The organism is Polaribacter gochangensis, from assembly GCF_046224025.1.
Lineage (GTDB): Bacteria > Bacteroidota > Bacteroidia > Flavobacteriales > Flavobacteriaceae > Polaribacter > Polaribacter gochangensis.
On record NZ_JBJXRF010000002.1, the window covers coordinates 173015 to 230685 of the forward strand.

53 protein-coding genes (1 of these 53 cut by a window edge) are annotated in these 57671 nt (G+C 31.4%); 19 read left to right on the plus strand and 34 right to left on the minus strand.

The window, feature by feature from the left end; genetic code table 11:
* Positions 1–405 precede the first annotated feature (405 nt).
* The 6 genes from lipA to ACEWL1_RS06130 are packed head-to-tail and all read right to left on the minus strand — an operon-like array spanning position 406 to position 4847.
* Entirely contained in the window at positions 406–1275 is an 870-nt protein-coding gene (gene lipA, locus ACEWL1_RS06105; RefSeq protein WP_409232406.1) for a lipoyl synthase, read from the minus strand.
* A gap of 40 nt (positions 1276–1315) precedes the next feature.
* Positions 1316–2536, minus strand: coding sequence for an Nramp family divalent metal transporter (locus tag ACEWL1_RS06110; RefSeq protein ID WP_409232407.1), 1221 nt, complete (start codon positions 2534–2536; stop codon positions 1316–1318).
* Positions 2536–2973 (minus strand): hypothetical protein, encoded by a 438-nt coding sequence (locus ACEWL1_RS06115; protein WP_409232408.1) that lies wholly within the window; start codon positions 2971–2973, stop codon positions 2536–2538. The genes ACEWL1_RS06110 and ACEWL1_RS06115 overlap by 1 nt, the downstream gene beginning before the upstream one ends.
* Before the next feature lies 1 nt (position 2974).
* Positions 2975–3538: an RNA polymerase sigma factor gene (locus ACEWL1_RS06120; RefSeq protein WP_409232409.1), complete on the minus strand. Its 564-nt coding sequence runs from the start codon at positions 3536–3538 to the stop codon at positions 2975–2977.
* On the minus strand, positions 3529–4629 hold the full coding sequence (locus tag ACEWL1_RS06125; protein WP_409232410.1) for a glycosyltransferase: 1101 nt from the start codon (positions 4627–4629) through the stop codon (positions 3529–3531). Before ACEWL1_RS06125 ends, ACEWL1_RS06120 begins: the two co-directional genes overlap by 10 nt.
* 14 nt (positions 4630–4643) lie before the next feature.
* Positions 4644–4847 (minus strand): membrane or secreted protein, encoded by a 204-nt coding sequence (locus ACEWL1_RS06130; protein WP_409232411.1) that lies wholly within the window; start codon positions 4845–4847, stop codon positions 4644–4646.
* Positions 4848–5052: 205 nt separating this feature from the next.
* On the opposite strand from ACEWL1_RS06130, the gene ACEWL1_RS06135 reads away from it, so the two are divergent.
* Positions 5053–6210: a cytochrome-c peroxidase gene (locus tag ACEWL1_RS06135; RefSeq protein WP_409232412.1), complete on the plus strand. Its 1158-nt coding sequence runs from the start codon at positions 5053–5055 to the stop codon at positions 6208–6210.
* Here ACEWL1_RS06135 and murB read toward each other — a convergent pair.
* Positions 6207–7214, minus strand: a complete 1008-nt coding sequence (murB, locus tag ACEWL1_RS06140; protein WP_409232413.1) for a UDP-N-acetylmuramate dehydrogenase — start codon at positions 7212–7214, stop codon at positions 6207–6209. The genes ACEWL1_RS06135 and murB overlap by 4 nt on opposite strands.
* Positions 7214–8404 (minus strand): pyridoxal phosphate-dependent aminotransferase, encoded by a 1191-nt coding sequence (locus tag ACEWL1_RS06145; protein ID WP_409232414.1) that lies wholly within the window; start codon positions 8402–8404, stop codon positions 7214–7216. The genes murB and ACEWL1_RS06145 overlap by 1 nt, the downstream gene beginning before the upstream one ends.
* A 229-nt stretch (positions 8405–8633) precedes the next feature.
* Here ACEWL1_RS06145 and ACEWL1_RS06150 point away from each other — a divergent pair, with 229 nt between their 5' ends.
* A complete protein-coding gene (locus ACEWL1_RS06150; RefSeq protein ID WP_409232415.1) occupies positions 8634–9929 on the plus strand; it encodes a retropepsin-like aspartic protease in 1296 nt (431 codons plus the stop codon).
* A 4-nt stretch (positions 9930–9933) separates the two neighbouring features.
* Here ACEWL1_RS06150 and ACEWL1_RS06155 read toward each other — a convergent pair whose 3' ends face one another.
* The gene (locus ACEWL1_RS06155; protein WP_409232416.1) at positions 9934–10323 is read right to left on the minus strand and encodes a DUF1573 domain-containing protein; all 390 of its coding nucleotides are present in this window, start codon (positions 10321–10323) and stop codon (positions 9934–9936) included.
* 65 nt (positions 10324–10388) lie between these two features.
* Between ACEWL1_RS06155 and ACEWL1_RS06160 the strand changes: the two genes are divergently transcribed.
* Positions 10389–13025: a valine--tRNA ligase gene (locus ACEWL1_RS06160; RefSeq protein WP_409232417.1), complete on the plus strand. Its 2637-nt coding sequence runs from the start codon at positions 10389–10391 to the stop codon at positions 13023–13025.
* Between the two features lie 671 nt (positions 13026–13696).
* On the opposite strand, the gene ACEWL1_RS06165 is transcribed toward ACEWL1_RS06160, so the two are convergent.
* From ACEWL1_RS06165 to ACEWL1_RS06180, 4 genes are all read right to left on the minus strand, one after another.
* Positions 13697–14083, minus strand: coding sequence for a hypothetical protein (locus tag ACEWL1_RS06165; RefSeq protein WP_409232418.1), 387 nt, complete (start codon positions 14081–14083; stop codon positions 13697–13699).
* A gap of 69 nt (positions 14084–14152) precedes the next feature.
* Positions 14153–17071 carry an FAD-binding and (Fe-S)-binding domain-containing protein gene (locus ACEWL1_RS06170; RefSeq protein WP_409232419.1) on the minus strand — a complete coding sequence of 973 codons (2919 nt, stop codon included), beginning with the start codon at positions 17069–17071 and terminating at the stop codon, positions 14153–14155.
* A gap of 87 nt (positions 17072–17158) precedes the next feature.
* Positions 17159–20608 carry a DUF3427 domain-containing protein gene (locus tag ACEWL1_RS06175; protein WP_409232420.1) on the minus strand — a complete coding sequence of 1150 codons (3450 nt, stop codon included), beginning with the start codon at positions 20606–20608 and terminating at the stop codon, positions 17159–17161.
* On the minus strand, positions 20601–20996 hold the full coding sequence (locus ACEWL1_RS06180; protein WP_409232421.1) for a (deoxy)nucleoside triphosphate pyrophosphohydrolase: 396 nt from the start codon (positions 20994–20996) through the stop codon (positions 20601–20603). The genes ACEWL1_RS06175 and ACEWL1_RS06180 overlap by 8 nt, the downstream gene beginning before the upstream one ends.
* Before the next feature lie 452 nt (positions 20997–21448).
* Between ACEWL1_RS06180 and ACEWL1_RS06185 the strand changes: the two genes are divergently transcribed.
* The gene (locus tag ACEWL1_RS06185; RefSeq protein ID WP_409232422.1) at positions 21449–23947 is read left to right on the plus strand and encodes a M14 family metallopeptidase; all 2499 of its coding nucleotides are present in this window, start codon (positions 21449–21451) and stop codon (positions 23945–23947) included.
* A 181-nt stretch (positions 23948–24128) separates the two neighbouring features.
* Positions 24129–24287 carry a YqaE/Pmp3 family membrane protein gene (locus ACEWL1_RS06190; protein ID WP_347174610.1) on the plus strand — a complete coding sequence of 53 codons (159 nt, stop codon included), beginning with the start codon at positions 24129–24131 and terminating at the stop codon, positions 24285–24287.
* A gap of 102 nt (positions 24288–24389) precedes the next feature.
* Here ACEWL1_RS06190 and ACEWL1_RS06195 read toward each other — a convergent pair whose 3' ends face one another.
* The 6 genes from ACEWL1_RS06195 to nhaA all read right to left on the minus strand — a co-directional run bounded on the left by ACEWL1_RS06195 (position 24390) and on the right by nhaA (position 29036).
* Positions 24390–24731, minus strand: a complete 342-nt coding sequence (locus ACEWL1_RS06195) for a tRNA-binding protein (RefSeq protein WP_409232423.1) — start codon at positions 24729–24731, stop codon at positions 24390–24392.
* Between the two features lie 79 nt (positions 24732–24810).
* Positions 24811–25269, minus strand: coding sequence for an Mpo1 family 2-hydroxy fatty acid dioxygenase (locus ACEWL1_RS06200; RefSeq protein ID WP_409232424.1), 459 nt, complete (start codon positions 25267–25269; stop codon positions 24811–24813).
* A 111-nt stretch (positions 25270–25380) separates the two neighbouring features.
* A complete protein-coding gene (locus ACEWL1_RS06205) occupies positions 25381–25911 on the minus strand; it encodes a YfiT family bacillithiol transferase (RefSeq protein ID WP_409232425.1) in 531 nt (176 codons plus the stop codon).
* Positions 25911–26588, minus strand: a complete 678-nt coding sequence (locus tag ACEWL1_RS06210; RefSeq protein ID WP_409232426.1) for a tetratricopeptide repeat protein — start codon at positions 26586–26588, stop codon at positions 25911–25913. Before ACEWL1_RS06210 ends, ACEWL1_RS06205 begins: the two co-directional genes overlap by 1 nt.
* A 287-nt stretch (positions 26589–26875) precedes the next feature.
* Complete coding sequence (locus tag ACEWL1_RS06215; protein WP_409232427.1) at positions 26876–27628, minus strand: Type 1 glutamine amidotransferase-like domain-containing protein; 753 nt, start codon at positions 27626–27628, stop codon at positions 26876–26878.
* A gap of 88 nt (positions 27629–27716) precedes the next feature.
* A complete protein-coding gene (gene nhaA, locus ACEWL1_RS06220) occupies positions 27717–29036 on the minus strand; it encodes a Na+/H+ antiporter NhaA (RefSeq protein WP_409232428.1) in 1320 nt (439 codons plus the stop codon).
* A 95-nt stretch (positions 29037–29131) separates the two neighbouring features.
* On the opposite strand from nhaA, the gene ACEWL1_RS06225 reads away from it, so the two are divergent.
* Complete coding sequence (locus ACEWL1_RS06225) at positions 29132–29554, plus strand: heme-binding domain-containing protein (protein ID WP_409232429.1); 423 nt, start codon at positions 29132–29134, stop codon at positions 29552–29554.
* 68 nt (positions 29555–29622) lie between these two features.
* Here the strand turns inward: ACEWL1_RS06225 and ACEWL1_RS06230 are convergent, their stop codons facing one another.
* The 3 genes from ACEWL1_RS06230 to ACEWL1_RS06240 form a co-directional block, all read right to left on the minus strand.
* A complete protein-coding gene (locus ACEWL1_RS06230; protein WP_409232430.1) occupies positions 29623–30555 on the minus strand; it encodes a peptidylprolyl isomerase in 933 nt (310 codons plus the stop codon).
* Between the two features lie 81 nt (positions 30556–30636).
* A complete protein-coding gene (locus ACEWL1_RS06235; RefSeq protein ID WP_409232431.1) occupies positions 30637–32133 on the minus strand; it encodes a hypothetical protein in 1497 nt (498 codons plus the stop codon).
* A gap of 70 nt (positions 32134–32203) precedes the next feature.
* Positions 32204–33796: a peptide chain release factor 3 gene (locus ACEWL1_RS06240; protein ID WP_409232432.1), complete on the minus strand. Its 1593-nt coding sequence runs from the start codon at positions 33794–33796 to the stop codon at positions 32204–32206.
* A gap of 126 nt (positions 33797–33922) precedes the next feature.
* On the opposite strand from ACEWL1_RS06240, the gene ACEWL1_RS06245 reads away from it, so the two are divergent.
* On the plus strand, positions 33923–34399 hold the full coding sequence (locus ACEWL1_RS06245) for a TlpA family protein disulfide reductase (RefSeq protein ID WP_409232433.1): 477 nt from the start codon (positions 33923–33925) through the stop codon (positions 34397–34399).
* 1 nt (position 34400) lies between these two features.
* Positions 34401–35600 carry a sialidase gene (locus ACEWL1_RS06250; RefSeq protein WP_409232434.1) on the plus strand — a complete coding sequence of 400 codons (1200 nt, stop codon included), beginning with the start codon at positions 34401–34403 and terminating at the stop codon, positions 35598–35600.
* A 118-nt stretch (positions 35601–35718) separates the two neighbouring features.
* Here the strand turns inward: ACEWL1_RS06250 and ACEWL1_RS06255 are convergent, their stop codons facing one another.
* Positions 35719–36405 carry a peptidylprolyl isomerase gene (locus tag ACEWL1_RS06255; RefSeq protein ID WP_409232435.1) on the minus strand — a complete coding sequence of 229 codons (687 nt, stop codon included), beginning with the start codon at positions 36403–36405 and terminating at the stop codon, positions 35719–35721.
* A gap of 103 nt (positions 36406–36508) precedes the next feature.
* Here ACEWL1_RS06255 and ACEWL1_RS06260 point away from each other — a divergent pair, with 103 nt between their 5' ends.
* The 3 genes from ACEWL1_RS06260 to ACEWL1_RS06270 all read left to right on the plus strand — a co-directional run bounded on the left by ACEWL1_RS06260 (position 36509) and on the right by ACEWL1_RS06270 (position 39496).
* Positions 36509–38353 carry a glycerophosphodiester phosphodiesterase gene (locus tag ACEWL1_RS06260; protein ID WP_409232436.1) on the plus strand — a complete coding sequence of 615 codons (1845 nt, stop codon included), beginning with the start codon at positions 36509–36511 and terminating at the stop codon, positions 38351–38353.
* A 57-nt stretch (positions 38354–38410) separates the two neighbouring features.
* Entirely contained in the window at positions 38411–38932 is a 522-nt protein-coding gene (idi, locus tag ACEWL1_RS06265; RefSeq protein WP_409232437.1) for an isopentenyl-diphosphate Delta-isomerase, read from the plus strand.
* A 150-nt stretch (positions 38933–39082) separates the two neighbouring features.
* Positions 39083–39496, plus strand: coding sequence for a 6-pyruvoyl trahydropterin synthase family protein (locus ACEWL1_RS06270; RefSeq protein WP_409232438.1), 414 nt, complete (start codon positions 39083–39085; stop codon positions 39494–39496).
* A gap of 1 nt (position 39497) precedes the next feature.
* On the opposite strand, the gene ACEWL1_RS06275 is transcribed toward ACEWL1_RS06270, so the two are convergent.
* A complete protein-coding gene (locus tag ACEWL1_RS06275) occupies positions 39498–40100 on the minus strand; it encodes a peptidylprolyl isomerase (RefSeq protein ID WP_409232439.1) in 603 nt (200 codons plus the stop codon).
* A 105-nt stretch (positions 40101–40205) separates the two neighbouring features.
* On the minus strand, positions 40206–42023 hold the full coding sequence (locus tag ACEWL1_RS06280; protein WP_409232440.1) for an ion channel: 1818 nt from the start codon (positions 42021–42023) through the stop codon (positions 40206–40208).
* A gap of 164 nt (positions 42024–42187) precedes the next feature.
* On the opposite strand from ACEWL1_RS06280, the gene ACEWL1_RS06285 reads away from it, so the two are divergent.
* From ACEWL1_RS06285 to ACEWL1_RS06315, 7 genes are all read left to right on the plus strand, one after another.
* Positions 42188–43162: a type I phosphomannose isomerase catalytic subunit gene (locus ACEWL1_RS06285; RefSeq protein WP_409232441.1), complete on the plus strand. Its 975-nt coding sequence runs from the start codon at positions 42188–42190 to the stop codon at positions 43160–43162.
* Between the two features lie 381 nt (positions 43163–43543).
* Entirely contained in the window at positions 43544–44737 is a 1194-nt protein-coding gene (locus ACEWL1_RS06290) for a DegT/DnrJ/EryC1/StrS family aminotransferase (RefSeq protein WP_409232442.1), read from the plus strand.
* A gap of 58 nt (positions 44738–44795) precedes the next feature.
* Complete coding sequence (gene kdsB, locus ACEWL1_RS06295) at positions 44796–45527, plus strand: 3-deoxy-manno-octulosonate cytidylyltransferase (RefSeq protein ID WP_409232443.1); 732 nt, start codon at positions 44796–44798, stop codon at positions 45525–45527.
* A 123-nt stretch (positions 45528–45650) separates the two neighbouring features.
* Entirely contained in the window at positions 45651–46343 is a 693-nt protein-coding gene (locus tag ACEWL1_RS06300) for an HAD family hydrolase (protein ID WP_409232444.1), read from the plus strand.
* A gap of 38 nt (positions 46344–46381) precedes the next feature.
* Positions 46382–47464, plus strand: a complete 1083-nt coding sequence (locus ACEWL1_RS06305; protein WP_409232445.1) for an iron-containing alcohol dehydrogenase family protein — start codon at positions 46382–46384, stop codon at positions 47462–47464.
* Between the two features lie 63 nt (positions 47465–47527).
* Positions 47528–47791: a hypothetical protein gene (locus tag ACEWL1_RS06310; RefSeq protein ID WP_409232446.1), complete on the plus strand. Its 264-nt coding sequence runs from the start codon at positions 47528–47530 to the stop codon at positions 47789–47791.
* Between the two features lie 127 nt (positions 47792–47918).
* Entirely contained in the window at positions 47919–48119 is a 201-nt protein-coding gene (locus tag ACEWL1_RS06315) for a hypothetical protein (RefSeq protein WP_409232447.1), read from the plus strand.
* Between the two features lie 44 nt (positions 48120–48163).
* Here the strand turns inward: ACEWL1_RS06315 and ACEWL1_RS06320 are convergent, their stop codons facing one another.
* From ACEWL1_RS06320 to ACEWL1_RS06335, 4 genes are read right to left on the minus strand one after another with little or no spacing between them, the layout of a single operon-like run.
* The gene (locus ACEWL1_RS06320) at positions 48164–48628 is read right to left on the minus strand and encodes a sensor of ECF-type sigma factor (RefSeq protein ID WP_409232448.1); all 465 of its coding nucleotides are present in this window, start codon (positions 48626–48628) and stop codon (positions 48164–48166) included.
* Positions 48628–49170 (minus strand): hypothetical protein, encoded by a 543-nt coding sequence (locus ACEWL1_RS06325; RefSeq protein WP_409232449.1) that lies wholly within the window; start codon positions 49168–49170, stop codon positions 48628–48630. The genes ACEWL1_RS06320 and ACEWL1_RS06325 overlap by 1 nt, the downstream gene beginning before the upstream one ends.
* A gap of 36 nt (positions 49171–49206) precedes the next feature.
* Positions 49207–49755: an RNA polymerase sigma factor gene (locus tag ACEWL1_RS06330; protein WP_409232450.1), complete on the minus strand. Its 549-nt coding sequence runs from the start codon at positions 49753–49755 to the stop codon at positions 49207–49209.
* Between the two features lie 52 nt (positions 49756–49807).
* On the minus strand, positions 49808–51259 hold the full coding sequence (locus ACEWL1_RS06335) for a TonB-dependent receptor (protein WP_409232451.1): 1452 nt from the start codon (positions 51257–51259) through the stop codon (positions 49808–49810).
* A 95-nt stretch (positions 51260–51354) separates the two neighbouring features.
* Between ACEWL1_RS06335 and ACEWL1_RS06340 the strand changes: the two genes are divergently transcribed.
* Positions 51355–52116 carry an MBL fold metallo-hydrolase gene (locus tag ACEWL1_RS06340; RefSeq protein ID WP_409232452.1) on the plus strand — a complete coding sequence of 254 codons (762 nt, stop codon included), beginning with the start codon at positions 51355–51357 and terminating at the stop codon, positions 52114–52116.
* Between the two features lie 4 nt (positions 52117–52120).
* Here the strand turns inward: ACEWL1_RS06340 and ACEWL1_RS06345 are convergent, their stop codons facing one another.
* The 5 genes in view from ACEWL1_RS06345 to ACEWL1_RS06365 are tightly spaced (at most 54 nt apart) and all read right to left on the minus strand, a layout consistent with a single transcriptional unit that may run on beyond the window.
* Positions 52121–53302, minus strand: coding sequence for a M28 family peptidase (locus ACEWL1_RS06345; protein ID WP_409232453.1), 1182 nt, complete (start codon positions 53300–53302; stop codon positions 52121–52123).
* Positions 53303–53356: 54 nt separating this feature from the next.
* Complete coding sequence (locus ACEWL1_RS06350; protein WP_409232454.1) at positions 53357–54004, minus strand: alpha/beta hydrolase; 648 nt, start codon at positions 54002–54004, stop codon at positions 53357–53359.
* 5 nt (positions 54005–54009) lie between these two features.
* Positions 54010–55266, minus strand: coding sequence for a dihydroorotase (locus ACEWL1_RS06355; protein WP_409232455.1), 1257 nt, complete (start codon positions 55264–55266; stop codon positions 54010–54012).
* Positions 55263–57221 carry a BatA domain-containing protein gene (locus ACEWL1_RS06360; protein ID WP_409232456.1) on the minus strand — a complete coding sequence of 653 codons (1959 nt, stop codon included), beginning with the start codon at positions 57219–57221 and terminating at the stop codon, positions 55263–55265. Before ACEWL1_RS06360 ends, ACEWL1_RS06355 begins: the two co-directional genes overlap by 4 nt.
* 52 nt (positions 57222–57273) lie before the next feature.
* Positions 57274–57671, minus strand: partial view of a TIGR02757 family protein gene (locus tag ACEWL1_RS06365; protein ID WP_409232457.1) — the 3' portion only. The gene runs 373 nt beyond the window's last position; 398 of the gene's 771 nt are visible here — the last part of the coding sequence; the start codon falls outside the window, past its right edge; the stop codon is at positions 57274–57276.

Genomic DNA, 57671 nt, shown 5'->3' on the forward strand with positions numbered 1-57671 from the left:
TTAAAAAAACCACTTCAAACGAAGTGGTTTTTTTTTCAACTAATTCAAATAATTTACACAATGAAAACAAGTCTCTCACCTTTGTTTTCATTTTTCTATTTTGCAAATCTTATGCCAAAATGAATATTTCTTTGAAAAAAAGTTAAATAAATGTGATTTTTACATTTAATTAACATTTAAATTCAAATAATTAATAAATACACAAGGTTTTTACAGAATCTATTAAGGATAATACAATGAACTCTGCACGTTTTTACGAAAATGAAAAAAAGCAAAGGGTATATTTCTTGTTTGTACGAGTAGAGTCGAGAATTAAGTAGACTTTTTAGGTTAATTTATCTCGACTCCGCTCGATAAGACATCTTGGAGTTTTTATATTTTACTAAATATATTGGCTTTTAAAAACTAACTAGCGTGTTTGTGTGCCTTGTAAGAAGAGCGCACTAAAGCACCACTTTCTACGTACATAAAGCCCATTTCTAATCCTAGTGTTTCGTATTTTTTAAATTGATCTGGAGTGATAAATTCTTTTACTGGTAAATGTTTTTTACTTGGTTGTAAATATTGTCCAATGGTAATTACATCCAAACCAACATTGCGTAAGTCTTTCATGGTCTGAATTACTTCTTCTTCAGTTTCTCCCAAACCTAACATAATTCCAGATTTGGTACGCATACCGTTTTCTTTCAAGTATTTTAAAACACCTAAACTTCTTTCGTATTTAGCCTGAATTCGAACTTCTCTTGTTAATCTTTTAACAGTTTCCATATTATGAGAAACGACTTCTGGCGCAACTTTAATTATTCTATCAATCTGTTTTTCGTTTCCTTGAAAATCAGGAATCAAGGTTTCTAAAGTTGTACCTGGATTTGCTCTACGAACCGCATTTACAGTTTCTGCCCAAATAATAGAACCACCATCTTTTAAATCATCTCTATCAACAGAAGTTAAAACAGCATGTTTAATGCTCATTAATTTTATTGAGCGCGCCACTTTTTCTGGTTCGTCCCATTCTACTGTTTCAGGTCTTCCGGTTTTTACACCACAAAATCCACAAGAACGCGTACAAATATTACCTAAAATCATAAAAGTAGCAGTTCCTTCGCCCCAACATTCTCCCATGTTCGGACAACTTCCACTTGTACAAATAGTGTTTAATTTATATTTATCAACCAACGCTCGAAGGTCTGTGTATTTTTTACCAACTGGCAATTTTACACGCAACCATTTAGGTTTTTTTACTTTTTCTGGAATAATTGCTGATTCGTTTATCATGAAAAATAAATATTGAGATGCAAAGTTACAAAGAAAAGGATTAAAAATTGATCAAAAACCAAATACTAAACCCAATTAAAAATGCAATTCCGAACCAACTTAAAATTTTTAAATAAATAGTTGGTCGATGTTCTTTTGGAGTGTGTTTTCCTGAAATTAAAATATAATTTAGAATGGCGTAAAATGGTGCTGTTAAAAAGGATAAAATAGTTGCAATCTTAACCAATAAACCCATGTTACTCATAAAAAAATGTAAAATGATAAACGTACCAAAAGCTAAGAAAAGAATCCAAAACCAATAATTGAATTTTGTTTTTTTATCAAAAAGCAATTCGGTTGTTTTTGTCATGGCTCTTGGCGATGCATCTAAGGTTGTAATTGTGGTGCTAAACATGGTTGTAAATGCTGCTGCACCAATTAAAACATATGAATAATCTCCTAGATTTTCTGTATAAAGATGTATCAATTGCGATGCGAAAACTCCGCCATTATTAGAAAACGTTTCTCCAGAATTAAACATCACCAAAGTTCCAAGAACTACAAAACAAACCCCTAAAAAAAGTGTTCCTAAATATCCAACGTTAAAATCGAAAATTGCTTGATTTGGTTTTGTCTTTAAAAGCGTGGTTTTGTCTTTTTCTAACGTCCATAAAGAATGCCAAACAGATATATCTAATGGTGCTGGCATCCAACCTAAAAATGCAATTAAGAAAGTTATTTCTAAAGTTCCGCTAGGTAAAATTTGTGTAAAATTAAAAGTTTCTTTAGTGCTAAAAACTGCAATAGCAACTGCAATTATGGTGCTAATAGTTAATAAAATGATGATGTATTTCATCAAATGATCTAGCAACTTGTACTTTCCTATTATTAGTATAAAAAGACTGATCACAATTAATGAAACAGACCATAATACCAAATTGTTTGTGAAGCCAAATAACTGAGAAGCAATTCCGGCAGTTACAATAGTAACAGCAGCTTGAATGGTAAACATCGTAGCAAAATTGATGATGTAATAAGCGATTAAAACGGGCTTTCCTAGTTTTTTATATCCATCTAATAACGATTCTCCGGTTGCTGCTGCATAACGAGGTCCAAATTGAAAAAAAGGATATTTAAATAAATGCACCAACAACAACGCCCATAACAAACCAAACCCAAATTCTGCTCCAGCTTTGGTAGATTGTACTAAATGCGAAACGCCAATTGCCGCTCCTGCAAATAATAAACCTGGACCCAAAGAATTTAAGAATGATTTTTTCATTATTTATTAATTTCTACGTTATCGATTTCATTTAATAAAACTGAATCTTTGATTTTTAAATAAACAATTTTATCATTAACCGTTATGTAAGTTGAATCACCTTTTATTTTTGCCTCAAGAATATTGTTTGGTATTTCAAATGAATTTTGTTCCGGGTTAAACCATAGTATGTCTAAAAGTAAATAAAGTATAAAGCAGGAAAGGATAATCAAACTTGTAATAATAAATGCTTTTGATTTTGATGTCTTTTTTTTGAAAAAGAAAAAAAGAATCGAAACTATAGTCCAAGAGACTCCAATAATAAAAGTTAATAAAATAATTAAATGATGAAAACCTGGAGCATGAATATACTGATGGCCAAAAATAGAATAAGCTATCCAAGCCAAAATAAACCCCGTAATATAAATTAATAAAGCTTCTATTATTCCGATTTTCATATCAAGACCTTTTAATAATCTCAGCTAGCAGTTTTTTGGCACGTAATAATTTTACTTTTACGTTGTTTATGGGTTCGCCAATTTGTTCAGAAATTTCTTTATAACTCAATTCTTGGAAATAACGCAAGTTAATAACTTCTTGGTATTTTGGTTTTAACTGTTTGATGTCTTTTAGCAGTTTTGCCAAGTTTTGTTCTGTAATGATTTTGTCTTCTGGCGTCGGGTTGTCATCAATAACCTCATAAATTTCAGCATTTTTTACTTTGTATGATTCCGCTAAAATGGAAGATTTCTTTTTACGTAAGGTATCAATATGAATGTTTTTAGAAATGGTAATCAACCATGTTTTAAATTGATATTGCTCATCAAAAGTTTCAATTTTATCAAAAGCTTTAGAAAAAGTTTGAATGGTAATATCTTCTGCATCATTTTCGTTTTGATGTCTTTTTAATTGAAAATTATGAACACTGTTCCAGAAATTATCCAACAAGGTATTAAAAGCAAGTTGACTGCCTTCTTTCGCTTTTTGTATGGTTTGTAGTAATTCGTCGCCTTTTATTTCCAATGCGTAGGTTTTGAAAAAGTATTGGAGATAAAGATACTAAATTGAAATAGAAGTAAAAAAATCTCTAAAAAAGGAAATAATAGAAGTAAGTTTTTTTCTTGTAGTCTTTTTGCAAAAAAGCCAAAAACAAGATACAAACTGATGATATACACGCCAATAATTGGTGTAATTAGTTGCCAATCCATAAAAAAGAAAAGAAGCATAGCAGAAAGATAAAAGAACAACTTACTTGTAAAATACAATCCTAATAAAACCTTGTGTTTAAATTGATAATAAGACGCTGTAGAAACATGTCTTCTTTTTTGACGAAACCATTCGTTTAATGTTGTTGGCGGATTAGAAATCGTAAAACCTTTTCTGTTCAAACAAATTGCTGTATTTGTTTTAGTTGCTGCTTCTTGTATAAACAAATCATCGTCGCCAGATCTAACTTGAATGTGACTTATAAATCCGTTTGTTTTAAAAAACTCACTTTTTGTATACGCTAAATTTCTGCCAACGCCCATATATGGCGAACCAAGTTTTGCGTAACTAAAATACTGAATAGCAGTTGATAAAGTTTCAAGTCGAACAAGTAGGTTTACAAAAGTTTTTTCAGTTTTATATTTTCCGTAACCCAACACAATTGTTTTTTTGCTAGAAAAATGCCGAACCATAGATTGCATCCACAATCTAGAAACAGGTTTGCAATCTGCATCAGTAAATAATAAATGTTCGTTTGTAGCTGCTTTAATTCCGAGTGTCAATGCATATTTTTTATTTCCCCAAAAAGCTTCGTTATTTTTTACGTTTACAATTTTAATGTTTTCGTGTTGCTCTTTAAAAGCCTCCATCACTTCTAGTGTGTTGTCAGAAGAAGCATCATTGATTAAAACGATTTCAAAATCAGTATATTTTTGATTGACAATACTTGGTAAAAATGCGTGTAAATTGTGTTCTTCGTTTTTAGCGCAAATGATTATGGAAACAGGAATTTGTTCCGTAGTTTTTTTCTTTTCTTTTCCAAATAAAATGGAAGAAAAGCACAAGAAATAAATAAGTTGTACGGCAGTTGTAGCTACTAAAATGTAGAAAATAACTGTAAGAATCATATGATAAAAATCAATTATTTGTGTTCAGGTTCTGAACACGTATCAAACTGATCTGGGGTTTTACCGCAAAATCCACAAGCTTCTCCAGATTCGTTTAACATAGGGTTTTGACTAGCACAAGTTCCTGCAAACTTTCCGTCTTTTTTTGCCCAAATTTTAATGGCAATTCCAGCAAAAGCCAATCCTAATAAACCGATGGTAAGTAAAAGAAGTTTCATTGTAAATAATTTGATGTTACAAAGATACTTATTATTAAAAAAAGTAACTAAAAAAATGCGTTAAAGTATTCGTTTTCTAAAGTTAGAAAATAAATATTTTTTAAAAGAATTGTAGGGTGTTCTTAAAGTGAACTGTTATATATACAAGCCTAAAACGGAAAGCATGAAGCAACTTTACTTTTGTTTAATTTTTAAAACCTAGTATATGAATTTTTCAGTTAAAACCTGTTGCGTATTTGTAATTGCAACTTTTTTGTATTCGTGTTCAACTAATGAAGAGTATGTTGATATTTTGGATGTTACGGATCATGAAATCCTAAGTCAGACTTTAAATTTACCTTTAAATGAATTTAATTATGCAGATGTAATTCTTCCAAATACTTTTTTTGATAACAATTTAATGCAAGAAGACAATGAGCCTGCAACGAATCGAATAAGAAATCGAGGCGCAACTCTTGGTAGGGTTTTATTTTATGACAAAGCATTGTCTAAAAACAACACTATTTCTTGTGCTTCTTGCCACGACCAAGCTAAAAGTTTTTCTGATGATAAAAAGTTGAGTGTTGGTTTTGAAGGCGGATTAACAGCTAGAAATTCGATGAGTTTGGCAAATGCAAAATTTTATAGAAATGGACGATTTTTTTGGGATGAAAGAGCTGCCTCTTTAGAAGATCAAGTATTAATTCCGATTCAAGATCATATAGAAATGGGATTGACATTGTCAGAATTAGAAACCAAACTGAATTCAAAAAGAATTTATAAAATACTATTTAAAAGAGCATTTGGAGACACAATTGTAACGCGTCAGGCAATTGCTAGAGGATTGTCACAATTTGTGAGATCGATGGTTTCTTATCAATCAAAGTTTGATGAAGGATTGGCACAGACGAACGATCCAAGAAGGCCTTTTAATAATTTCACAAACTCGGAAAACAGAGGAAAACAATTGTTTTTTAGTCCAGAAACCAATTGCGCACAATGTCATACTACTGCAGCATTTATTGGCGATAGAGCAAGAAATAATGGTTTGGATGCAGTATTAACAGATGTAGGAGTTGGTGGAATAACTGGAAGTATAAATGATTTTGGAGAATTTAAAGTTCCATCATTAAGAAATATAGAAGTAACAGCCCCTTTTATGCATGATGGTCGATTTACAACTTTAGAACAAGTAATAGAACATTACAATTCTGGTGTTCAAGATAGCCAATATTTAGATGATAGATTACGAACAAGAAATGGAGTTAGAAGGTTAAATTTATCTGCTTCAGATAAAGCAGCGCTAAAAGATTTTTTAGCCACTTTAACAGATCGTTTTTTTCTTACAGATGAAAAATTTTCATCACCATTTAAAAGCGATTAAATGACATTAACTTCAATCTCTAAGGAAATGTGAAACTTTTCTAAAACAGTTTGCTGAATGTTTTGTGCAAGTTGTTGGATTTCTTTTCCGCTTGCATTTCCATAATTGACCAAAACCAATGCTTGTTTTTTGTGAACTCCGGCATCACCAAAACGTTTGCCTTTAAAACCGCATTGTTCTACCAACCAACCAGCAGGAACTTTGGTTTCAGTATCAGAAACTTTATAACTCGGAATTGTAGGGTGTTCTTTTTGGATTTCTAAAAATTGTTGTGTTAAAATGACTGGGTTTTTAAAAAAACTTCCGCTATTTCCTATTTCTTTTGGATCTGGAAGTTTCGATTTTCTGATTGCAATAACAGCATCAGAAACATCTTTAATGGTTGGGTTTGTAATGTTTTTTTCTTTCAAAGCAGTTTCAATTGCTCCGTAAGAAGTATTTAATTGATGGTTCTTTTTTGTCAATTGAAAACTAACAGAAGTTAAAATGTACTTTTCTTTGGCTTTGTTTTTAAAAATGGAATTTCTATACCCAAACTCACAATCAGCATTTGAAAAAGTTACTAATTTTCCGGTTGCAATTTCTAGGGCTTCTACTTTTGTAATGGTGTCTTTTACTTCAACTCCATAAGCACCAATATTCTGAATCGGACAGGTGCCAACATTTCCAGGAATCAAAGATAAATTTTCTACGCCACCATAATCTTGAGAAATACACCACAACACAAATTCGTGCCAGTTTTCTCCAGAATTTACAGTTATATGTACAGTGTTTTCATTTTCTCGATCGATAGAGATCCCTTTAATATCAATAAATACAACCAGTTTTTCGATGTCTTTTGTAAGCAACATATTGCTTCCGCCAGACAATAAAAATAATTCTTTTTCGGTTTTTAAGAGTTGTTGTAAATCATAAAAAGAGCGTATAACAACAAAACGTTTGGCATAAACTTCTACACCAAACGTATTGTATTGTTTTAAAGATATGTTGTTTAAAATAGTCACTAATCTTTATACACTTTTAAAGCTTCTTTTAAAATATTGATGGCCTTTTTTAAACTTTCATTATTTAATACATAGGCAATTCTAATTTGATTTAATCCAACGCCAGGTGTTGAGTAAAAACCGGCTGCAGGAGCAACCATTACGGTTTCTCTATTAACATCAAAAGATTCTAACAGCCATTTTGCAAAATCGTCTGCATTTTTTACCGGTAGCTCTACAATACAATAAAAGGCACCTTTAGGTTTTGCTACTTTTATTCCGTCTATTTCTTGTAGTGCTTCAATTAGCGTATTTCTTCTACTAACATATTCTTCAATTACTTCATCAAAATAACTTTGCGGAGTTTCTAGCGCTGCTTCAGATGCAATTTGTGCTAAGGTTGGCGGACTTAAACGTGCTTGTGCAAATTTTAAAGCAGTTTTGATTACTTCTTTATTTTTAGAAACTAAACAACCAATTCTTGCGCCACACATGCTGTATCTTTTTGATACAGAATCAATAACAATGGCATTATCAGCAATGCTCTCTTCTTGTAAAATTGAATAATGTTTAACTCCATCATAAGCAAACTCTCTATATACTTCGTCAGAAATTAAGAACAAGTCGTGTTTTTTTACAATTGCAGCTAATTTTTTAATTTCTTCTTTGCTATAAATATATCCAGTTGGATTTCCAGGATTGCAAATTAAAATAGCCTTAGTTTTAGGCGTAATTAATTTTTCAAATTCTTCAATTGGAGGCAATGCAAAATTATCTTCAATTTTAGAGATTACAGGAACAACATTTACCCCAGAAGCAATCGAAAAGCCGTTGTAATTTGCATAAAAAGGTTCTGGAATAATAATTTCATCATCAACATCCATGATGCTTCCAAAGGCAAAAAGTAATGCTTCACTTCCTCCAGTAGTTACTATAATATCATCGTGTTTTACATCAATATTATGTTTGTTATAATAATTTGCAATCTTTGTTCTATAACCTTCAGAGCCTTCAGATCTAGTATATGCAATGGTTGTTAAAGAGTGTACAGAAACAGCATCTAAAGCAACTTGTGGAGTTTTAATATCTGGTTGACCAATATTTAAATGATAAACTGTTTTCCCTTGTTTATATGCAGTTTCAGCATAAGGTACCAGTTTTCGAATTGGCGATTCTGGCATTAAGTTTCCTTTCTTTGAAATTAAAGGCATAATTTTTGATTTTGTTAGTTAAATGTAAAGCAAATTTCTGAATTTATTTTTAAAAACAAGTTAGGTTTTACATTTCTTTTTTTTCTGTTTATAAAGATTAATTATTTGCAAAAAAAAGAAATAACCAATACGCTAAATTTGTATATTGTCATTCATAATCATTAAATCATTTTTTTTGATAAAAAAACAAAATTTCTTCTTTCTATTCTTACTTGTTTTTTCGTTTACAGTGAAATCTCAAGATAAGTTTAATTTTTTTGGGCCAAACCAAAAAGAACAATTTGTTAGATTTAATCTAATAAACAACTTAATTGTGATTCCGATGGAGGTAAACGGAAAACAATTGTCTTTTATTTTAGATACTGGAGTTAATAAAACCATTCTATTTAATTTATCTCAGAACGATAGCATTGGTTTAAATGATGTAAGAAGAATAACGTTACAAGGATTAGGAAAAGGAAAATCTATGGATGCGTTAATTTCTGGGAATAACACCTTAAAAATCAAAAATTTTGTAGGTAAAAACCAAGAAGTTTACGTGCTTTTAAAAGATAAGTTTGATGTTTCTGGAAAAATGGGGGTTACAATTCATGGTATTGTTGGATACAAATTATTTAAAGATGCAATTGTTCATATCAATTATGTTACAAAACGAGTATACTTTTATAATCCGCAATTTTATGAATATAAGAAATGCAGAAAATGCCAAACGTTTCCTCTTCAATTTTATAGAAACAAGCCCTATATCGATGCAAAGGTTCAATTAGATACAGTTGGCACCACTTTAACTGATGTAAAATTGTTAATTGACACTGGTGGTTCAGAAGCCATTTGGTTGTTCGAAAATTCGAAAGATGAAATTCAAACTCCAATTAGACATTTTAAAGATGTTTTGGGAGAAGGAATCAGCGGAACTATTTACGGTAAAAAAAGTAGGATTAAGAAAATTTTAATTGGCAATTTTAAAATTAAAGAACCAACGGTTTCTTTTTTAGACTCAACATCTACATTTTATGCAAGGCAGTTTAAAGAGCGTAACGGAAGTATTGGTGGTAATATCTTAAAACGTTTTAAGATTTGGGTAGATTATAAAAACAAAAAAATAGTATTAAAAAAGAGTGGCTCTTTTAGCGGTGGTTTCGAATACAACATGAGTGGGTTAGATGTTGTTTACAATGGTAAAGTTTTGGTAAGAGAAAAAGAGGCAGCGCAGTTTTCAGATTCTTATTCTAACGGTAATGTTGAATCTTCAAATACAAAAACAGTGTCGGTAGTTTCTAGATACACATATAGGTTTAAACCTTCTTATAAAATAAAACACGTTTTGGAAAATTCGCCTGCAGGTTTAGCAGGACTTCAAATAGATGATGTGATTATGTCAATTAATGGTATTAAAGCACATCAGATGTCTTTAAAAGAACTCTTAGGTAAATTTCAATCAGGGCACAATAAAAGAATAAATATGGTGATAAAAAGAGAAGGTGTTCAAATGAAATTTCAATTTAGATTGGTTAAAAAAATCTAATAAATTAAGATTTTTTCGCTACAAACCCTCTTATTCTAACCATTTTTCTTTCACTCTTTGCATTCGAAAAAATAGTAATTTGTTTAGAAAATCCACCAACTTTAGAAGTATCATACGAAACGGTAATTCTGCCTTTTTCTCCAGGCATAATTGGGGCTGTTGGTTTTTTGGGAACTGTACAATCGCAAGAAGTTTTTATGTCTGTAATAATTAACGGACTTTTCCCAATATTTGTAAATTCAAAAACGCGATCACCATTAGAATTTTGAGCTACTTTACCGTAGTTTATCAACTCCTTTACAAATTTAAACTCCGGTTTAGTATCCTTAGCATTTTGTCCAAAACTAACGATGGTTAAACTTGCAAAAAAAAGGAATAGAATATATCTCTTCATGATGAATGTATTTTATGTAAAAGTAGTATTTTTGCTCATTATATTTCATAAAATAAAGCCAAATAATGGATATCCCATCTAAATATATTGCAACAAGTGTAGAAAGTAAATGGTACGATTACTGGATGAAAAACAACTATTTTCATTCAACACCAGATGAAAGAGAACCGTATACAATTGTAATTCCGCCACCAAACGTAACCGGAGTTTTACATATGGGACACATGCTAAACAATACCATTCAAGATGTATTAATTCGCCATGCACGTTTACAAGGAAAAAACGCGTGTTGGGTTCCTGGAACAGATCATGCATCCATTGCAACAGAAGCAAAAGTAGTTGCTAAATTAAAAGAACAAGGAATTGATAAAAACGATTTAACTCGTGAAGAATTCTTAGCACATGCTTGGGAGTGGAAACACGAATATGGTGGTATCATTTTAGAGCAATTAAAAAAGCTAGGATGTTCTTGCGATTGGGATAGAACTGCTTTTACAATGGATCCAGAAATGTCTGAATCTGTAATTAAAGTATTTGTTGATTTGTATAACAAAGGCTTAATTTATCGAGGTTATAGAATGGTAAATTGGGATCCAGAAGCAAAAACAACTCTTTCTGATGAAGAAGTAATTCACGTTGAAAAACAAGGGAATTTATATTATTTAGAATACAAAATAGAAGGTTCTGAGGAAACTTTAACAATTGCTACAACGCGTCCAGAAACCATTTTTGGAGATACCGCAATTTGTATCAATCCAAATGATGAGCGTTTTGCTCATTTAAAAGGAAAGAAAGCCATTGTGCCTTTATGCAATCGTGTAATTCCGATTATAGAAGACGACTATGTAGATGTTGAATTCGGAACAGGTTGTTTAAAAGTGACACCTGCGCACGATGAAAATGATAAAGTTTTAGGCGATAAACACAACTTAGAAGTTATTGATATTTTTAATGACGATGCTTCTCTAAATTCGTTTGGATTGCATTATGAAGGAAAAGACCGTTTTGTGGTTCGTAAAGAAATCACCAAAGAATTAGAAGAAAAGGGTTTTTTAGTAAAAACAGAACAACACTTAAATAAAGTTGGTACTTCTGAAAGAACCAAAGCCGTGATAGAGCCAAGATTGTCTGATCAATGGTTTTTAAAAATGGAAGACTTAGCAAAGCCTGCTATCGATGCGGTTTTAGGAGAAGATGCTGAAATCAATTTGTATCCAAAGAAGTTCGAAAATACCTATCGCCATTGGATGGAAAATATTCGTGATTGGAATATTTCTCGTCAATTGTGGTGGGGACAACAAATTCCGGCCTATTTCTACGGAGACGGAAAAGAAGATTTTGTAGTTGCAGAAAACATCGAAGATGCACTTGAGCTTGCGAAAGAGAAAACTCAAAACTCAAAACTAACAATTCAAAACTTAAAACAAGACGAAGATGCACTAGACACATGGTTCTCTTCTTGGTTATGGCCAATGTCGGTTTTTGACGGAATTAGAAATCCAGAAAATGAAGAAATCAAGTATTATTATCCAACAAACGATTTAGTTACAGGTCCAGATATTTTATTTTTCTGGGTGGCACGTATGATTATCGCTGGATACGAATACAAAGACAAAAAACCTTTTAACAATGTATATTTAACAGGTTTGGTGCGTGATAAAGAACGTAGAAAAATGTCAAAATCATTAGGAAATTCTCCTGATGCATTAAAGTTGATTGATGATTATGGAGCAGACGGAGTACGAGTAGGTTTGTTATTAAGTTCTGCTGCTGGAAACGATTTAATGTTTGATGAAGCCTTGTGTCAGCAAGGAAAACAGTTTGCAAATAAAATTTGGAATGCCTTTCGTTTGATAAAAGGTTGGGAAGTTGATGCGAGTTTACCGCAGCCAGAAACCGCAAAAATTGGTTTGGCTTGGTACGAAGCAAAATTCCAAAAAGCCTTGACAGAAATTGAAGATCATTTCTCTAAATACAGATTGTCAGATGCGTTGATGGCGATTTATAAATTAATTATGGACGATTTTTCTTCATGGTTATTAGAAATTGTAAAACCAGCATATCAACAACCCATTGATGCAAAAACCTACGCAGAAATTATTGCTGTGTTAGAAAATAATTTAAAAGTGTTACATCCTTTTATGCCATTTTTATCAGAAGAAATTTGGCAACATATTACAGAAAGAACTTCAGAAGAAGCCTTAATTGTTGCAAAATGGCCAGAAGCATCTGAAAGTAATCAAGCGTTGATTGCCAATTTTGCGATGATTACCGATGTAGTTTCAGGAATTAGAACCATCAGAAAAGAAAAGAACATTTCATTTAAAGACACGGTTGAATTGTTTGTGGTAAATAATGAAAAAGCAACTCAAAGTTTTGATGTTGTGATCCAAAAACTAACAAACACTGCAGCAATTACCTATGTTTCTGAGAAAGTTGATGGTGCTTCGTTTAGAGTAAAATCGAACGAATATTTTGTACCCATTTCTGTAGATGATATTGATGTAGAAGCTGAAATAGAAAAACTAGAAGCTGAGTTAAAAAGGGCAGAAGACTTTTTATACGGGATTTCAAAGAAATTGTCTAACGAGCGTTTTGTAAGCAACGCACCCGAGCAGGTAATTACATTAGAACGTAAAAAAGAAGCAGATACATTAGCAAAAATTGAAACGATTAAAAACAGTTTGGCTAGTTTAAAATAAATACAAGTCTTATTGTATGCTAAAGCTAGCATACTTCTTTAATAATACTCAAGTAAAAAAGCTTCCAATTGGAAGCTTTTTTTTTTGACACTTATTTAGGTGTTTTTTTTGCGATGTATTTGTAGTATTAAAAAAGTTGAAATTATAGAAATGATAAGGCCTTGTAAAACAATTATTAAGAAAATTATGGGCAAACTAAATTGATGTTCCCAAAAAAAGAAGTGATGTTGTAGAATAACTATAAAACTTGGCTGAACATAATTGATATACATAAGTAAAGTACAAATAGCAAGTACTACTGTTAGTAACGAAGTGTAGATGCCAACCCAAAAATTCTTCCAATATTGAGTTTCATAATTAACATAAATATTTTTTTCAATAGCATAGTTAACCCCTGTAAATATAAATAGGAAATTAACAATCCGTAATGCAGGAACTTCATCCAATTGAATTCCCCTCAGAAAAAAAAAGTAACAAATCATTGCCAAAGTTGTAAAAAAAGAACTTTTAACTATGATTTTTGTTTTATTAGGCATTAGATAGGATTTACGTCAGAAAAGTAAAATTAAGAATTTTTTTAAAAAACAGCACTGCTAAAATAGTTCTAAAAAAAAATGCATTTGAGACCTAAACTGTAGGTGTCAAATGCATGAAGGTTTAAGCAAAGAGTTTTATTTTCTTTTTTTTGCTACAATATCTAGATCTCCGTCAGGTGTACTTACAGTTCCTTTCATAGAATCGCCATCAAACTCAAAATCAAATTCTACCAGAGCGCCTTGCATATCAATATTTGCAGTAAGTTCTTTCCCTTTTAAGGCTATATTATTTAATTCTAAAGTACCAAACTGTGTAGTTTCAATTTCAATAGCATACGTATCATCAGATTTTTTAATAGTCATAATACCAGTCATTGTGCCATCTGCAGCTTCAACTTCGTAATCCCACACACCAGTGATGTCTTTAAAATCAGTAGATTGCATAGAGGTAAGTCCAATGGTTAACATAAAAAACACTACCCCTAAAACGAACTTACTTTTTAATAATTTTGATTGTTTCATTTTTTTATCTTTTTATTTAGATTACTAATCTACAATTTTTAAATAAATATTAAAATAATTGTTTTTAAATTAAGTCAAAGCTTCCTTTAATAATGTAATAGGATGTTTTGCAATACACTGTGTTCCATCAAAAATTTGATGTCTACAACTAGTTCCTGCTGCAACAATTTCTGTGCCTGTAGCGCAGTTTCTAACTTTCGGAAACAAGGTATCTTCACCAACTTGCATACTCAAATCGTAATGTTCTTTTTCGTAACCAAAACTTCCTGCCATTCCGCAACAACCCGTATTTAAGATAGTTACTGAATAATTTTTAGGAATGTTTAAGATGTTAAAACTCGCAGCTGTACTCGACAATGCTTTTTGATGACAATGTCCGTGAATCTTCAATGTTTTACTTTCTGATGTAAATAATGAAGTATCAATTATTGCTTTTTGATATTCCTGATTTAAAAACTCTTCGACTGTAAAACAGTTTTCAGAAAGCTCTTTTGCGGCTTTTTTATCGCTTGCGATTCGCAAGTATTCGTCTCTAAAAGTTAAGATTGCAGATGGTTCTATTCCGATTAGCGGCGTTTCTTCTGTAATGATGCCTTTAAAAAGAGCAATGTTTTCATCACAAACTACTTTCGCTTCTTTTAAAAATCCTTTCGATATAAAACTACGTCCGCTTTCTTTGTGATGTAACATTTCAACAGTATAGCCTAATTTCTCTAAGACAAAAATGGCGTCCTTTCCGATTTCTACATCGTAATAATTGGTAAATTCGTCGTTGAATAGGTATACCGTTTTTTGAGATTGAGATTTCTCGATTTCTCTCGAAATGACAGTACGTTTTTTATACCAGTTATGAAATGTCTTTGATGCCAATTTTGGAACACTTCTTTTTTGTGCAATTCCCATAATCGCTTTTGCTAACGCAGTATTTAACATTGCGTTTGTTAGTGCAGGAGCAAGGCTTCCTAATTGATTATACTTTACATTATTGGCAAACAATTTACTTCTAAAAGAATAACCATTTGTTTCTTGATATTGATATAGAAACTCTGCTTTTAAAGCCGAAACATCTACATTACTCGGACATTCAGAAGCACAAGCTTTACAACTCAAACACAAGTCAAAGACTTCTTTTAATTCTTGATGATTAAATTTATTTGGCTCCTCAGAATTGGTTAAAAACTCACGCAATGCATTTGCTCTTGCGCGTGTGGTGTCTTTTTCGTTTTTGGTGGCTCTATAACTCGGACACATCGTTCCGCCAGCAGAAACTGGTTTTCTACAATCTCCAGAACCATTACATTTTTCTGCTAACTTTAAAATGCCTTCATTTTCAGAAAAATCTTGAAGGGTTTTGATAACAGGTTCTTTCCGGTCGATTTCGTAGCGTAAACTTTCATCCATCGGAAATGCATCTGTAATTTTACCTTTGTTAAAAACGTTGTTGGGATCAAATGCTTTTTTAATGCGTCGTAATAATTGATAGTTTTCTTCGCCAATCATTAACGGAATAAACTCTGCACGTACAATTCCGTCTCCGTGTTCGCCACTAAAAGAACCTTTGTATTTTTTTACAAGCTTTGCGGTTTCTGTGGTAATTTTTCTGAACAATACCACATCTTCTTTTTTCTTTAAATTTAAAATAGGGCGTAAATGAATTTCACCAGCGCCAGCGTGTGCATAATAAATGGCTTTTTGTTGATAGGCATCCATCATCGCTGTAAACTCTTCAATATAATTAGGCAAATCTTCTAAAGCAACTGCGGTGTCTTCGATACATGCAACGGCTTTTTTATCGCCAATCATATTTCCTAACAAACCTAAACCTGCTTTACGTAAGGCAAATATTTTATTGATATCGTTTCCATAAATCTTTGGATGATGATAACCGAAGTTGTTTTTTTCTAAATCAGCAATTACATTATTTGCCAATATTTCTGCTTCTTCAATAGTATCTGCAGCAACTTCTAACATTAAAACAGCTTCTGGATCTCCTTGTAAAAAGAACCTATTTTTTGCTTGTTCTCTGTTATTTTTTGTGCAATCTAAAATGGCTTTGTCCATCAATTCACAGGTAAATAAGTTGTGATTCATGGTAATCAAAGTCGCTTTTAAACTTTCGTTGATGCTGTTGAAATGCGAAGTAATTAAAATACTTTCTTTTGGCTGAACATCATCTAGTTGTAAGGTAATTGCAGTAGAAAAAGCGAGAGTTCCTTCGCTTCCTGCTAAGAATTTAGCAACATTTATGGTTGGTGCTGTTCCGCCAAACAAATCCGATGTTAAAAATTCGTCAACTGCATAACCCGTATTTCTTCTATGAATGGTTGCTTTCGGAAATTCTTTTTTAATTTCTTCTTGAGCAGAATCAAAAATCAATTCGCTATAAATGGCTTTGTAAATGCTTCCTTCTAGCGTTTCTAATTCCATTTTTTGTTTAAATTCCTCCGAAGTAATTTCAGAAAAGGTCGCCAAACTTCCATCACTTAAAACGGCATCAATAGCAAGTACTTTATCGCGTGTAACTCCGTAGCGAATCGACGTGCTTCCAGAAGAATTGTTACCAACCATTCCGCCAATCATACAACGGTTAGAGGTTGAGGTGTTTGGACCAAAAAATAAACCGTGTGGTTTTAGAAATAAGTTCAATTCATCTCTGATAATTCCAGGCTCAACGGTAATTGTTTTTTTACTTGCATCAAAAGAAATGATGTTGGTAAAATGTTTAGAAACATCTACTACAATTCCGTCTCCAACACATTGTCCGGCTAAGGAAGTTCCTGCGGTTCTTGGTATTAAGGTAATCTCGTTTTTGGTTGCAAAAGCAATCAATTGTTGAATGTCTGCTACATCTTTTGGAAAAGCAACAGCCAACGGAATCTTACGATATACAGACGCATCGGTTGCGTAGATGGACTTGTGTAAGGCATCAAAAAGGAGACTTCCTTTTAAAGAAGTATCTAATACAGTTAAAATAGCAGTGTCAATCATTTTTGTTTAGCATGGAATACTGCGAATTTAAAAATAATAAATTGCTTCTCTATTGATTTTGTTTTGAATAATTAGGTATTGATGTTATTACTCTTTGAAATCTTCTAGAATTTTCACGAACTCACCTATAATCCTCATTTCTTCAGCATTTTCTTCTGTGATAATGATGTTTTTGTAAGTGCTATCATATGAGTTTGGACTTAAAGTAATTGAAGTGTGTTCCCACATTTCTTCTGAAACAGACTTTTCACTTGAGTATGTTTTGATAGTAAAAGCTGAGTTGAAGTCAGGGTCTTGTATATCCCTATTTTCTATCAAGACTATTTTCCCATTTCTGCTACCGCCTGTATATGGTTTAAACAAGCAGATAGAGCCATTTGGAATAACTCTATTCATTGATTCACCAATGATTCTACATGCGAAATAATCGTTAATTGAACTGTTTTTAGGACCTTCAATGAGTGTAAATTCCTTCTCTGATTGTAATTCACTAAACGTACCAGCAACAGCATAAAAATTATATAATGGAATCGGGTGTTTTAACTCCTCTTCAAAACTCAAAGATTGTTGTATAGGAACTACTTTGTTTGTTTTTACCGGCTTTGCTTTCTTAATTGTAGACTTTTCCTGTAAATAGTTATACATACTAGATGTAACAGGATTCGTTAAATTGAATCTGATTTTCACCACAGAAAGTTGCTTTCCACTATCATTTGGGATGGTAGTTTGCTCTACTTGTTTTAAATTTGGATTCATTTCTCCCATATAGTAGAAGTCCATTCCTTCATCATTATTTTTTTTAATAAATAAGGGAAGGCGAATAGGTCCATTTTGACCTAAAATAGATTGAACATCATTGCTATTCATGGTTCGGTTTGACTTTGACATCCAATCAAACTCTTTATTGTTTACGAACTCGTCATCGTATTTGGTCGATTCCGAAATATGCTCTTCTTTATGATAGTTAACAAAAATTGGGCAGTGCTCATTTCCTGGACTTACAAGATATCCACCCACGTTTTGGGCAACAGGATTTTTCTCCACATTCAATATTCTAAATACATCTTTTCGCGAATACTTTCTGTAAAGAACAAAACCGTTTTGCCATTTATCTAATTCAAACAACCTATTGAATTCATAAATAGAGTAAGCTGCCGAATCGAGGAGAAAGCGCTTAAATTCAGTTTGTTTTAAATGAGAATTAAACACCTTTGAAAAGACAAAATTTTCGTTTATAATGCTCAGAATATCTAAATCATAAATTTCTTTAACTGAGAGCATTTTGCCGTTTTTCTTTTCGCGAACAAACTCAAAATTCAAGTTGGAAACACAAGATTTTATAGTCTCATTAGAAATATTATAACCATACTTTTTATACACATGTTCTTTGAATTCTTTCACCGAAAGTTTACCTGTTTTAATGATTATTTTTATGATTAGACTTTCTTCAAGTCGTTTTGAGTTGTTTATTTCTTTAGAAAACAACTCCAGTAATTTCACTTGTGTTTTAGATAATATTGTGTTTTCTGCTTTCTCAACCTTTAAGATAAAGTTATAATATGAGTTTGAGTAATTTACGAATAAGAAAGGATTTCGTGAGCCGTGCTCAATAAAATCCATCATCATTGGTGTTCTTCCTAACTTGAATTTTAAAAGATTGTAATCCTTTTTCAAATCAGCGAATAACTGCATATTAGCGGAATCAATAGATTGAAAAATTCTTTCTTTTGTTATTTCATCAAAATTGATTGTAGAAGCTCCTGGTATCATTCGGCTGCCTTCAGTTATTAATTTTCTTAAAGAGTCTTTATTGTAAGAAGTATCTCCATACAAAGCGATAGGAATGAGGTAATTGTTTTCATAATTTCCAATGAAATCAATGACTGTCAAATAACCTTTTCCATCTAACTTTCTCAATCCTCTCCCCAACTGCTGAATGAAAATAATTGCTGATTCTGTAGGGCGAAGCATGATGATCTGATTGATTTTTGGTATATCAATACCTTCGTTAAAAATATCAACCGTGAATATGTAATCGAGTTTTTCGCTTAGATTATCGGTTTCTAACTTTTCAATCGCTCTTGCTCTTTCTTTTTCGTTACTATCTCCTGTTAATGCTACAGTTCTGAACCCCTTTGAATTGAATAACTCCGACAGTTCAACTGCTTCATTCTTTCTTGAACAGAAGATTAATCCTCTTGTTATTCCATTATCGCTACCATAGAATTTGGCCTGCTCAATTATTCGTTCAACACGTTCATTTGAAACTAAATATCTGAAATCCGATTTTCTATCTACTTCGATGTTGTCAATTGATAAATCAGTAACTCCATAATAATGAAACGAACTAAGCATTTCCTCTTCCATTGCTCTACTTAATCGGATTTCGTAAGCAATGTTGTGGTCGAAGAGTTGAAAAATATCATTACCATCAGTCCGCTCTGGGGTGGCAGTCATTCCTAATAGAAACTTCGGTTCAAAGTGTTCAATCAGGCGTAAATATGAACCAGCACCTGATCTATGAGTTTCATCTATTATGATGTAGTCAAAATAATCTTTTGAGAAATTATCTAAGTGGTTGGTTTTTGAAATGGTTTGAATAGTCGAAAAGACAAAGTCACAATCTAAATCTCGTTTGCTTCCAGAATACAAACCCATAGTTTTGTCATTTCCAAAAACACTTCGAAATGTGGTTAATGAGTCTTTCGTAATTGTCAATCGATGAACTACGAAAAGTAATTTTTTAGGGTTAAAAGCTTTTGCATCAAATGCTGACAGATAAGTTTTTCCAGTACCTGTTGCCGAAATAATTAGCGCTTTATTTTTACCCTCAACTCTTAAATTCTTCAAATTCCCCAATGCTTCTATTTGCATGGAGTTAGGGGTGATAATTGGTTTGGATTCAGCTAAATCTTCAAATTTGTTTTTTCTATTTAGAAGAAATTGACTTTGGTATATTTCTTCATAAGATAAAATATATTCAGCTGTCACAGGTGTTCCCTTTTCAAAATCTGAATTAAACTCAAACATCACTTTTTCAACTATGCCACTTTCGTCTAGAGCGGAGACTTTAAGATTCCATTCTTTGTTAGTGGACAATGCTTGTGCAGTTAGATTACTACTTCCAACAATTAGGTTGTAGTAGTCTTTACTTTTAAAGATGTAACCTTTTGTATGAGCGTTTCCTGTAGTTGTAATTCTTAAATCTATATTACTAAACTGCAAAAGCCTTTTTAGTGCTTCAGGCTGCGTAAAGTTTAGATACTGAGATACTATTATTTTACCTGTTATTTCTCGGTTTTCTAACTCTTTGAGTTTGTTAATTATAGCAGCGACTCCGCTAGTTGTAATAAATGCTACAGAGATAAAAAACTGATTGCAATTTTCAAGCTCGTGAAGAATGTTTGAAAGTACCTTTCTTGGTGGTTTCTTTTGATTGACGAGTAACTCTGGCTGATAGTCCATATTAGATAAAATTGATTTATCTACATAACCAGTTTGTAAGCTTTTATTAAAACTTTGGATTAGATCACTCATTCGAAACCAATTTGTTAACAATTGGAATATCAGCAGCTGCCCAATCCAATGCACTAAGTTCATTGATAGTCAGCCATTTTTGATCTATATGTTCATTGAGTGTGAGTTTTTTTGTATCAACTTCACAAATAAAACTGTGCATCGTTAATTCAAAATCTGGGTATTGGTGAACAACTGTTAGAAAGTAGGATTTGATATTTGTTGAAAGGTTCAATTCTTCTAATAATTCGCGATGCAAAGCTTCTTTTTTAGTTTCTCCTACTTCAACTTTCCCCCCAGGGAATTCATATTTCTCAGAAATGTAAGGGAGTTTGTTTTTAGGCCTTTGAACACAAAGAACTTGATCTTCACAAAATATCACACCTGCAACGACTTCAATTGATTTCATTAATAAAAATTGTTCTATAATACTTGTTGATAATTAACTAAATATGGTACCGTATTTAAAACTACATTCCAATGTTAGCGAAGTTACCGAAAAAGAAGTTTAAAATCAAACCAAATCTTTAAAGTAATTGTTTGTGTTTATTTTTAAAAATCAATCCTTGTTTTTAATTTTACCTTAAGCATTAGCAAAATCAACATATATTTTGATTGAAGGTAGCTAGTTGAACTAGTCGAAAGGGTAAGCAATGGTAAAGCCATAGTAAAGCCATAGTTAGTTCATGCTAAGCCATAGTAAGTTTTGTATCCAAACTCAATATTATCAATTTTCTTTGGTAATGTACAAAACTAAAAGCACACACAATTTGTTAAAGATACGTTAAATAGATAGCGGTAAATTTACTCAAAGACTTTGTTTCTTTACCTTGTAGGCTGAAAACTAACAAATTATTTCTAATGAAAAAACTCACTATTCTTTTTTTGTTGCTAACCTATTCTGCAACTGCACAACAAGTAGATTTATCGTACTATTTACCAAAAAATGTAAGCTATAATAAAAACATACCTACACCAAAATCTGTCATTGGTCATGAGGTTGGCGAATGGCATATTACACATGATAAATTAGCCGAGTATATGAAAGCCTTGGCAAAAGCATCAGACAGAATTTCTATAGAAAGTAGAGGAACTACTTTTGAAGGAAGACCGTTGTTATTATTAACCATTACGTCGCCAAAGAATCATCAGAATATAGAAACCATTCGTAAAAACCATATTGCAGCAACAGAAAATGCTTCTGTAGATGTTTCTAATGCGCCAATTGTGGTGTATCAAGGATTTTCTATTCATGGTAACGAACCAAGTGGCTCAAATGCTAGTTTGGCTGCGGCCTATTATTTAGCGGCTGCACAAGGAAGCGAAATAGATGCATTATTAGACAATACGGTTATTTTATTTGATCCTTCTTTTAATCCAGACGGATTGCAACGTTTTGCGTATTGGGCAAATACAAACAAAGCGATAAACATTAATCCAGATCCAAACGATAGAGAATACAGAGAAGTTTGGCCTGGCGGAAGAACCAATCATTATTGGTTTGATATGAACAGAGATTGGTTGCCAGTACAGTTGCCAGAATCTAGAGCAAGAATTGCTTCTTTTCATAAATGGATGCCAAATATCTTAACAGATCATCACGAAATGGGATCGAACTCTTCGTTCTTCTTTCAACCAGGAATTCCGTCTAGAACAAATCCATTAACGCCACAATTAAATCAAGATTTAACCAAACAAATTGCAACCTATCATGCAAAAGCGTTGGATAAAATTGGTTCTACGTATTATTCAGAAGAAAGCTTTGATGATTTCTATTACGGAAAAGGCTCAACCTTTCCAGATGTAAATGGAAGTATCGGTATTTTATTTGAACAAGGAAGTTCTCGTGGTCATGCACAAGAAACTGTAAATGGTGTATTAACGTTTCCGTTTACCATTAGAAATCAATTTACAGCAGCTTTATCTACTTTAGATGCAGCTAAAAATATGAGAGTTCAAATCTTAAAGTACCAACAAGATTTCTTTAAGAATGCAAGAAAAGAAAATGCAAAAACCAAAGCAATTGTTTTTGGTGACGAAAAAGATGCGGCAAGAACCTATCATTTAGCAGAGATTTTAAAAAGACATCAAATACAATTTAACGAAGTTGCATCTGACTTTACATCAAAAGGGAAAAACTATAAAAAAGGAAGCAGTTTTGTAATTCCGATGAACCAAAAGAACAGCAGATTGGTAAAAGCAATGTTCCAAAAAACAACCACTTTTACAGATAGTTTGTTTTATGATATTTCTGCATGGACATTTCCGTTGGCTTTTAATTTAGACTACGAAGAAAATATTGCAACCAACAAAATAGGAAAAGTTGTAACCAACTTAGAAATGCCTGCTGGTTCTATTTCTTATAAAAGTGATTACGGATATTTAATGCCTTGGAACGATTATTATACGCCAAAAGCATTGAATACTATTTTAAACAAAGGCATTAGAGCGAAAGTTTCTTTAAAGAAATTTAATAACGGAGGAAAAGATTTTGATTACGGGACTATTTTTATTCCTGTACAAGATCAAAAATTAAACGCAGTAGACTTGTTTGCTTTTTTAGAAAAAGTTGCTAAAAACAGCCATGTGCATGTGTACGGAACAAGAACTGGTTTAAATGAAGGAATCGATTTAGGTTCTAATAATTTCAGTAATATCAGTCCGAAGAAAATTGCGATGTTAGTTGGTGATGGAATTTCGAGTTCTGATGCTGGAGAAATTTGGCATTTGTTTGATACGCGTTATAATATTAAAGTGACCAAGTTAGACATGTCTTATGTTGGTAGAACAGATTTAAGCAAATATTCTACGTTAATTGTACCAAGTAGTCGTGGAGTTGATAAAAGCACAGAAGAACGATTAAAAACGTGGGTTAGAAACGGCGGAGTATTAATTGGTTACAAAAGTGCTGTAAGATGGTTGGCTTCTAAGAAGTTTATCAATTTAGAATTCGAAAAAGCAGATGCTCCTACAAATCCTGTAACATTTGAAAATAGAAGTTTACGCTCTGGCGCGCAAGTAATTGGTGGAGCAATTTTTAACACAAAGTTAGATGTGTCGCATCCAATTAACTTTGGTTATAAAAACGACGAATTGCCAATCTTTAGAAATACCACTATTTTTATAAAACCAAATAAAACCAATTATAACAATCCGATTCAGTATACTAAGAATCCGTTATTGGCTGGTTATATTTCTAAACAAAACTTAAAAGTTTTAGCAGGTACAGTTCCTTTTCAAGTACAAAGAATGGGTAGAGGTAGAGTAATTGTTTTTACAGACAATACCAACTTTAGAGCATTTTGGTACGGAACCAATAAGTTATTAATGAATGCAATCTTCTTCGGAGATAAAATGTAGTTGTTAAGAGAAAAGAGAAAAGAGAAAAGATGCAAAGTTGCAAAGGCACAAAGGCGAAAAGAAGCAAAGGTTAACTTTGTCGCTTTGCAACTTTGTGCCTTTGTTACTTATTGCCACTTCTTTTTTTGTAACATTTCTCGATTAGTATCGTCTCATAAGTACTATTTTCAACCAAAATACTATGAGTTTATTAAGAGTTTTATTAGCTATTTTCTTTCCGCCATTAGCAGTTTTAGGAAAAGGATGTGGTTCTTTTGTCATTGTTTTTTTACTAACGCTTTGCGGATGGGTTCCTGGAGTAATTGCTGCTTTGGTGATTTTGAACAATCCGGATAATTAAACAATGGACAATTATCAATTATCAATGAACAATGTAGAGTACGCAAAAATAACTGACAATGCCAACTGCTAACTGCTAACTGCAACTGACAACTGTTAATTGTTAACTAACTTGTTCTCCGTTTTTAACCGCATCAGAAGCTTGTAATAAAACCACGTTTTGGTCTTCATTATAAATCCCAAGCACCAAACATTCGCTCATAAAATTAGCAATTTGTCGAGGTTTAAAATTAACGATTGCTGTTACTTGACGGTTTAATAAATCTTCTTTAGAGTATAAATCGGTAATTTGTGCACTCGATTTTTTAATCCCTAAATCTCCAAAGTCAATTATTAATTGATAGGCAGGTTTTCTAGCTTTTGGAAAGTCGTTTACTTCTTTGATGGTTCCGATTCTAATATCAACTTTTGTGAAGTCTTCGAAAGTGATTTCGTTTTTGTTCATGTCTTTATTTTTATTGTCTTCTCGATACAATTTTATTTCTTTGACTTTGTCACGAATAAAATCACTCGAAGTGACATTTTTAATTCCCTAATTTTTTAAGTACCCAAAGTGGTCCAATTAATAAAAACTGTAAATCTTTGATAAATGATGGTTTTTTTCCTTCTACTTTATGTCCGTAAAATTGCCCAATCCAAGCAATTACAAAAATGGTTATTGATATGATGGCGAGATTTCCAAAATCACTCAGCCAATAATTTCCAATAACAGATAAAATGGTTACGATTAACATGTTGATAAAATACCAAAAACCAAGACGTAAATAAAAGAGGAGCATCAAAGCTCCAATTACTACAGCCCAATTTTCTATCAAAGGATTGTAGAGTCCAAATGTATTTTCTAAAAACGTAGTTGGAATGCTCATTAGCAACCCAATGACACTAAAAAAAATAGCAGGAACACAAATAAAATGAATGGTTATATTGGTTTCGTTTTGATGGCTTACAGCGTACTCATCAAACCATTGTTGCGCAGTTTTCATAAAAATTAAATTAAACAATAAATATAGGAATTTTATTGCTGCTGTCATTCTATAGTTAATTCGGAATCTAATTTTTTAATAGATTCCTATTTCCAAGTGAATGACAAATAGTTATACCCACTTATTACGAATCAATACATTTTTGATGTGTGCAAAATGATGGTTACAATGCCAAGCATAAATGGCAATATTCTTTTTTAAAGAAACAGAATCGCCACTTTCTGGATGGATAAATACGTTGTTTAAATCATCTTCCGTAAGTCCTTTTAACAGATAGACCCATTTTGCGTGTAATGCTTTTATAAAGAGTAAAGACAATTCTATCGGCGCATCTTTTGCATCGAACAATTCTGCCCAACGGTCTTCGAAATACGCTTTAATTGTTGGTTGATTTTCTGTCAAAGTCCATTTAAATCGGATATAACTATTAACATGACTATCACCACAATGATGAATGGTTTGTCTAATTGTCCAACCGCCATTTCTATACGGAGTATTTAATTGTTCTTGGGATAAACTTTTAACGAGATTTTCTAGTTTTGATGGAAATTCTTCAATTTCAGAAATCCAGTTTTCAATATCTTTTGCTGAAATGTTTTCAGGAATGTGTACGTGTCCGATTGGGTATTTTAAATGTTCCACTATTTTTCAGTAATTCGATTTAACATTCTTTTAGAGTTGTTATTTTCTGGATTTATAGAAAGCGCTTTTTTGTAATAACTAATTGCATTTACAGTATCTTTTTTTCGAAGAAAGGCATCTGCTAAGCTATCATAAGTATTAGAGCTTTTTGGATATAGCTTGGTGTTTATCTTAAACGTTTCTATAGCAATATTGTATTTTTTGTCATTTAACATGCTGTATCCTAAACTGTTAAGAGTGCTTTCTCTAATGGTTTTATCTAAAGAATCTTTATGCTGAATGGCTAAGTAACCAGCTAAGGCTTTGTTGTATTCTTTGTTTAATAAATATTCTCTTGGGGTTTTTGCACCGTCAGGCATTTTGTTAAACGAATACGTTATTCCTTCATGTTCTCTTTTTTTAGCCAACACAATGTGTACCTCAGGTTGCATTTTAAAGACAAACTTTTCATTCATCGCTTTAAGGTAAAAAGTACTATCGTTTATTTTTAAAGGTTTGATGTTTTCGTTTCCTCTCCAACGAATCACCATTTCGTTTTCAACAAATGATATTCCAATAGATTCATCAGAATTAAAAAGATAATTACCGGTTACTGCTTTTATAAATTCGGGTGAGTTTTTAGAATTCCCACAACTAATTAAAAGAAAAATGGATAGAAAATAAAAAAGGCGTTTCATAGAAAAAAATAAATATTAATGATGTCTAACTTTTAGTTAGACTCTAAAACCATCGTTTTTGTTACAAAAGAATAAAAATAAATATAGTTTATTGATGTTTGATGTATTGGTCTTATAAGTCAGTAATTTTTCTTTAGACAATACCTGTTTTTATGTTTAGCGACTCCTTTTTTTCGTTTTAATTTACAATGAACAGCATAAGATTCTGATTTAAAGAAATCACATTCTGTATTAACGAAGTCCGCTAAAAAATGAGTTTAAAAACAAATTTAATGATTGCAATAGTTTTACTCTTTTAGAATAATAGATTCGAGTTTTTTCTCTACTATTTGTCCGTTTTTTAAAGAAACATAATAGTTGTTGTATTTCTTATCTAAAGAAAGAATTTTAAATGGTTTTCCGTTTTTAAAAATGATTCCTGCATTATTATCCATCGCATAACCAGCTTTAAAGATTCCGTTTTTGATATTTTTTTGATACAATGGTCTTCTGAATTTTTCTCCATCGTAATGTGGACTGTGACTAAAAGGTAAGAAACCTAATCCTTCAACTACGCTTAATTCTTTGGGTCTTGAATCGGTTGTTCCGTTTTCAAACCAGCACAAAGAACCAGCACTTCCACCAGCTAAAACAATACCTTTTTCTAAAGCCTTTTTAAGCACTTTGTCTATTCCTTGTGCTTTCCAAATTGCCATCATGTTGAGTGTATTTCCTCCACCAACAACAATAGCATCCATTTCTAAAAGTATTTCTTCAAAAGATTTTTTTTGATTGTAAGAACTAATCCAAACTTTTTGCACAGATGCTTCAATAGGAAGATCGTGAGTTAGTTCATACCATTTAATAATATTGCGTTGACTATCACCAGAAGCAGTTGGTAGGAAACAAATTTTCGGACGCTCTTTTCCAGTTAATTTTATGATTTCTTTCATAAACAACTTTCCTAGTCCACCACCAAAAGGAAAGATATATTGATCTTGGCCAAAAGAGTTAACAGAAATAAAAACTGTAAGGATACAAAGTAGAATGATTTTTTTCATTTTAAGATTGGTTTGGTTTATGATGTAGCCAAGTTACCTAAAATGTGTTTAGAAACAAATAAAAAGGAAAAGAATGTGTTCTAACTTTTTAGTTATCAGTACTCTCTACTTCTTCGTTTTTGGTAAATCTAAGAATTAAATATCCTATAACTCCAGATACAACAGACCCAATTATAATTCCAACTTTTGCGGAATTAATATTTATCAAATCTCCATCAAAAGCTAAGTTTCCTATAAAGATAGACATGGTAAACCCAACTCCTGCAATGGCAGAAATCCCTAAAATCTGTTTAAATTTTACCCCAGATGGTAGTTCTGTTAACTTAAGTTGAATACCTATATAAGAAAACAATGCAACACCAATAAATTTACCAGCAAATAAACTAATTGCAATGGTGGTCATTAATGAGAAATCAAAAGCATAATTTGTACTTATAACAACACCTGCATTTGCAAATGCAAATATGGGCAGTATTAAGTAAGCTATCCAATTGTGTAATATGTTTTCTAGATGTTGAAGTGGAGATCGTACTTCAAATGTTAAATCATCTAAATGTTCTATGCATTTTATTTCATCTTTTGTAAGCAAATGTTTTTCATCATCATCAGATACTTTGGTGATTTTACTAGAAATTGAAGATAAACTGTCTGAGAATGATTTAACATTAAGTTTTCTTTTAATTGGAATTGTAAATGCTAAAAGTACTCCTGCAATTGTAGGGTGAATTCCAGATTTAAGAAATAAAAACCAAATAATTACTGCAAAAACCAACCCGATTTCTAAAGAATATCTTCTTTTATGATATAGGATACTTAACAAGCCAATAAGAAGTATTCCATATAAAATAAAAAGCCAGTTGATATTTAAACTATAAAATGCAGCAATAACAAGTACGGCAGCAATATCATCTATGATAGCGAAAGCAGTCAAAAATATTTTTAAACTTAACGGAACTCTTTTGCCTAGTGTACTTAGAATTGCTAACGCAAAAGCAATATCTGTTGCCATCGGAATTCCCCAACCTTTTACAGTATCAGGATTTTGATTTAAGAATAAATAAAGTGCTATTGGTATTAAGACTCCACCTAGTGCAGCGATAAAAGGAAATGCTGCTTTTTTTAAACTGTTGATTTCACCAATTAATAATTCTCTTTTTAACTCTAATCCAATTAAGAAAAAGAAAATGGACATTAGACCATCATTAATCCATAAAATCAATGGTTTCTTTAATTCATACTCTTGAAAAGAAATTCCGATTTCATATTGCCATAAATTTTCATAAGATGCTCCGTAAGGTGAGTTTGCCCAAAGTAGTGCGATAATTGTTGCTCCAAATAATAGCATTCCAGCTAAACTTTCTGCTTTGATAAATTTTTGAAATGGAGTTAGAATTACTTTTTTAATCATAGATTATGGTTTAAGAATTAGAAATATTCTTGAGGTACAAATTTACTTTATTTTCTTATTGAAAAATTTATATATTTAGAAATCTAAATTTTTTTATGAAAACATATATCAAAACTTTATTTCTTGTTTTTACTTTAGGACTTGTTGCTTTTACTGTTAAGAATAAGAAGTCAGAAAAACTTTTAGTAATTTCTGAAAGTGAATTGGAGCAAAATCAAACTGGAATAACATTTCCTGAAGATGTAAAAGCAATTATTGATGCAAAATGTATGAATTGCCATAAACCAGAAGCAAGAAATGAAAAAGCTAGAAAAAAATTACAATGGAAGAAGGTTCCTAAAATGAATCAAAAAGAGCAAGAAAGCTTCTTAAAAGAGTTGGCTTTGGTTTTGGAAGAAGGAGAAATGCCGCCAGAAAAAACGATAAAAAGAAAACCAGATATGGCACTTACTTTAGAAGAAAACAGAGTTTTGATTACTTGGGTTGAAGCTGAAGAAAATAGATTAAAAGGAAAGTGATTATCTATTATAATAATAAAAAATGCGCTCTAACAAGAGCGCATTTTATATTTGTATTGTTGATGTAGTTATTTTACATCCATTAATTCAACATCAAAGATTAACGTTGCGTTCGGAGGAATTACTCCGCCAGCACCAGCAGCACCATACGCCAAATGAGAAGGGATTACCAAACGTGCTTTGGTTCCTACGTTTAATAACTGAATTCCTTCATCCCAACCAGCAATTACTTGACCAACACCAATAGCAAAATCGATTGGTTGTTTTCTTTTGTATGAAGAGTCGAAAACTGTACCGTCTAATAATTGACCTTTATAGTGTACAGAAACAGTTGCGCCTTTTGTTGCTTTTTTTCCGTTTCCTTCTTGTAAGATTTTGTATCGTAAACCACTTGTAGTTTCATCATAACCAGCAGCAACAGAATCTAATAATTCTTTTTGTTTTGCTAATTCGTCAGCTTCTCTTTTTGCTCTAGATCCTTCAAAAGTTCTAAACGCTTCAACCGCATTAAATTTTTCAGCAGCATCACCAACTCTAATAATTTCTATCGATGTTAATTCGTCTCCTTGAGAAATAATATCAACGATATCTTGTCCTTCAACAACGCTACCAAAAACGGTGTGTTTATCGTCTAACCATGGAGTAGGAACGTGTGTAATGTAAAATTGACTTCCATTGGTTGCTGGTCCAGAATTTGCCATTGCTAATTTTCCAGGAGCATCGTGTCTTAATTCTGGATGAAATTCATCATCAAATTTATAACCCGGATTTCCAGTTCCAGTTCCTTGAGGACAACCACCTTGAATCATAAAATCAGAGATTACTCTATGAAAAGACAAACCGTCGTAATAAGGTGTTCCTTGTGGTTTTACCTCATTTTCTAAGTTTCCTTCTGCTAAAGCAACAAAGTTACCAACTGTTCCAGGAGTTTTTTCAAATTCTAAGTTTACTAAAATTTCGCCTCTATTTGTGTTGAATTTAGCGTAGATTCCGTTATTCATAATTTTAATTTTAATTTAATTTTTATTGTATTTAATTCTGATATTGCTTCTGAAATAATTCATCAGAAGATTCAGAATTAATTATTTTTTAGTGTTTAAAATAGACAAACCGTATGAAAAACCAATATTAATATTAGCTGAATTCACATCGCCAAAAGGAGACCACATTTGTCCGCCTGAAATATTGAAAGAAAAATCATTATTTAAATGATAGTTAATTCCAACCGTTGGTCTTACTAAAACTCCTTGACCAGAATCTACCCTTCCTCCGCCAGCTACACCTGCAGCCATTTCTGCAAAAAGAGAGAAACGATTGTTTAGAAATTTATTGCTTTTAACACCAACACCAAAAATTCCATGAGCATAACCACCAGATTTACCTTCGTATGCAAATGACGCTTCTCCTATCAGATAAAAATGATGGTTTAAATCGTATAAAACTTTTAAGGCGATTAATTGTAAATCACTTGGTGGAATTCCAAATTTTGCAACATCAAAATAAGTTTGATTTTGTGCAGAAAGTTGTATTCCTTGTGTTTTAATTTCAGTAGCTTTTTCTCCAGTAAAAGGATCGGAAATACCACCACTTAAACCATAATATTTTAAACTAAATCCGGCGGTAAAGGCTTCAAATGTGCCACCAACAGACCTGTGATAACCACCATGTGCGCTTATGCCAAACTTTTCAGTAACTTTTACATCAAATCCAGTTTTAGGATATATGGTTAAACCATTTTCTGGATAAATTCTTCCACCTGCTGCACCAATTCCCATTTTCGCAAAAAAGTTTACATATTTGGTTTCAATAAAGTTGTTTCCAATTCCAAAGAAAACATCCATAAATCCAGCTGTTAACCCTCCATACATGGCATCTACATGAGCATAAATAAAAGTATCATTAGTTAAATACCGTTGGTATTCGAACCCCATTATTGATAAGACATTGTCAATTTTATGATATTTAGGAGTTGTACTTGCATCTGTTCTAGAATCACCAAAAGGAAAGAAATAGTCAAAGGTGATTTGTTGTACACTTTTTACAGCTGGTTTTTTCCAGAAATCATCTTTTGAGCTGTTTTTTATAGTAAAAGTTTTCTGAGCATTTGCATAAGCACTTGTTCTTAATGTTGTCGGAATTTCAATAAAAAAAGACACATTATCGTCTTTTTGAATTCCTGTAAAAAAATTAAAATATCCGTATTGTACACCAAAAGAAAAGGCATCTGTTTTGTACTGTAAACCAGCATTTGGATATATAATTCCGCCACCATTTACCAAACTTCTATATCCGCCGCCGCCGCCAAAATGAACGTTGGCGTCAAAAAAAAGATTCTTGTAAATTGGTAAATTTACACCCAAATTTACACCCAATGTAAATAGACCACCTTGATCTCCAGTAATTGCTCCATGAAAACCTGCTCCAGTATACAACCAACTATTTATAGGTATATTGTAGTTGATACCTACCAAGCCCATTGTTGGTTCTAAACCATAACTAACTTGACTGACTGGTTGTTGTACTGAAATGTAATTTAAACGAATGCTGTTATGCATTTCTTTACCTTTTAAATTAGTCAAGTCATAGCTTTGAGCAATACTATAAGTACTCAAAAAAAGAAGAGTTAAAAAAAGTATTTTTTTCATCATGTTATTCTTTAAATTCACTTACAAAATGCAACTTCACCGTAGGATATTTACTCTGTGTCATTTGAATGGTAAAATCAGAATCTGCTAAAAACACCAACTGGCCTTGTTTGTCTTTTGCTAAATAGCGCTGTTTTACACGTTTAAAATCTTTAAATTCTTCATTTTTAGGATCTTCTGGCTCAATCCAACACGCTTTATGTACTTGTAGGTTTTCATACGTACATTTTGCTCCGTATTCGTGTTCTAATCTATATTGAATCACTTCGTATTGTAAAGCACCAACTGTACCAACAACTTTTCTACCGTTCATTTCTAACGTAAACAATTGCGCAACACCTTCATCCATTAATTGATCTAATCCTTTGAATAATTGTTTTGCTTTCATTGGATCTGCATTGTTTACATAACGGAAATGTTCTGGAGAAAAACTCGGAATTCCTTTAAAGTTTAAGATTTCTCCTTCTGTTAAAGTATCACCAATTTTAAAATTCCCAGTATCATGTAAACCAACAATATCACCAGGAAAAGATTCTTCTACAATTTCTTTCTTTTCGGCGAAAAATGCATTCGGACTAGAAAACTTCATTTTTTTACCGCTTCTAACATGTAAATAAGGTGCATTTCTTTTGAAAACTCCGGATACAATTTTTATAAATGCCAAACGATCTCTGTGTTTTGGATCCATATTCGCATGAATTTTAAATACAAAACCAGTTAATTGTTTTTCTTTAGAGTCAACCAATCGTTCTTCTGCTTTTTTTGGTTGTGGAGTAGGAGCAATTTGTATAAATGCATCTAATAATTCTTTCACTCCAAAATTATTTAAAGCAGAACCAAAAAATACAGGTTGTAAGCTTCCTTCTAAATATTCTTGTTGATTAAAACTTGGATACACTTCATCAATCAATTCTATTTCTTCACGTAAGGTTTCGGCAGCTTTTTCTCCAATAATGGTGTCTAATTCTGGATTTGATAAATCGTTAAATTCAACTCCCTTAGAAATGGTAGTCTTAGAATCGCCAGAAAAAAGATTGATTTTCTTTTCCCAAATATTATAGATTCCTTTAAAGTCATAACCCATTCCGATTGGAAAACTCATTGGGGTAACACGCAATCCTAATTTTTGCTCCACTTCGTCTAATAAATCAAACGCATCTTTTCCTTCTCTATCCAATTTATTGATAAAAACCAACATTGGTATGTTACGCATTCTACAAACTTCAACTAATTTTTCTGTTTGTGGTTCAACACCTTTTGCGACATCAATTACAACAATAACACTATCTACAGCAGTTAATGTTCTAAAGGTATCTTCAGCAAAATCTTTGTGACCAGGCGTGTCTAAGATGTTTATTTTTTTGTCTTTGTAGATAAAAGCCAATACAGAAGTAGCTACAGAAATACCACGCTGACGCTCAATTTCCATAAAATCGGAAGTAGCTCCTTTTTTGATTTTATTATTTTTTACAGCACCAGCTTCTTTTATTGCTCCACCAAAAAGTAATAACTTTTCTGTTAGTGTAGTTTTCCCAGCATCTGGATGCGAAATAATACCAAATGTTCTTCTACGTTGTATTTCTTTTAATAAACTCATTTACAAAAATTGAGGTGCAAATGTACGTTTTATTCTATAATTTTTTAAACGATAAGGTATTAAATCGAGCCCATTTTTTATAGGAATAAGTTGTTGTAAATCGTTTTTTGTTTTTAAATTAGGGGCATGAAAAAAATATTCTTTATTATTATTTGTATAGCCGTTTTAGGTTGTAAAGATTCTCAAAGTTCTAAGGTTTCTACCATTTTAAATAATATGGAAAATCTTGTTGATTTAAGAGGAGAATCACTTGATGTATCTAATTTAAAAGGGAAAAAAGTGTTGGTTAATTATTGGGCAACTTGGTGCGCGCCGTGTATACACGAGATGCCAGATTTATTAGAAGCACAAGAAATTTTATCAAAAGAAAACTATGTTTTTTTATTAGTTTCTGATGAGTCTAAAGAACAAATACAAGAGTTTAAAGATAAGTTTAAATACGATTTCACCTTTTTAAGATCGCCAGAATCACTCTCTAATATCGGAATTTACGCCATGCCAACTACTTTTATTTTTAACGAAGAAGGTAAGAAAGTAAAAGAAATTATTGGCGCTACAAAATGGAGCAGTAAAGAAATGATTACCCAATTAAAAGAATTATAAAATGAAAAAACTAGTATATGTTTTAAGTGCTATTTTATTATTTAGCTCTTGCTCAAAAAAAGAAGTAAAAATTATTGAAATTCCGTTTGAATTTGGAATCAATAATGCAGAACCAAATTTAGTTGCTCAAAATGGTAAATTATCTTTGTCTTGGATCAATTCAATTAGAGGAAAAGAAGCAACACTATTTTATACACAATTAGAAAACGAAACCTGGAACGCTGCAACAAGAATTACTTCGGGTACTGATTGGTTTGTTAACTGGGCTGATTTTCCAGCAAATGCAACTAACGGAGATGTTCTATTAACAAGTCATTTACAAAAATCTGCAAAAGGAACGTACACCTATGATATTGTTTTAAATCTTCGAAAATTAAACGGAGATATCATCAAAGAAAACTTTTTATTAAATACAGACGGAATGAAAGCTGAACATGGTTTTGTAAGTGTAATTCCGAATAAAAATGATGGTTTTTTGATTACTTGGCTCGATGGAAGAAATACAGTAAAAGAAATGAAAGAAAGTCATCATAAAGCAATGACAATTAGAACTGCAGAAGTTTCTAAAACAGGAACAATTTTTAATGAAACCGAACTAGACGGCAGAACTTGCGATTGTTGTCAAACATCTATTACAATGACTCAAAACGGACCAATGATTGTGTACAGAGATAGAAGCGAAACCGAAATTAGAGATGTTTATTTTTCTCAGAAAAAAGATTCAGTTTGGTCTACTCCAAAGGCTGTCTTTAATGATAATTGGAACATCAATGGTTGTCCGGTTAACGGTCCGAAAGTAGTTTCAAACAAAAAAAATACTGCGGTTGCTTGGTTTACTGCAGCAGATGAAAATCCGCAAGTAAAGGTTTCATTTTTTGAAAATGATACTTTTAAATCTCCTATTATTTTAAATGATATTTCTGCTATTGGTAGAGTAGATGTTGCATTTATCAATGCTGATGAAGTGTTGGTGAGTTATATGGAATCTGATGAAAACTCTACATATTTACGTTGTAAAAAAGTCTCAAAAGATGGCAAAGTATCAAAAGCAATTACAATTTCAGATATTAGTTCTGGAAGAAGTACTGGAGTGCCACAATTAGAAATTAGCAATAATACAGCTTATGTAGTTTGGACGATTTCTGTTGATAAAAAGAACCAACTAAAAACAGTGAAGTTTGATTTAGACGGAGTAAATTAATAGTTGGAAAATCTCAAAGTTACAAAGGTTAAGAGACACAAAGGTTAAAAGTTTATTTTTCACTATTCACTATTCACTATTCACTATTCACTATTCACTATTCACTATTCACTATTCACTATTCAACAATTTCAACTTTCATATTTACATCAACCAAAGGCCATTCTTTAACATCTGTTTTTAATTCGGCAATTTTATCTAAAGTAGCAAACCCAGAAATAACTTCTCCAAAAACGGTGTGTTCATTGTTTAAATGATGTGCACCTTTTCTGCTTTGGACGATGTAAAATTCAAACGGACTTGATAGTTTATCAGGGTTTTTCTCCCATTCTCTAGCAGCTGCCAAAGCGCCATATTTATGTTTTCTGTTCGGTCTAAATTCTGGTTTCATCAAATAATTCCCGTATTTATAACGACGTTTCATCGCTCCATATTCATCAGAATTTCCTCCTTGAATAACAAAATTCTTTGCAACTCTATAAAAAACTGTCATGTCAAAATACTTAATCTTTGTTAAGAAAATGAAGTTAGCTCTATGAATTGGAGTGTCATTATACAAACGCAGTTTAATATTTCCATAATCAGTTTTAATAAGTACGATGGTTTCTTTATTTTTCTTTTCGTATGCTGTAAAAAAAGCTTCAACATTATGTTTGTTTAAGCTGTCCCAACTTTTTTCTACTTTTTTAATCAGTTTTTTTTCTTGCTTTATTGGAGGAACTATAGGTTGCACTTTTTTCTTTTCATCACAATTAGAAAACGTAATAATAAGTACAAAAGCGGTAAATAATTTTGATATTTTCATTTTTTGAAATGATGTGTTTATAAAGTGTAAAGATAATTGATTTTACTACATTTGTTTTTAGTCAAAAGAGCAAGTATTTTTAATGCTAATTAATAAATTTTTCATGAACTTATCCGCAAGAATAGCCAAAGTATTGTGTCTTTTTATGCTCATATTTTTTACTCAATGCAACGGTGAAATTATAAAAGCAACACAAAAAAACTTACCAACATATAATTATAAAACTTCAGATTTTCAGGTTATAGGTCATAGAGGTTATTCTGATATTTACCCAGAAAACACATTACTGGGTTTAGAAGAAGCTTTTAAAAGAGGTGTAAAATATTGTGAAATTGATGTAAATGTTACTTCAGATGATGTTTATGTATTATTTCATGATCAGCCAACAATCTATAGAACTAGCAATGGAACAGGCTATATTGTTTCATCTACATACGAAGAATTATTAGCATTAGATTTTGGATGTTGGAAAGGGAATCAGTTTAAAAAAACGAAAATTGCCACTTTAGAAGAAGCTTTGTTGTTGGCAGAGAAATACGATGCTTATTTGTACTTAGATGCTAAAAATTTTAGAGCAGATTTAATGGCTAAAGCTTTGGAAACAACAAAAGTGAATCCAAAAAGATTAATGCCTGCAATTTTAACCATAGAAGTAGCAAAAGTTTTTAATAAGCATTGTCCAGATTCTCCATTTATCTATTTTGGAAAATTGCCAGAAGATGTAAATGATGATAACTGGTACAAAGAACTTATGAATTTAGGCTGTGAGATTTTTGAGACCTATTATACATATGCGCTTGATAATAAAGAAGATTTTAAAACATTTGTTAATAAAGTTCATGAACACAACGCAAAAGTTTGGGTGTTTACATCAAATGATATTGATGAAATAAAAATAATAAAAGAAAACAATGTAGACGGAGTAGAATCAGATTTGTCAGTATCTGCTTTTAAAGCGATTTATAATAATGATTCTTTAAAAATAAAACCGCTTTTAAAAACAACTGGAAATTGGACTTTTGAAAACAGCAATTTGCAAAGTAAAGGAGTTGGAAGTCAATTACGCCCTTTAAATTACTCAAGTGATAGTGTTCAAAATGTTAGTTTTGGCACACAAAATTCTTTCAATTTAAAACCTATTGATAGTGTACAAACATCCGTAATTAAAATTCCTGCATTTACTCCAGAAAATGGGCTTTTTATATTTACAAATTTTACGCCTTTTAAAAACGAAAACCTTCATTCAGATTATTCATTGATTATGGATGTTTATGTTCCGAAAGAAAGTGAAGGAAAATTTATAAGCTTAATACAAACAAGCCCTACAAATGCAAACGATGGCGATTTTTTTATCAGCCCAAAAGGAATTGGAATTAACAATGTGTATCATGGTGAAATAGCACTTGAAACCTGGTACAGAATTGCTATTGTAGTTACTGAAACATCAATAAAAAAATATATCAATGGAAAATTTATTGGAGAACAATCAATTTCTGGAGGAAGGTGGACCGTTTATAACACCTTTTCTGGCGGACAAGATCAAGGTTTTTTGCTTTTTGCTGATGATGATAATGAAACCGGAACGATATATTTGAGTGCTTTGCAACTTCGAAATTATTCAATGAATTCTAAAGAAATAAAAGGATTAGGAAAACCAAAATCAAACGGAATTGCAGTAAGTAATACAGGTATTTACAGTGTGAAGTTTGAAAATGAAGCCAAAGAAAGTATTGTAAATTGGGATTCTAAAGAAATTTATGCCACATTTCCAAAGGGAACATCAACAACGCTTAAAGTTTGGTTTGAGTTGCCGTATGGAGCCACAAGTAATGTGGGGTCTGGAGGAAAAATCAAAATAGAGAACTTTAAAGAAACCGTTATTTCTGTAATTGCGCAAGATGGAATAACCAAAACAAAATGGAAAATAGTTCCTAATGTCATCGATTAAAAAAAAGAAAGTTTTTAATGTATATTTTATTAGAAATTTCTTTGGTATTTTTACCAGATGAAAGAAGAACAAGTAATTCTAGTTGATACAAATGATAATCAAATTGGATTAATGCCAAAAATGGAAGCGCACGAAAAAGCGTTATTACACAGAGCATTTTCGGTGTTTACATTTAATGATAAAGGGGAGTTATTACTGCAACAACGAGCGGCAGACAAATACCACTCTCCGTTGTTATGGACAAATACATGTTGTTCGCATCAACGAAACGGAGAAACTTCTTTAGAAGCGGGCAAACGTAGATTGCAAGAAGAAATGGGCTTTACCTGCGAGTTAGAAGAAGTGTTTTCTTTTATTTACAAAGCACCTTTTGAAAATGGATTAACAGAGCACGAATTAGATCATGTCATGATTGGATATTATAATGACAACCCAATTATAAACCCAGAAGAAGTTGAAAGCTTTAAATGGGTGACTTTAGAAGACGTGAAAACTGATATGGAGAAGCATCCTGAAACATATACAGAATGGTTTAAAATTATTTTTAACGAATACTATTCAAGGTTAGTAGCAAAGTAGCAAAGGCAAAAAAAGGTGAGTTTTAAGATAGCATAAACTATGAAATTTTTAATTTTGATAACTGATAACTGATAACTGATAACTGATAACTGATAACTGATAACTGATAACTGATAACTGATAACTGATAACCGATAACTGATAAAAAGAATGCCTAGAATTACAGCACATAGAAAAGCACATTTTAATGCAGCACACAGATTGTTTAATCCGGCTTGGTCTGACAAAAAGAATGCAGAAGTTTTTGGTAAATGTAGCAATCCTCATTATCATGGACATAATTACGAATTAACAGTTTCTGTAACTGGAGAAATTAACCCTGTTACTGGTTTTGTGATGGATTTATCTGTTTTGAGAGAATTGATAAAAAGTGAAATTGAAGAATCGTTTGACCATAAAAACTTAAATGTTGAGGTATCGGAATTCAAAAATTTAAATCCGACTGTAGAGAATATATCCGTTGTTATTTATAATAAACTAAGAGCTAAAATTAAACCGTCTTTAGAAATTTCTATAACACTTTACGAAACACCAAGAAATTTTGTGACGTATGCTGGTGAGTAGTTTATTTCACTCTTTTAATCGACTTGATAATTACGGGTTCTAATAAACGTTGATTTTTATTTTCTTTAGCTTGTATTTCCCGAACGATATCCATTCCTTTGGTTACTTTTCCGAAAGCAGCAAAACCAAACCCGTCTGGATTTCTCTTTCCTCCAAAATCTAGCGAAGGTTGCGCATTGATGCAAATAAAGAAATTATTAGTTGCTGTATTGGGACCACTTCTCGCCATAGAAAGTGTTCCGTCTTCATGTAAAATACCTGTTTTTTCTGTAGTTTCTATTGCTATTGGGTCAAAATCTTTTCCTTCTCCTTTTCCGCCTTGAATAACTTCTATTTTTATGTCTCTTGTTGCTTCGTTTTCTGGAGTTGTCACTCTAAAAAAAGAGCCGTTTGAATACAAGCCAGCATCCACATATTTTAAAAAATTAACAACGGTGTTTGGTGCTTTATTAGGATATAATTCGACTAGAATAGTTCCATCTGTGGTTTCAATTTCACAATTAATGGTATTGTTGCAGCTTATTAATGAGAAAGCGAAAACAAGTAGTAAAATATTTTTTTTGAATCCTTTATGTGCTATTTTTTTTAGAAGTTGGTTTTTCATAATTAGTTTGGTTTTTATAAAGATATTTTTTTCTTTAGCTTTTAGCTTTTAGCCTTTAGCCTTTAGCTTTTAGCCATTAGCCTTTGAAACACTGCAACTCTGAAACTAATTCAACAATTGCGAAATAAGTGCAACACTAAATATCGTCAACATAAACCAGCCAATAAAACCTTGTATTACGGCTAAATACCTCGGAATTCCTTTGATTGGTATTTCTCCAAAACCAAGTGTTGTAAATGTGTTGATTGACAACGTTAACGCGTTTAAAAACTTAATTAAGATGTCAACAATAAGTAATGCTAAAATCCAGCAGCCAATAATAAAGCTGGTGACAATCTTTTTTCGTTTTGGTAAATCTACCCAACGTCCTTTTAAAATATCGGTATGTCGTAAAATTCTACCTGTTAATTTATAATTGTATGAGGAGAAATAGTAAATGGGTTTTGTGAGCCAAAGAAAAAACCAAGGAACTTCTTTTTTGCTATTGTGCATATAATCTTTAAACTCGGTATAAGACATAATGTCCTGTTGGCGTTCTTCTTCGTAAATTTCTCTAATTCCTTCGTTTTGTCTAAAGTATTTGGTAAAAAACCGTAAACGATTCATCAGTTTATTTTTCCTACCAGTTTCCCAATTATTTGGAAACAGCATATACACAAAAGCAAATAGGAAGATGACGTATAAAGAGAATATAATTGACAAGGACGGATTGGTTCCGTAGCTAGAAAATATTTTTAAAAACTGATTTATCTTCCACGTAAAAAACGAACTAAAGGTCGGGTTTTCTTTATACAAATAAGCATAACGTTTGGTTTCTAGATTCTTGAACTCTACATAAACCTGGTTTGCATAATCAGAATCGTGTTGTAATTTGTAAAAATCATAAAACTGTCCAAGTAATTGCATTTCAAATTTATACGCGTTTTCGTACTCAATTTTGTGTCGATTTTTATAATTGTTGAAAACTGAATCGGTATAATACAAATCGTAATAATCTAGCTTTTTGTCTTTGTCTATTAGGCTTTTTAAGTACAAATCGAATCCGCCAGCTGACAATACTTTATTTTCCCATTGTTTCCATCTATACGTATGATTGATGCTAAATTCATCAATTCGTAACAGTAGTTCTTTGTTAAAACTATTTTCTTCTACCAAATACACTTGTGCGTTGTTTAAAGAAGCTTTTGAAAAATCGATTCTAAAGTCACCAAAATTATTTCTATAAACACTTAAAAACATAGAAGTATCTACATTAAGATTAAAAAATCCATTTCCTTTAAAAATGTTTTCATCAAAATGCGTTTCTTTGATATTGCTTGTTGCAACTTGACTTTCGGTTCTATTTTCTTCAGAGATAAATGTATTGTTAAACATCTTAAACGAGATAGAAGAGTAGTTTTCTATAGAGCCAACAGATATGATAACATCGTTGTTAAAAGTAGTGTTGTAGAAACCAATATTTGGTTCATATTCTAAATGCTTTTTATCTAATTTGTTTATTTGATCGTTTCCCAAAGTATTTACATCTACTTCTAAAACGCCTTTAAAAACACAATTAAAAAACAACATCGAAGTGGTGTCTGCAATAATTACATCTTTATTAAAAACGATAAATGGGAATCCAACTTGTTGTCCAATGTCATCGTTATTATGTTCAAAATGAACATTTACTAATTCTATAACTTTGTCAATAAAAATAGTGTCGCTGGTTTTAAATTGATATGTTCCATCAATTAATTGAAAAGCAAATGCACTATCCTTTTCTGTAAAGGAAATGAAAGCGTCTTGTAAGTTGAAAACCGAATCTTTTTCTGCTGCAATCATGTTAAAAAACTCGGTATGAGAATATTCCTTGAGTTTTATTTCTTGACTAAATCCGTTATAAATTAAGAATAAGAATATTAGAATGAATAGTTTTTTCATAGGAAAAAGATACATTTAAAAGTCACAACTAAATATAGAATTTATTGTGATTTTATAAGTTTGGTTTTTAGTTGATTATCATTTCAAAGTTAATTATTTTTTTTTTAGAATTGTAAACTCTAGAAATGCTGTAAATTTGCAGTAAATTCATTAAGTTAGATGGTATGAAAATCAATCAGTTTTTAAAATTTGAACCTATCCTAAAAGAGAAACTTTGGGGTGGTGAAAAACTGATGCAATTATTATCAAAAAAATCTACTAAAAAAGATATTGGCGAAAGTTGGGAAATTTCGGATGTTGATAATGATACTTCAATTGTTGCCAATGGAAATTTAATAGGAACTGATTTAAAAAGCCTCATCTCTAAGTATAAGTGTGAGTTAGTAGGAGAAAATAATTATTCAGTATTTGGAGAAAAATTTCCGCTTTTAATAAAATTTATTGACGCAAAAGAAACATTAAGTATTCAGTTACATCCTAATGATGAGTTGGCAAAAAAACGTCATAATTCTTTCGGAAAAACAGAAATGTGGTATGTTATGCAAGCTGATGAAAACGCCAATTTAATTGTTGGTTTTCAAAAAGAAAGCAACAAACAAGAATATCTAAAGCATTTAAAAAATAATACTTTGCTAGATATTTTAAATGTTGATGCCGTTTCTGAAGGCGATGTGTATTTTATTCCGACCGGAAGAGTACACGCAATTGGCGCTGGAGTTTTGTTAGCGGAAATTCAGCAAACATCCGATATTACCTACAGAATTTACGATTGGGAAAGAACAGATTCTAAAGGTAAAAAGAGAGATTTACATACTGATGAAGCATTAAGCGCAATTGATTATTCTGCAGAAAACTCATACAAAACGACTTATCAAAAAGAAAAAAACACAGCATCCGAAATTATTTCTTGCCCATATTTTACTACAAATATTGTATTGATTGATCAAGAGATTTTGGTAAACCACTCAGCTAAAGATTCTTTTGTCATTTATATGTGTGTAAAAGGAGCGGTTACTTTTATGCACAATAATAGTGAAATTGCTTTAAATTATGGAGAAACTATTTTGGTTCCTGCTTGTTTTAAAGAGTTTGTCATCAAACCAAGTGTAAATTCAGAATTGTTAGAAATTTTTATATAATTTCTTTATCAAGCTTTAGGTTAAATTCATTGTATACAAAAGGTGCTTTTACTTAAAAGCAGCTTTTTTTAAAAAACAATATAGCATACTATTTATCTTTTTTTACTGCTATTTGTTACATAAATAGGTTGTTTTCGCATCTTTCTATCCGTGCACAACATAAAGTAATCACAAAGAATCATCTTGATTATTTGCAGAAGTGCTGTAGCGATATTTTTTATAGTTTTCATTTTTTCAAAGATACTTAATTATACGACCATTTATAGCTTGTTAAATGCTAAATTATTTGTTAAAACTACAGGTTAAAATAGCTTGGTTATTTGAGACTCATTTACCGTATTAATTTTTTATCTTTGTTACTTCATTTTAAAATTTATAAGAATGCCAGGATTTGAATTATTTGGAGATGCAGAACGCAAAGAAGTTAACGATGTATTGGAAAGCGGAGTTTTAATGCGTTATGGATTTGATGGTGCTAGAAACGGACATTGGAAAGCAAAAGAATTAGAGCAAGAATTACAAAATAACTTAGGCGTTAAACACGCACAATTAACAAGTAGCGGAACAACTGCTTTAAATGTTGCATTGGCAGTTTTAGGAGTTGGAGCAGGAGATGAAGTAATTATGCCAACCTTTACTTTTGTGGCTAGTTTCGAATCTATTTTAGCAGCAGGAGCAACGCCAATTTTAGTAGAAATTGACGATACATTAACTTTAGATCCAAAAGCTGTGGAAGCTGCAATTACACCAAAAACAAAGGTTGTAATGCCGGTTCATATGTGTGGTTCTATGGCAGATTTAGATGCGTTAAAAACAATTTGCGACAAACACAATTTAATTTTATTAGAAGATGCTTGTCAAGCAATTGGTGGTTCTTATAAAGGAAAAAAACTTGGAACTATTGGCGATGCTGGTTGTTTTTCTTTTGATTATGTTAAAACAATTACCTGTGGTGAAGGTGGAGCAATGGTTACAAATGATCCAAATCTAGCAATAAATGCAGATCATTATACAGATCACGGTCATGATCATGTTGGTAATGATAGAGGCGCAGAATCACACCCCTTTTTAGGATATAATTTTAGAATTTCAGAATTAAATGCTGCTGTTGGTTTGGCGCAAGTTCGTCGTTTAAATGATTTTGTTGCAACGCAACGTAAAAATAAAAAAGTATTGAAAGATGCTTTAAAAACAATTCCTGAAGTAACTTTTAGGAGAATTCCGGATGAAGCTGGAGACAGCGCAGGATTTTTATCATTCTTTATGGAAACTAAAGAATTGACTGATAAAGTTGTAAAAGCTTTTAAAGAACATGGCGTAGATGCCTATTGGAATTATTACGAAAACGATTGGCATTATGTGCGCAAATGGAATCACTTAAAAGATCAAGTTTCTTTGTTTCCGTTATCAGAAGAAATTAAGAACGGAATGCAAGACTTAAATACTACTAAATTTCCGCAATCAGATGATATCATTTCAAGAAACATTTCTTGTTTGATTAAGTTATCTTGGACAGAAGAACAAGTAAACGAAAGAGCAGCGAATATGGTTGCTGCAATTAAATCGGTATTATAAATTACTGTCATTCCTGCGAAAGCAGGAATCTCATTTTTAAAAATTAAATTCTTAAAGAATGAAAATTATTGCAATGATTCCTGCTCGCTATGGAGCAACGCGTTTTCCTGGGAAATTAATGGCAGATTTAGGTGGTAAACCTGTAATTGTTAGAACCTATGAAGCAACATTGGCTACCAATTTGTTTGATGAGGTGTATGTGGTTACCGATAGTGAAATCATTAAAAATGAAGTGGAGAAGTTTGGTGGAAAAGCAATCATGAGCATTAAAGAACACGAATGTGGTTCTGATAGAATTGCCGAAGCAGTAGAAAATTTAGATGTAGACATTGTTGTAAATGTACAAGGAGACGAACCTTTTGTTAAGAAAGAACCTTTAGAGAAAGTTTTGGAAGTTTTTAAAGGCGAAGATGCTTCCGAGATAGATTTGGCTTCGTTAATGCAAGAAATTACAGATTGGAAAGATATTACAGATCCTAATTATGTAAAAGTAATTGTTGATGAACACGATTTTGCATTGTATTTTTCTCGTTCTCCAATTCCGTATCCAAGAGATAAAAATGCAGGCGCACGTTATTTTGAACATATTGGCGTGTATGCGTTTAGAAAACAAGCTATTTTAGATTTTTATCATTTGCCAATGCGTTCTTTAGAAGCTACAGAAAAAATTGAATGTATTCGTTATTTAGAATATGGCAAGAAAATAAAAATGGTAGAAACAGATTTTATGGGCATCGAAATTGATACACCAGAAGATTTGATTAAAGCACAAAAATATTTAGAAAATTAAAACTTCTCGATTATTGTCTCTTTGAGTGAAGGCGTGATGTTTTATTAATTTAACTTCTAATGAGTTCTCGACTCCGCTCGAACAGACAAGAATTTTCTTTATGAGGTTTTTTAACTTTAGAAAATGTATAAAAACATACAAGTAATTGCTTTTGATGCTGACGATACGCTTTGGGTTAATGAAACGTATTTTAGAGAAGCCGAAACCAAATTCGCAAAATTTTTAGCTGCTTACGAAACAGAGAATAAAATTGATCAAGAATTGTTTAAAACTGAAATCAAAAATCTTCCTATTTATGGCTATGGTGTAAAAGGATTCATGTTATCGATGGTAGAAAGTGCTTTGGAATTATCAAATTATAAAATTAGTCAACAAAAAATAGCACAGATTTTAGAGATTGGTAAGGAAATGCTAGAAAAACCAATCGAGTTGTTAGACGGTGTTGAGAAAGTTTTAAAAGCATTGCAAGGAAAGTATAAATTGATTGTGGCTACAAAAGGAGATTTATTAGATCAAGAACGTAAATTAGAAAAATCAGGATTGTTGCAATACTTTCATCATATAGAAGTAATGACAGAAAAAAAAGAAGCTGATTATCAGAAATTAATTTCTCATTTAGATATCGAATCCAATCAATTATTAATGATTGGAAACTCGTTAAAATCAGATATTCTCCCACTTGTAAATATTGGTGCATCAGCCATTCATGTTCCATTTCATACAACTTGGGCGCATGAAGAAGTAGCAAACAATCAACAATCAACAACAGACTATAAAACAGTAAAAAAATTATCAGAAATACTTTCAATTCTTTAGATTGATGTATTTTTGTACTAATATTAAATTAATAAGTAATGAGTTTTAGAAATTTTCCAATGGTTCCTCGCGTAGTTTTCGGTAGAGGATGTTTTAATCAATTAGATGAAATATTAAGTGAAAAACGTGTAAGTGAAAAAGCGCCATTTATATTTATTGTAGATGCTATTTTTAAAGGAAACGATTGGTTAATCAGTAGAATTCCGTTGCATTTTAACGATAAAATTATTTATGTGAGTGCAGAAGAAGAGCCAAAAACTACTTACGTTGATGCATATAGAGATGATTTGGTTGCTGAGTTTGATGAAATTCCTTCTGGAATTATCGGAATTGGTGGAGGAACCATGTTAGATTATGCAAAAGCAATTGCATTGATGTTAACAAATCCAGGAAGTTCTGCAGATTATCAAGGTTGGGATTTGGTTAAAAACCAAGGAGTGTATCATGTAGGAATTCCAACAATATCTGGAACAGGAGCAGAGGTCTCTAGAACTACAGTTTTAACTGGTCCAGAACGTAAACTAGGAATGAATTCTGATTATACGCCTTTTGATCAAGTAGTTTTAGACCCAGAATTAACAAAAGATGTTGATACAAATCAATGGTTTTATACTGGAATGGATTGTTATATTCATTGTATCGAATCGTTAACAGGAACTTTTTTAAATGCATTTAGTCAGAGTTACGGAGAAAAATCATTGGATTTATGTAGAGAAGTGTATCTAGAGAAAAATGAACGTGATGAAGATGGTCAAGATAAATTAATGATGGCATCTTGGCATGGGGGAATGAGTATTGCATATTCTCAAGTTGGTGTAGCTCATGCAATGAGTTACGGACTTTCGTATCTTTTAGGAACAAAACACGGAATTGGTAACTGTATCGTTTTTGATCAATTGGAAGAGTTTTACCCAGAAGGAGTTGCAGAATTTAAACAAATGGTTAAAAAGCATAATATTCATATTCCTAAAGGATTGTGTAAAAACTTAACAGACAAAGAGTTTGATATTATGATTGATGTTTCTTTAGGTTTAGTTCCGTTATGGGAAAATGCTTTAGGGAAAGATTGGCAAAAAACAATCACAAGAGAAAAGTTAAGAGCGATGTATGAAAAAATGTAATATAATTATTAGGTTTTAAATCAATAATTTATAGTAAATTTGCATCCAAAATAAAAGAAGATTATGGCAAGCGTAAAAAATTTAAAAAAAGATATTAATTATACTTTAGGAGATATTATTGAAGAGTGTTATATCGCTCAAATGTTAACTCCAGCAAGCTCAAAGAAAACAGAAGCTATTATAGATGAAGCAATTGAGTCTTTTGACATGTTAATTGAAAAAGTACATGCTAAAGGTGTTGAAAATAAAAGAGCTCATTATAAAGCAATTAATGTTGAGTTAGAGGCTAAAGCAAACGCTTTGGTAGAAAAATTGAACAAAATATAACGTTATTATTTAACGTATTTTTATAAAATCATCTTTGAAAAAAGATGATTTTTTTTTGTATATTTATACTAGTTTAATACTAATATGAAAGTTCAATCGTTTAACTTGATAATACCTTATAATAAGTATGGCAAGAGCAATGTTTGAGTACACTAAAACAGTACTAAAAAAAGTGAGCTTTAGCGCAGATTTATTCTGTAAAGAGCTAGAAAAAGCACTCAATAGGTTGTTACCTCATGAAGTAAATGAGTTGACAATTTGGATTAAGCAATTTACATCTAATAAACCAGAATTATTTGTTTGCTTAGCGTTAATAGATAAAAAGTAAAAAAAAGGAGAACTAATTAGTTCTCCTTTTTTATGTGTAAATATTTATTTTTTATCCTTTGATTTTCGGTTTTTGTATCTTCTAAAGAGTTGTCTGTTAAAGTCTCTTTCTACCATTTGTAGTTTTACAATTTTCTTATATGAGATTACTTTTTTAAGTGCGCTCTGATACCTAACATTAGTTTCGTAATCTAATTTTTCTAAAGCAAGCATATCTTTTGTGAAAGCTTCAGCTTGTTTTTCTGTAAGTTTATCAATTCCTCCTAAGCCATCAATTTTTTTCTTCATTTCAGCTCTCTCGACATGATATAGCTGGTAGCGTTCTTTTTCGAACTTGTTATATACAGGCCAAAACTTAGAAGCTTCTTGTGATGTTAACGCTAGTTTTTCGGTAATATATGAAACCTTTAACGCTTTAATTTTTTGATTGCTTCCTCTTTCTTGTGAAAATAGTTGCGCACTTATTAGTAGCGAGAAAATTAATGTAAATATGTAGGTTTTTTTATTCATTACGATTCTATTTCTGTTAATAATGTAACATTATCTATAGAGTTTAAATATTCTAGTATATCTTCATCTTTTATAGATGTATCTTCTTCTAGCACATTACTATCTTTAAAATCTGCATCCACAAAATTAACTGTTGATGAAGCGTTGTTTGTGTAACTCTCGTCTAACCAATTCTCTAATTCTTCTGAAGAAATAGAATCAAAAGAGGTGGTATCTGAAAACGAAAAGTAATTTAGACCAATAAAAAGTAAAACACTTGCAGCGGCTGCGGCAGGAATTATTTGTAGCAATCTAGATTTTAATGAAATTACTTTTACTTCTTTCTTAGGGAAATCAATTTTAGAGAATAATGAATCTTCAAAATTTTCAAAATAGTTTTTTGGAGCAGTAAACGCATTTTCTTTAGAAAAAAACTGCTCGGTTATTTTAGAAAATACAGCATCTTCTACAGAATCAAAGTAATTTTCTGGTGTAGAAAACCCGCTTTTATTCTGAGTAATACTCTTAATGTATTCTAAACTATATTTGTTTTTTGTATCCATTTAATTCTTAGACTATAAAGTCTTTAAAAGGTTTAATTAGTGTGCATTATTTTTTATATAATCTTCAATTTTTTTTACAGCATGAAAATAAGATGCTTTTAAAGCTCCTTCAGATGTTTCCAATATTTCCGATATTTCTTTGTATTTTAACTCATCAAAATACTTCATATTAAACACCAATTGTTGTTTTGTTGGCAACGTTTTTATTGCTTTTTGTAATATCAGTTGAATTTGATCTCCATCAAAATGAAGATCGCTGTCTAAATTAGATGTTAAACTATGTTGATAATCAGCAATGTCAACATTTTGTTCTTTTGCTCTTTTATTGATAAAACTAATTGATTCGTTTGTGGCGATTCTGTACATCCAAGAAAAAAGTTGACTTTCTTGTTTAAAATTATCAATACCTCTAAAAATTTTGATAAAGGTATTTTGTAAAACATCATCAGCATCATCATGAGAAACCACAATCTTACGAATATGCCAATACAAACGTTCTTTATATGTAGCCACAAGCTTTTTAAATGCTTGCTCTTTGGTTTGAGCGCTTTGTAGCTGTCCTATAAAGTTTATTTCGTCTACCAACTAGTTGTTTTTGTTTTAGACAATAAGAATGTAAAAAGGTTTAAAATAAAAACTATTTTGCCGCCTTTTTTCTTTTTATATACCCAAAAAGTCTATCTTTTTTTATCAATTCTGCAATCCCTTCTGGCAACATTTTTTCCCATCCAGTTTGGTTACTAGTAATCATTTTTAATACCCTTCTAGAAAAAATGTGTAGTATTTCTGGGTTGTAATCTTTAATGTCTATCAGTTTTCCGTTGTGTTTAAAGAACTTGTACAATTCTTTAGTTCTAGGGTGTACTTTTAGATTTTCACTTGTAATATATTCTCCTGTTTCTTCATCTTTATAGGGATACATATATACTTTTAAATCTCTGTAAAAAAGTTTCCCAAAAGCTTCTAAAATTCCACCACTAACATTGCGATAGTATTTTTCGTCAAAAATCTGTATTAGATTATAAACACCCATAGCCAAAGCCATTCTTTCTTTGGTAAATTCACTAAAATATTCTACTAATTTATAATATTCTTGAAAATTTGTTATCATTACATTTTGACCAAGAGAACATAGTAATTCGGCTCTATCTAAGAAATCTCGTTCATTAATTTCACCTTCAGCTCTTAAGTTTGCCAGTGTAATTTCAAAAATAATCTGTGAATTTTTTGGATCTACTTTACGTTCACTAAAAAAGAGTTCTTTAGATTTCTCGTACATATCCATATTTACCTTGGTTACGGGTCTAAAACTACCACGTAAAGCCAAGATATTCTTTTTATATAAAACTTGTGCAGGCAGTAAATTACGTCCGTCAGAATCAAACATAACAGCATTTGTCATTCCGTTTTTAACCAGTTGTAAGCTCATCAAACGATTGTCAACATACATAAAACGTGGTCCAGAAAAATTAACCATGTCAATTTCTAATTGATCTTTGCTCAAATTGTCATAAAAAGATTTTACCAACTCTTTCGGATTGTCGTTCATGTAAAACGCGCCGTAAATTAAGTTTACACCTAAAATACCTAAGGTTTCTTGTTGCAAACGAGCATCGGTTTCTTTAAAACGAATATGCAATACGATTTCGTTGTAATCCTCTAAAGGATCTAATTGAAAACGAACTCCAACCCAACCATGGCCTTTAAATTTTTTACTAAAATTTATTGTTGCAACAGTATTGGCGTAACTAAAAAATAATTTGTCTGGGTGTTTTTTTCTACTCAAACGCTCTTCAATCAAATCAATTTCATGAGTAAGCATGGTTTTTAATCGAGGCTCAGTTACATATCGATTGTCAGATTCAACTCCATAAATAGCATCAGAAAAATCTTTATCATAAGCGCTCATTGCTTTTGCAATAGTTCCTGAAGCTCCACCAGCTCTAAAAAAATTACGTACCGTTTCTTGTCCAGCACCTATTTCTGCAAATGTTCCATAAATGTGTGCATTTAAATTAACTCGTAGCGATTTGCTTTTTGTTGAAGGTACTGCGGTAATTTTTTGATCTCCTTTTAGCGTAATTCCCATTGATAAAATTTTATAAAACAAATGTAGTGAAATTAAGTTTTTCAAGTCAAATATTATCTTATTTTTGTGTACAAATAGTACACTTTTTATCGCTTATGAAAATTACTTTTTTAGGAACAGGAACTTCACAAGGAATACCAATGATTGCAAATAATCACCCAGTTTGTTTGTCTGAAAATATAAAAGACAAACGTTTGCGGTCTTCGGTAATGGTTTCATGGAACGATACAAACTATATTGTTGATTGTGGTCCAGATTTTAGAGCACAAATGTTGCGAGAAAATGTACAAAGCATTAACGGAATTTTATTTACACACGAACATTCTGACCACACAGCCGGTTTAGATGATATAAGGCCCTTTAGTTATCAAATTGGAGAAGTGCCCATTTATGTGGATCAAAGAACATTAAAAAGCTTAGAACAACGATTTGAATATATTTTTGCTACAGAAAATAGGTATCCAGGAGCGGCAAGAGTTGCTGTAAATATTGTACATGACACTGCTTTTTATTTAGATGGGGTAGAAGTTACACCCATAGAAGTTTTGCATGGAAGGTTGCCGGTAACTTGTTATCGTTTTGGCAATTTTGCTTATTTAACAGATGTGAAAACAATTTCTGAAGCAGAAAAAGAGAAACTAAAAGGGGTAAAAGTTTTGGTTGTAAATGCATTGCGCCAAGAATCGCATCCAACACATTTTAATTTAAAAGATGCTATAGAATTTGTTAAAGAAATTAATCCGAAGCGGGCATACTTTTCTCATATCAGTCACAAATTAGGTTTTCATGATGAAGTTGAAAAAACATTGCCCAAAAATGTGTTTTTGGCTTATGATGGTTTGAAAATTGAAGTGTAAAATTTTATTTTTTTATAAATTTTTTTACAATAAACCCATTTTTGTTTTCAATTTTTAGAATGTAAATTCCTTTTGCTAATGAAGAAATATTTATGAACGTTTCTTTTTGATTTAACTTTTCAAAATGTATTAATTGATTTGTTAAACTACTTATTTTTAGTGTGTTTTGTTCGTTGCTTTTTAGTCTTATCGTAATTAAATTTTTTGCAGGATTTGGATATATTTTTACTTTATTCAGTTTAAAATCATTTACGTTTAAAGAACAAGAATTACTATTGATTAGATTTGCTTTGGTAGCTGTAATTGCTACTAATAATCTTGATATTTTATAAAAATATTCAAGATCTAATGTGCTTACTCGATCCTCTGCCGTGTGATAATGAGGAGTTAAATCTTGAGTTGTTGTTGCTTCAGAAAGCATTATTGATGTATAATTGTTGTTCCAGAAACTGGCATGATCACTTAGGTCAATTCCTGGGTTTACAATAGTTGGAGTTAAGCCAATAGTTTTATGAGTGTTTAAGATTGTTAAAATATCATCTTTTAAAACTAATGAGTTTGCTACATTTTTAGTGTGAATAGGAATGTTGTTATTTTGATCTTTATCATAGCCAATCATATCTAAATTGATAACACCTAAAATGTTTTTGTTTTTTAGTCTTGCATCTGCAGCATAATTTTTAGAGCCGATTAATCCTTCCTCTTCTTCATCCCAAAGAGCGTAAATAATGGTGTTTTCAATACAATAATTAGAAAGTATTCTTGCAGTTTCTAAAACAGCAGCTGTTCCTGTTGCATTATCATCTGCAGAATAATTTGCTACAGAATCATAATGAGCGCTTATAATATATACATTATTTGGATTTGTAGTTCCGGTTTGGGTAGCAATAATATTTCTTCCTGTTGCGCTATAATTATTTTTAACTACATTTAAATTACCATAACTATTTAGTTTTTGTTTTAAATAATCTGCAGCTAAATTATTTCCTAAACTACTTACTCTATTTTTTATTGTAACACTATTTCCACCAACAATACTAGTAACTTCTCCCGAAAATTCATTGATTAATATATTTAAATTATTGGTACTAACTTGGTTGATTAATTCATTTACAGATTGAGCTCGTGTGGTAATTGAGCCTAAAAATATTAGAAATAGGAAAATTTGTTTGAATAAGAGAGACATTTGATTTTTTTAATGATAAAGCTAAGTTACCTAAAAAATATTTAGAATTTATTCTTACAAACGGGCTATAATCCAAGACTTAAAACTGTAAAAATTTTGTGGTGCAACTCCGTGTCCAACAGGATATTCAGAATATACATTTTGTAAGTTATTTTCAGATAAATAAATTGGCGCTTTTCTTGCCCAATCAACTGGTAAAACCTGATCTACTGTTCCGTGAGAAATATAATAATCTGTAGTAATATTTAAATCAGAAACCGAAGCAGGAACTAATTCTGTGTTGATGTAACCGCTCAATGCAATAACGTGATTTACTTTATTCGGAAAATTTAAACTCAACGCGTAACTTAAAATGGCACCTTGACTAAATCCTAATAAAAAGGTGTTATTTGGATCGGTTTTATAGGTTGCTTTTATATCATCTATAAAGGTTGCAATTTTGGTTAAAGATTGTCTTGCTTCGTCTAAATTAGAGAACTTTTCGTCATTGGCATCTAATGTGATTTCATACCAAGAAAAACCTCCAAAACTCATGTCAAACGGAGCTCGTGCACTAACAATTAATAATTTATCTGGTAATTCTGATGCAAAAGAAAACAAATCTTCTTCGTTGCTTCCGTAACCGTGTAATAAAATTAATAAAGGTGGATTTTCTTGTTCAGTTTTTGGTTGACGAACAATATAATGTAATGTTGATTTCATAAAATTTAATGGATAACCAATTTGTTGTTTGCAAAGATTCCGTACGCTTTTCCGTTAAGTTTTTTTCCTAAGAATGCAGCGTTTTTAGAAGTTGATAGGATGTTTCCTTTAGCAAACGTGTAATTTAATTCTGGATTGAATAAGCTGATTTCTGCCTTTTCGCCAACGCTTATAGAAATTGTTTCTAAATCAAATATGGCACGAGGTTTTGTGGTTAAGGCTTCAATGCTTTCTTCTAAAGTTAAAACCGAATTTACAGCGCCAAAACAACTTTCTAAGCCGATTGTTCCGTCTTTTGCTGCGCTAAATTCCACTTTTTTATGTTCAATGTCTATCGGATTGTGATCAGATGTAATAATGTCTATAATTCCGTCTTTTACACCTTTTATCAACGCTTTACAGTCTTTTTGGGTTCTTAAAGGTGGTGTAACTTTTACATTGCTGTCAAATCCGTGCAGTTCGTCATCCGTTAGTGTTAAATGATGCGCGCTTACACTACAAGTCACATGTAATCCTTTCTTTTTTGCTTCTTTAATTAATTGTACAGATGCTGCTGTAGAAATTGTGGGAATATGTAATTTGCCGCCAGTATATTCTAACAAGAATAAGTCTCTTGCAATTTGTAAATGTTCTGCTAAAGCAGGAATTCCTTTCAACCCTAACTTTGTGCTGTTGTTGCCTTCGTTTGCCAACCCTTCGGCTGCAATTGAGTTGTTTTTTGGGAAATTGATGATTAATCCGTCAAAATTTTGAGCGTACAACAGAGCAACTTTCATCAAATTGTCATTCGCAATTGATTTATTATAATCTCCAAAAGCAATGGCGCCAGATTGTTGCATGTCGTACAATTCTGCCATTTCTTTTCCTTCACTTTTCTGAGTTAATGAAGCAATTGGAAATAATGTTGTAGCAAATCCTTTTCCTTTGTTGATTAAAAATTCAACTGCAGATTTATTGTCAATAAACGGATTGGTATTTGAGTTGATTGCTACGGTTGTAAAACCACTTTTTGCTGCTGTTTGCAAACCGTTTACAATGGTTTCTCTTTCTTCAAAACCTGGTTCTCCGAAAGAAACACTTGTATCAAACCATCCACAAGAAACATGCAAGTTTTCTAAGTTTATAACAGTGTAATTTGGTTTTGTTGAAATGGAATTTGCTATTTTTTCAATTACGCCATCGGTAATTAAAATGTCTTTTTTTTGATTATTGAATTGACTGCTAGCGTCTATTATAGTAGCTGATTTTAGTAGCGTACTCATGGTTTGAAGAATTTTAAAATCAATATTTCAAAGACCAAAGATACAATAGCTAACGCTAAAAACCATTTCCAAAGCCAAGTAACTTTATTTTTGGCTGTATTTTTCTGTAAAACTGCTGCAATAGATTCAGAATAGTGTAGGTTTTTGTTGCCTTTTATTTCTTCTTTGATATTTAAAAAAGTCAACTCACTTTCTGACTTATTATAGTTAAAAGCAATAGTTTCAATGGCAATATTGTCTTTGTTTACCGTATATAAACCTTGCTTTTCTGGGTTATCGGTAGTTTCTAAGGTAACCTTTGTTGAGTATAATTGTTGCAGCGGTATAAATGAATTTACATTGTCTTTTATTGTTAAAACTTCATCTTTCTTTAAAACGGTTGCAACATCAATAAAATTTGTTGCTCCAATTGTATAATAAGGTTTTGGATATTTTGCGCTGAACTTACCAAAGTTGTAAAAAACAGGAACTACTAACGGAGAACTTGTAAAGTTGCTGGTATTAGTATTTAAAGGGCTTGCAATCCAGAACACATTTCCTTTTTTAATAGAAATTTGATTGATGAAGTCTTGTTGATTTTCAAAATTTAATAAACTAGAAGCTTGTTTAAAGTTAGAAGTGTAATAATTTTTTACAATTGGATATTGAAAATTTTGAACATCTTTGGAAAACACATTTTTAAAAAAGGGATTTTTAAAGTTGATGTTGGTGATTTTTAATGAGTCGCTTACTTTGTTAAACATGTTGCCAATTTGAATGTTGCTAAAAAATGAATTGTAAGAATTGATGTTTAAATTTTCATTTGGAATTATCACCAAACTTTTTCCTTCTTTTAAATGTGTTTGCAAAAAAGTTCTTAAAGTTGTTGGCAATTCTTCCAATTCATTTAAGATAATAAGTTCTTGTTTTTCCAATACATTATAGTTGCTATTTTGTAAAGAACTTGTGCTAAAATTAAACTCGTTTTTTGTGTAAATTTTTGATAAGAATTGATGGTTTTTTCCGACGCTAAAAACGTTGATTTTTTTAATTGAATTTGTAGTAAAATAAAACGTATTATCGAAGCTAAAAGCATCATCACTATTGAGCGTAATTTTTCCGTTTATTTTTACTTGATTTTGAATCGGGAACGAGATGCTTTTTGTTTGATCTTCTTTGATAGAAAAGGTTTGTTTTGACACCACAGATTCGTTGTTATAAAGCGCAATGGAAATATTGTTTTTTAAAGCGCCTTGGTTTTTTACAAGAACTGTTATTGTAAAATTAGTATCATTTTGATGATCTATAAAAAGACTATCAACAGAAAGATTGTTTTTTTGTGATAGATGGAGTTTTATAAAAGAAATAGGTGATGTTACATTTGTAAAATTGATTTTTTTATTTTTTGTATTATTTTGAAAATCAGAAATTAATATTGAATTATGTAAAGTGTTAATTTTATTTTTATTAAAATTTTCAATTTTCAGTAAAACCTCTTCTAAACTTCTAAAATACGCCTCAGGATTTATGTTTAGTAATGTTTTTTTAAGCTCGTTTGAGTTGATGTTCTCATAGAAATCAGAATTTGTAAGCAAACTATACGATTCGTTTTCTGAACTATTTTCTATAATTTCTTTAATAGCGTTTTGTAATAAATCACCTTTTTCTCCTTTGGCATTTAAACTCAAAGAAGTATCTAAATAAATAAAAGTATGTTGGTTTTTTTCTGCTTTAGTATCGCTAAAATAAGGTTGAGAAAAAGCAATAATAATTGCAGTAAAAAGCAATATTCTTGAAGCTAAAATGAGCCATTTTTTTAGCTTAGAACTTTTGCGAGTTTGTAGTATTAATTTTTGTAAAAATGCAACGTTTGTAAAAGGTGTTTTTTTGAATTTTTGCAATTGAAATAAATGCACTAAAATTGGGATGATGATAAACCCTAAAAAGTATAAAATTTCTGGATGTTTAAATTGCATGTGCTGTTATTAGTTTTCAAATATAAGTAAACTAAACTTACTTTTTAATGAATTAAAATTTCTCAAAAACGCCTAAACCAAATAATGCAAAATCGTATTTAGAAGGATCATTTTTATCTAGAATACGTAAACTATTATCTAGTTCAATTACAGCTTTCCAATCGTTTTGTTTTCTTTTTAACAAACCTAATTTACGTGCAACGTTTCCAGAATGTACATCAATCGGACAAGAAATGTGTGCAGGATTGTGTGTTCTCCAAACCCCGAAGTCAACACCACAAGCATCGTTTCTAACCATCCAACGTAAAAACATATTGATTCTTTTTGCTGCCGAACCTTTTAAAGGATCCGAAATGTGTTTTTGTGTTCTTTGTTGATGTGGAATTTCAAAAAATAACGTTTTAAAATTAGAAATTGCTGTTCTGTAATTTTCTGTATTGTCTTTTACAG

Coding starts and splice junctions, on each gene's coding strand:
- lipA (WP_409232406.1), bottom strand. CDS start 1,275: ATGATAAACGAATCAGCAATTATTCCAGAAAAAGTAAAAAAACCTAAA.
- ACEWL1_RS06110 (WP_409232407.1), bottom strand. CDS start 2,536: ATGAAAAAATCATTCTTAAATTCTTTGGGTCCAGGTTTATTATTTGCA.
- ACEWL1_RS06115 (WP_409232408.1), bottom strand. CDS start 2,973: ATGAAAATCGGAATAATAGAAGCTTTATTAATTTATATTACGGGGTTT.
- ACEWL1_RS06125 (WP_409232410.1), bottom strand. CDS start 4,629: ATGATTCTTACAGTTATTTTCTACATTTTAGTAGCTACAACTGCCGTA.
- ACEWL1_RS06130 (WP_409232411.1), bottom strand. CDS start 4,847: ATGAAACTTCTTTTACTTACCATCGGTTTATTAGGATTGGCTTTTGCT.
- ACEWL1_RS06135 (WP_409232412.1), top strand. CDS start 5,053: ATGAATTTTTCAGTTAAAACCTGTTGCGTATTTGTAATTGCAACTTTT.
- ACEWL1_RS06145 (WP_409232414.1), bottom strand. CDS start 8,404: ATGCCTTTAATTTCAAAGAAAGGAAACTTAATGCCAGAATCGCCAATT.
- ACEWL1_RS06155 (WP_409232416.1), bottom strand. CDS start 10,323: ATGAAGAGATATATTCTATTCCTTTTTTTTGCAAGTTTAACCATCGTT.
- ACEWL1_RS06160 (WP_409232417.1), top strand. CDS start 10,389: ATGGATATCCCATCTAAATATATTGCAACAAGTGTAGAAAGTAAATGG.
- ACEWL1_RS06165 (WP_409232418.1), bottom strand. CDS start 14,083: ATGAAACAATCAAAATTATTAAAAAGTAAGTTCGTTTTAGGGGTAGTG.
- ACEWL1_RS06170 (WP_409232419.1), bottom strand. CDS start 17,071: ATGATTGACACTGCTATTTTAACTGTATTAGATACTTCTTTAAAAGGA.
- ACEWL1_RS06175 (WP_409232420.1), bottom strand. CDS start 20,608: ATGAGTGATCTAATCCAAAGTTTTAATAAAAGCTTACAAACTGGTTAT.
- ACEWL1_RS06180 (WP_409232421.1), bottom strand. CDS start 20,996: ATGAAATCAATTGAAGTCGTTGCAGGTGTGATATTTTGTGAAGATCAA.
- ACEWL1_RS06185 (WP_409232422.1), top strand. CDS start 21,449: ATGAAAAAACTCACTATTCTTTTTTTGTTGCTAACCTATTCTGCAACT.
- ACEWL1_RS06190 (WP_347174610.1), top strand. CDS start 24,129: ATGAGTTTATTAAGAGTTTTATTAGCTATTTTCTTTCCGCCATTAGCA.
- ACEWL1_RS06195 (WP_409232423.1), bottom strand. CDS start 24,731: ATGAACAAAAACGAAATCACTTTCGAAGACTTCACAAAAGTTGATATT.
- ACEWL1_RS06200 (WP_409232424.1), bottom strand. CDS start 25,269: ATGAAAACTGCGCAACAATGGTTTGATGAGTACGCTGTAAGCCATCAA.
- ACEWL1_RS06210 (WP_409232426.1), bottom strand. CDS start 26,588: ATGAAACGCCTTTTTTATTTTCTATCCATTTTTCTTTTAATTAGTTGT.
- ACEWL1_RS06215 (WP_409232427.1), bottom strand. CDS start 27,628: ATGAAAAAAATCATTCTACTTTGTATCCTTACAGTTTTTATTTCTGTT.
- nhaA (WP_409232428.1), bottom strand. CDS start 29,036: ATGATTAAAAAAGTAATTCTAACTCCATTTCAAAAATTTATCAAAGCA.
- ACEWL1_RS06225 (WP_409232429.1), top strand. CDS start 29,132: ATGAAAACATATATCAAAACTTTATTTCTTGTTTTTACTTTAGGACTT.
- ACEWL1_RS06230 (WP_409232430.1), bottom strand. CDS start 30,555: ATGAATAACGGAATCTACGCTAAATTCAACACAAATAGAGGCGAAATT.
- ACEWL1_RS06240 (WP_409232432.1), bottom strand. CDS start 33,796: ATGAGTTTATTAAAAGAAATACAACGTAGAAGAACATTTGGTATTATT.
- ACEWL1_RS06245 (WP_409232433.1), top strand. CDS start 33,923: ATGAAAAAAATATTCTTTATTATTATTTGTATAGCCGTTTTAGGTTGT.
- ACEWL1_RS06250 (WP_409232434.1), top strand. CDS start 34,401: ATGAAAAAACTAGTATATGTTTTAAGTGCTATTTTATTATTTAGCTCT.
- ACEWL1_RS06255 (WP_409232435.1), bottom strand. CDS start 36,405: ATGAAAATATCAAAATTATTTACCGCTTTTGTACTTATTATTACGTTT.
- ACEWL1_RS06260 (WP_409232436.1), top strand. CDS start 36,509: ATGAACTTATCCGCAAGAATAGCCAAAGTATTGTGTCTTTTTATGCTC.
- idi (WP_409232437.1), top strand. CDS start 38,411: ATGAAAGAAGAACAAGTAATTCTAGTTGATACAAATGATAATCAAATT.
- ACEWL1_RS06270 (WP_409232438.1), top strand. CDS start 39,083: ATGCCTAGAATTACAGCACATAGAAAAGCACATTTTAATGCAGCACAC.
- ACEWL1_RS06275 (WP_409232439.1), bottom strand. CDS start 40,100: ATGAAAAACCAACTTCTAAAAAAAATAGCACATAAAGGATTCAAAAAA.
- ACEWL1_RS06280 (WP_409232440.1), bottom strand. CDS start 42,023: ATGAAAAAACTATTCATTCTAATATTCTTATTCTTAATTTATAACGGA.
- ACEWL1_RS06285 (WP_409232441.1), top strand. CDS start 42,188: ATGAAAATCAATCAGTTTTTAAAATTTGAACCTATCCTAAAAGAGAAA.
- ACEWL1_RS06290 (WP_409232442.1), top strand. CDS start 43,544: ATGCCAGGATTTGAATTATTTGGAGATGCAGAACGCAAAGAAGTTAAC.
- kdsB (WP_409232443.1), top strand. CDS start 44,796: ATGAAAATTATTGCAATGATTCCTGCTCGCTATGGAGCAACGCGTTTT.
- ACEWL1_RS06300 (WP_409232444.1), top strand. CDS start 45,651: ATGTATAAAAACATACAAGTAATTGCTTTTGATGCTGACGATACGCTT.
- ACEWL1_RS06305 (WP_409232445.1), top strand. CDS start 46,382: ATGAGTTTTAGAAATTTTCCAATGGTTCCTCGCGTAGTTTTCGGTAGA.
- ACEWL1_RS06310 (WP_409232446.1), top strand. CDS start 47,528: ATGGCAAGCGTAAAAAATTTAAAAAAAGATATTAATTATACTTTAGGA.
- ACEWL1_RS06315 (WP_409232447.1), top strand. CDS start 47,919: ATGGCAAGAGCAATGTTTGAGTACACTAAAACAGTACTAAAAAAAGTG.
- ACEWL1_RS06320 (WP_409232448.1), bottom strand. CDS start 48,628: ATGAATAAAAAAACCTACATATTTACATTAATTTTCTCGCTACTAATA.
- ACEWL1_RS06325 (WP_409232449.1), bottom strand. CDS start 49,170: ATGGATACAAAAAACAAATATAGTTTAGAATACATTAAGAGTATTACT.
- ACEWL1_RS06335 (WP_409232451.1), bottom strand. CDS start 51,259: ATGGGAATTACGCTAAAAGGAGATCAAAAAATTACCGCAGTACCTTCA.
- ACEWL1_RS06340 (WP_409232452.1), top strand. CDS start 51,355: ATGAAAATTACTTTTTTAGGAACAGGAACTTCACAAGGAATACCAATG.
- ACEWL1_RS06345 (WP_409232453.1), bottom strand. CDS start 53,302: ATGTCTCTCTTATTCAAACAAATTTTCCTATTTCTAATATTTTTAGGC.
- ACEWL1_RS06350 (WP_409232454.1), bottom strand. CDS start 54,004: ATGAAATCAACATTACATTATATTGTTCGTCAACCAAAAACTGAACAA.
- ACEWL1_RS06355 (WP_409232455.1), bottom strand. CDS start 55,266: ATGAGTACGCTACTAAAATCAGCTACTATAATAGACGCTAGCAGTCAA.
- ACEWL1_RS06360 (WP_409232456.1), bottom strand. CDS start 57,221: ATGCAATTTAAACATCCAGAAATTTTATACTTTTTAGGGTTTATCATC.